Here is a 56,673-nt window from a genome sequence, read left to right as displayed (position 1 = left end):
CCGACGCGACCGCCGCGGAATGCCGGGTCGCCGCCCGCACCGCGGCGTTGCCCAGCTCGGTGCCGCTGACCGTGCTCAATTCGAGCGTCGCGTCGGGCAAGGTGGGGTTCTGCGTCGAAACCGCTCGGAAGACCCTGGTCCTGGTGTGGCTCACGGGGGTCCGGGATGCCGAGGCCGGACACGGTCTGCGTACCTTCACCATCGACGCCTCCCAGTGGAAGCCCGGATCCTGACGGCGCCCCGCCCACGGCGCCGGTGGTGACCCTTTCCGCGCCGGGGCGCGCCGGATCCCTGTGGAGCACGACAGAGCACGACAGAGCACCGCGGAGCACGGGCGGCGCACCCCTATATATAGGGGCGCGCCCGGCGCGACTTTCGACGCGAGGGAATCCGCTTTCCCGAGGGCCCGGATCGTGATAACACCGGCCCTTTCCCAGGGCGCCGGCTTCCGGAAGGATGTCTTCCGTGCCGGTGTCCTTCGAATGGGGCGCAAATAGCCCCTCGTACGGGTGAAAGTGGCGCGGGTCACAAGTTTCGATGTGGCCTGGATCGCATTCGGCATACTTTTCCGGCCGGTGGCGGAGCGCTCTCGCAGCGTACATATGCCCAGGTTGGAAAGGGTGTCCCGGTCGACTGCCGGCCGGTTATACCCGCTGTGCCCACCGACTGCCACGGTCGGATTTGTGATGCCGCTCACTCCACACGTGTAAGTCGGACATAAAGGTGTTTAAGGCTCCGCCGAAATACCGGCTCCGGACCGCTCTGGCACGTGATCGTTCGATCGCAACCGGTAATGATTCGACACTGTGTCACGGCGCGAACGCACAGCGTGTAGAGCTGGTGGTCAAAACGGGCAAAAGGTTCCCAGGTTTGCGGCGCGGTAAACGCGAATCCGGCCCGGAACAGGCTCCCGAGCGCCGCTCTCGGCATTTCCGGTACCTATCCTGACCTGCGTAAATGCAAGAGCGGGTTGATAAGGGCCGGATCACCTGTTTATGGTCCTGGCGATGTGCAAATCGCACCTCCTGGGTTCCCGCCGGCACGGCATGGCGGAACTCGCGGTCTGGGAGGGCCGCGGGGTTGCGGCATCGGACATCACGTCTCCGGCGTGAACGTTCGGTTCCGGGCAGGGGTGATCCGCAAGGATCGCGCCGGTCCATCCGCCCCAGGGGAATTCCGAGAGGAATGTATGTCTCTCCGCAACGCTTTCGGTCGCAGCACCAACACGCACCGCGGCATGGGCCGTACCCAGCGCCGCCTGCGCACCGCGACCATCGTCGGCGTCGTCGCCGCCACCCCGCTCGTCGGGCTCGCGACCGCGACCTCGGCCGGCGCTGCCACGACGTCCACGTGGGACAAGGTCGCCGAGTGCGAGAGCGGTGGCAACTGGTCCATCAACACCGGCAACGGCTACTACGGCGGCCTGCAGTTCACGCAGAGCACGTGGCGCGCCAACGGCGGTACGGGCAGCCCGCAGGGCGCCTCGAAGGCCGAGCAGATCCGGGTCGCCGAGAACGTGCTCAAGTCCCAGGGCCCGGGCGCCTGGCCGGTGTGCTCGAAGAAGGCCGGTCTGACCCGCGGCGGCGGCAGCCCGTCCGACTCGGGCAGCACCACCTCGTCGAAGAAGGCGTCGACTCCGAAGAGCACGACTTCGAAGACCACGCCGAAGAAGGTCGCCGTCGCGCCGCAGAGCGAGACGCCGAAGAAGTCCGCTCCGGTCACCAAGTCGGAGCCGACGACCGCCAAGGTCGAGACCACCACCGCCACCACCGCGACCGAGGGCACCTACGTCGTCAAGGCCGGTGACACCCTCAGCGCGATCGCCTCGGCGAACAACGTGGGCGGCGGCTGGCAGTCGCTGTACGCGAAGAACCAGGGCGTGGTCGGCACCAACCCCGACCTGATCCTTCCGGGCCAGAAGCTGGTCCTGCGCTAGAACCACCCGGGGCCGTGGGTCCCGAATGGTTCGGCGTACGCCGTGTGTCGATCGCGACGCGGAGCACGGCGGTCGAGTGAAGAGCGCGAAGACGGTCGGGGGCGGCCGTATCTCCTGTGTGCACACCGGGAGATGCGGTCGCCTCCGGTCGTTGTGGGAAGACGGCTGCCCGCGGCCGTCGTGGGGGACATGTTTCCGGTTCGGTCACCACGGCACCGGCAGCACTACGGCGTGCCGTGGAGGGGACGGAACGTCGCGAGGGCCCCGGGCCGGTCTCGAACAGGCCCCGGCGGTCCGACAGTCGGCCCGGGCGGCACCGTCAGGTGCGGCCCGGGCCGCGCTGCCTCGCGGCCGCCTCGGCGGCGCACAGCGACTCCAGGCGGCGGGCGATCGAGGCCGCGCGCTCGACCAGCAGCCGGGCACGCTCGTGCTCGGCGTCGCTCCACTCGCCGGGGTCCGCGCGATGGCCGCCCGGATGATGACCGTTGTTGCCCATAACCGCTTGGTTCCCACCTGATGGGGAAAATAATTCACGATGTGCCGGCCGATCACTCGTGATGCCGATCACGTCCACCTTCCGGGTGGTGTGTACACCTCTGCGGGAGGCCGCCCGTTCGGGCCACACTGGCGACCATGACGACTCTGATCGCCGGGGCGAACATCCCGGTTCCCGCGGGTCCGTTGACCCTGGTGATCCGCCGTGCGGCGGACGCGCCGAGTGTGGACGCCTCGGCGCTGCTGCTCGGATCGCACGGCAAGGTGCGTACGGACGCGGACTTCGTGTTCTACAACCAGCCCACCGGCGCGGACGGCGCGGTGCGCCACGTCGGTTCGAACGCCGAGGGCGAGAGTGTTCGGGTCGATCCCGGCGCGCTGCCCGCCGATGTGGAGCGGGTGGTGCTGGCCGCCTCCGTGCATGAGGGCACGTTCGCCGGAGTGGGCGGGCTGTCGCTGGTGGCGCTGGACGCCGCGGGCGCGGTCGCGGCGACCTTCGAGGTGCGGGCGGGCGGGGCCGAGACGGTAATGGTGCTCGGTGAGTTGTACCGGCGGCAGGGCGTGTGGAAGTTGCGCGCGATCGGGCAGGGGTACGACAGCGGGCTGGCCGGGCTCGCGAGCGACTACGGCGTGGACGTGGGCGAGGAGGACGAGGTCGCGGAGGCCGCCGGGGTGCCGGTCGAGGCCGCGGTGCCGGTCGGGACGTTGCCGGTGGTGCCGGTCGGCGGTCCGCCGTTGGGTGTCACGCCCGGGTGGGCGCCGCCGCCGTACAGCGACGAGCCGACCATGCGGCTGCCCGCGCCCTCGGATGACCCGCAACTGGCCGGGCTGCCGCCGGAGGTGGGCGCGCGGATCTCGCTGCGCAAGGAGGCGGTGCGGATCTGCCTGGAGAAGAAGGGCCTGCACGAGGTGCGGGCCCGGGTGGCGATCGTGCTCGACCGCTCCGGCTCGATGCGCGCGCAGTACGCCGGGGGCGCGGTGGGGCGCCTGGTGGAGCGCATGGCGCCGATCGCGGCCCGGCTCGACGACGACGGCGAGTTGGACGCGTGGATCTTCGCCGACGAGTACGCGCCGCTCGACCCGGTGCGGATCCCGGAACTGCCGCGCTGGATCGCGGACAACGTCTACATCGACGGTGGTGGCCGCCGCCCGCAGTCGCCGCCGCTGCCCGACGGATCGCAGCGTTCGCCGGACCTGCTGGCCGGGGTATACGGCGGCAACAACGAGCCGGCGGTGATCGAGGACATCATCGCGCGCTACCGGCGCGAGCCGGGGGCGCCGGTGCTGGTGCTGTTCTTCTCGGACGGCGGGGTCAACCGGAGCAAGCAGATCCAGCGGTTGTTGACGGACGCCGCCGGGCTGCCGATCTTCTGGCAGTTCGTCGGCCTGGGGCGGTCCAACTACGGGATCCTGGAGCGGATCGACACGATGCCGGGGCGGCTGGTGGACAACGCCGGGTTCTTCCAGGTGGACGACATCGACCGGATCTCCGACGTCGAGTTGTACGAGCGCATCCTCTCCGAGTTCCCGCAGTGGCTGACGGCGGCGCGGACGGCGGGTGTGGTGCGCTGAGTCGGGGCTCGGGCCGGGTTCGCCTACGCCGTGTGCCCGACGTGATGGGGGGCTGACGCGACGTCACCGGGGCGGTCACAATGGGACATTGCGCCGTCCTTTCACACCACGTCGTCGGGCAGTCGAGGTACGCGGAGGGGATTCCATGGCGGTATCGGGCGAATTCGCCGATTGGGCCACAGAATTGACGATGCGTCATATACCGGTCATGGTACGGCGGGCGACGGGTCGGCGGATCCTGACGGCGATCGCGGGCGGGGTCGGCGCGGCCCGGGTGGGCGCCGTCGACCCGGCCGTGCACGTCGCGGTCGGCATCGGCGGCCCGCCCGAGGCGGAACTGATCGGCCACGCCGCCGGCCGGCTCGCCGCGCCCGCCGCCGCGCTCGCGAACGGGATGCTGATCGGCGCGGCGGGCCCCCAGCCCGATACCCCGGCCGGCGCGATGGCCGTGGTGCTGCCGGTGGCGCTCGCGGTGGGCCAAGAGGTCAAGGCGCGCGGCGAGGAGGTGTTGGTGGCGGTGGTCGCGGGGCATGAGATGGCGTGCCGGCTGGCCGACCGGGACGGCTCGCCCTCGATCGGGATGATCGGCGCCGCGCTGGCGGCGGCCCGGCTGATGACGCTCGACAGCCGCCGGATCCGGGACGCGGTGGGCATCGCGGGGGAGTTCGCGGGCGGCCCGGTCGGCCGGGGCGGCACCGTCGGGGTGGCCGAGGGGGTCGCCGCCGGGAACGCGGTGATCGCCGCCCGTCTGGCCGCCTCCGGCGCGAGCGGTCCGGTCGGCGGCATCGACGAGTTGTGCCGGGCCAGACGGCTGCGCCCGGACGCGGTACTCGACGGCCTGGGCGGCCTCGGCGGCAGCTGGGTCTGCGAGCGGCACCCGGCGGCCGAGGTGACGGACTACCAATTCGATCTGGAAACCTGCGAAGTCCTCGGCGGCCGGCACCGCGACGCCAGGGCCCTGGTCGCCGAAATCCGCGCCCTGGCCTTCGCCCCATCCCTCGACCCGATCCTGTCCCTGACGGTAAAGGTCGCAGCGGGCACGTGACATTCGGCGTCTCGCCCCAAGGCGGGCCGACCGCGCGTGGGTTGCGCCCTGCCGCGTTCGTGGAGGGCGGAGGCTGCCGTGCCGCTACCGGTATCGGGGGGAGTCGATCTCCACGGCCGTAAGGGAAGCCCATGCGGCAACGAAGAGCATGCCGTTGTGAACGGTGGTCAGTGGGATACGGCCATCGTTGTCGGGGTGCGGTGGGGGCTGTTCCCAGCGCACTCGGCCGGTGTCGGATTCGAAGGCTGTCACCCGACCATCCCACACGGCCGCGAAGACGGCTCCCCCTCCTGTCGTGAGCTTCAGCCCGGAGTAGGCGATGGGCCGGCCGCCTCGTGTCGGCACGGGTGAATGCCAAAGGAGGCGACCGGTATCGAGATCGACGGCATGGAGACCGCGATGCACGTCTCCCGAAATGAGCGCGTCAGGCGTGAAGCACGCCGACATCTCCCCTGCGGGAAGACAGGACGGCAGCGGCGTCAGTGTGGGTGCTGCTCCGGGGGAGACACGCCATATCCCCTGCTTGGAGAGAAAGAACACCTGTGTCGACCGCACCGCCAGAACATTGAAGCGGTCGACGCCGGGAGCATTCCAGGTGTGGAGATCGGCCCCGGTGACCGTGTCGACGCGAGTCTCGATCAGGTCGGGCGGCGGGCCGCAGTGCAGTAGGAACCCGCCGCCGGTGGTGTTCACGGGAAAGACGTCCTTGCGATGCCAGACCGGTTCGCCGGTTCGGTGGTCGAGTGCGGCCAACGCGATCGGATGGCGCGTTCCCGCGAATATCGACCCCGTCTCCTCGAACAGGTGGATGCCGCCGATGCCGGGTGCGATCCGTCCCCACAGGACAGCGCCGGTATCGGCATCCAAGGCAACGACGGTTTCCCCGAACGACACCAGCAGCACACCGTCTCCGGTCTCGATCGCCCGGCAAGCCTCCAAGCTTGGAGGGCGGCTCGACGACGGCTGATCGGACGAGCTACACAGCACGGACACCACGGGGTATTGCTCCGCGGTGAACTCCTGCTGCCACAGCAGCTCTCCGGTCGCCGAATCGAGAGCGAACAGTGCGCGGGCCGAGAAGATGTGGACGGCTCGCGCACCGGTCTGCGTCGATGCCGGCCTTCCGGCCGCGTCCCAGACAAGCGCACCGGTTTCGGCGTCGAATGCCCGGACACCGAAGTCGTCGGCCGCATAGACCCGCCCGTGGGCCGACCACAACCGCCCTTGGTGGCCGTTCAACGGCACCTGCCACCGAACCACGCTCGACCTTTCCACGCCACAAGAATGGCGCCCGACGAATCGGGGAGGGAAGGACCTCAGACGTCGCAGCCCCAGTCGATGTGGCGCAGGGGGCCGCCGATGTCGTGGCGGGTGACGCGGTGGGTATTCTCCAGGCCGCGCAGGTGGAGGAGTCGGCGGTCGTCCAGCAGCCGGGCGCGCTCGGGGGAGACGTCGCCGACGATGAACCACGACGTCGGCCCGCGCTTCGGCGTGAACCACCCACACTCGTGATGCGCCCACCCGTGGGTGAGCGAAGCGACCACGGCGAGACCCCGCCCGGATTCGAGCCGCCGACGGGGCAAGTGGGTGAGGCCGATCTCGCGAAACACCACGGCCAGCGCGGGCCGCCCCTCATCCGTGGCACCCGTGACGTCCAGTACATACGACGTCGCCTCGCCCGCGAAGAGCGCCTCGCTCACCAACTCGGTGACCATCAGCCCCACATCTCCCCTCCGCTCACCCTCGATCCCGACCCCGTCACCCACCTCCCACACAAGGCGGCGCGCGACTCCCGCCGCCTCCGCAACGGCCGGCAGCGACCGCGACACGGTGACGAGCAGCGCCTGCGGCATGGCGGGCGCCGATGTCGTGACGTGGCCGAACGACGTGAATGGCTTGCTCACGACGAGCCCCTTTCCGAGACGTTGTTCGCCGAGCCACGGCCCGGGCCCGAACGGGTCGGCACGACTCGGGCGGGTGCCACGTGATGCGGCACTCGACGCCCGGCAATGTCCGTGTGGGTAGCATCAGGCCTAAAACGCGGCGACCGGGGACGGATTGTCCCCGGTCGCTTTGTGTACCCGCTTCGCTACGCGGCGATCAGGCCGATTCGGGTGGCCAGCCGAAGAGCGTCCTCACGCACGGTCGCCCCGCCGTGGTCGACCAAGCCGGAGACCAGCGTTCGGCCGATGGGAGAGTAGGTGAGCGTCTCGGAACTGGTGCGCCAGGATCGATCGAGCAGGCTTGCCGCCGCGAGTTGATCGCCACGGTGATGGGCGCCTCGAGCCAGCTCGATCCAGTGCCGGGCCCGCCGTTCGACGCTGGGGATCGAGAGCGGGTCCAGTCGGTCGGCCTTGCGCTGCGCCTCACCGGCTTGCCCGAGTTCGATGTCGATCATGACGTCATAGAGGTCGACGATCGCGCGACCGAAGCCGTGCCACGGATGCGAGTATCCGTCCGGCAACCGCGGCACCACTGCGGCGGCCTTGTCGAAGTAGCGGCGCGCTTCGCCCTCTTGGCGCTCCCGTGCGGCGGTCAGTGCGGCACACAGCCACAAGTGCCCGTACATCGGCAACAGCCGATTCGCCGCATCGTCGAGTTGTGGACGCAACAGTTCGAGGGCACGGAGCACCAACGCCTGTGCATCCTCTCCCCGGTCGCAGGCACGGATGAGATGGGCGAGGTAGAAGGCGGAGCCGGCGAGGGCCAGTGGGTCGTCCGCTGCGCGGGCCGCAGCCATCGATCGATCCGCGACGAGCCAGACCAGCCTCGGCTCGGCCTGCCATGCCAGGTATGCCTGCGCCAGGTGGTAGACCTCGGACAACAGCGCCTGCGCGGTCCGCCGTTCGTCTCCGTTGTAGGTCTCGGCCGCTCGCTCGGCCTCGTGCATGAGACCCGGGAGGGCGCGGCCGATCTCGGTCCGCTGCTGCGTCGATGTGTGCCAGGTCCGCCATGCGATGTCGAGTCTGGCTCTTACCCGGTCGAGCGTCGGCGGTTCCTCGGTGGCGGTGTCGAGTGGGTACGCCATGAGTGCGCGGCGCACCTCATCGAGCGTTTCGTGTCCGGGGCGGGCGTAATCCATGGTGCGCACCTGCCGGCCGACCAACTCGGTCAGGTCCGCCACGTGCAGTACCTCGGCGAGACGAAGCAGCATCGGCAACGGTGTGCTGCGCTTCCCGATTTCGATCGACTTCAGCCATTCGGCACTTTTGCCGCAAGCCGCCGCGACGGCAACGCGGGTCATGCCCTGTCGCGTTCTCCGGTCGCGGATGCGCCGGCCGATCTCGTGCGCGTGGTCGTCAGCCACTGTGTCCCCTACCCGTGCGTGCGGGTTCGCCCCCGTGGGCGGTGCGGTGTGACGTAGGGCGGGGGGCGGTACCCTGCCTGTGATGTGAGTCATCGTCAGGTTACGCCTGCTGGTGACAGATACGGCCCCGTCGTCCGGTTCGTCACCGACACGGGGCCGTTGTCAGGATGCTGTACCGATCACGAAAAAGACCCTCTCCGGTTTCCTGGAGAGGGTCTTTCATCTGCTGTGCGCTCGGCAGGATTCGAACCTGCAACCTTCTGATCCGTAGTCAGATGCTCTATCCGTTGAGCTACGAGCGCTTGGTCGGCTTGACCGAGGTCAACAATACATGGTCCCCCGCTCGGGGTGAAATCCATTGTTCGGTGGTGGTGTGAACAGGGCATTTGGTGAGCAATGGGGTTCGTTTGGTGGGGGATCCGCAGCCGAACGGGTGAGGGTGGCCGAGGGGTGGTGGCGGGTGGGAGGTCCTGGCTCGCGGGATGGGCGGCGCGACGCGCTCGGGTGTGGGGGTGGTTGTGTTCGCTGCCGGCTGAATTGGGCCTTTCGGGCATGTCGGCGGACGGGGGGTATGGCGGGTGTGATCGGTCGAGGGGAAGTCGCGGCGGTGTTCGCTGTGATGGCGGGTGTGCGCGGGTCCGGGCGAGGGCTTCGGATATGAGCCTTATATCGGACATCATGACCCGAGTCGTGACCCCTGGTCGCCACGCGATCACGCAAAGGTCACGACGATGGGCGCGAAACAGCCCGCCTGGTGGGACCAGACGGGCTGTTCGTCGAGCGGAGGCTCCGGGATTTGAACCCGGGATGGGGATGAACCCAAACCGCATTAGCAGTGCGGCGCCATAGACCGGACTAGGCGAAGCCTCCATCGGTGTTTGCCGACGAGGAACAGATTACTAGGCTCGTCAACGTGACTGCAAAAACAATGGGATAGTCGGTCGTGACATGCCCCGGCGGCGACGGGCAAGATGGCCGTCGCGCAGTCCGAGGACCGGAGGAGGTACGCGCTTCGTGAGCAGCAGGCCATCCCGAGGCGCTGCTCGCCTCGCCGCCATACTCGACGCCCTGCCGGACGCCCTCCTGCTGGTGAATCGCAACGGCACCGTCGTCAACGCGAACGCCATGGCACTGGAAGTCCTGGAGGCGCCGGGCACTCCCGTGGTGGGTCGCGGTCTCCTCGACCTGCTCCCGTCGTTCGACCACCGGCGCATCCCGGGGTCGGTACGGGCCACCAACGACACCCGCGACACCCGGACCAAGCCGACCCGGATGTCCGCGCACCGCACCGACGGCGGGGTCTTCCCCGTCGAGGTGACCAGTGCCAACCTGCCGGCCGGATACGACGACGAGTTGCTGATGATCGTCGTGCGCGACCTCACCGGCAAGGTCGACGTCGAGGCCGAACTCGCCCGCCAGCAACGGCAGACCGAGATGATCCTGCGCGCGGCCTGCGAGGGCATCATCGGCATCGACGCCGAGGGCGACATCGTGCTGGCCAACCCGGCCGCCGCCCGGATCCTCCACCACCGGGCCAGCGACCTCGGCGGCCGGAACGTGCACGAACTGCTCATGCACGCCCGCGCCGACGGCTCCCCGCTGCCCGCCGAGGAGTGCCCGCCGCTGGTGACCCTGGGCAACGGCCGCCGACAGCGGCTGCGCGACCAGGTGTTGTGGCGCGGCGACGAGGGCTTCGTGACGGTGGACATGATCACCGCGCCGATCCTGCTCGGCGGCGCCGTGGTCGGCGCCGTGATGACCTTCAGCGACACCGCGCGCGAGAAGTCGCTCGGCGAACGCCGGGCCCAGCTGGCCGAGTTGGTCGACACGGAGATACTGGGCCGACTCGAGGCGGTACGCGGTCGGCTGAAGAAGGTGGCCGACGGCGGCGCCGGCGAGGTCGGCCACGGCGCCCGCCGGATGGTGCGTCAGGTCGCGGGCGAGTTGGAAAGCCTGGAGGAACTCGCGAGCGAGGTGCTCGCCCACCAGGCGGCCGACGCCGACCCGACCCCCGCGGCGGACGACGCGGAAACCCCGGCCGAACCCGAGCGCATGCCGACCACGGTGGACGACCTGGTCGACCGCGCCATGGAGACGGTGACCTATCTCGCCCGCGGCGCGGGCGTGGAGTTCGCGGTCAACGCCTCGCCCGTCGGCGTACGGGTGGACATCGACGCGATGACCCGCGCGCTGGGCCACCTGCTCGCGGACGTGGTCGCGGCCGGTCCCGAGGGCTCCACCGTCGTGGTCGCGGCGGCGCAGCGCGGCAACCTCGCCCGGATCGAGGTACGCGGCCCCGAGAGCCGCAACAGCGGCGTCCGCGTGCCGCTCGCCCGCGCCGTGGTCGAGGCGCACGGCGGCACGATCGAGTCGCACACCGTGGCCGGCCGGGGCAGCACGTACGTCGTCGAACTGCCCGCCGACGAGGAGGCCGCCGAACTGGTGGTCAGCTCCGGCGAACACCGCGCGGCCAAGGGCCGCCGCGCCCGCCAGTCGGGCCGCCCGGACCCGGGTGCCGACAAGACCGACAAGGCCGGCAGGAACGACAAGACGGATGAGGCCGGCAAGGCGGCCAAGGACGAGCAGGACGCGGACGCCGACGAGGCGGCAAAGGCGGGCAAGGCCGCCGACGGCACCCCGAAGCAGGCCGACGAACCCGACGACTCCACGCCCGCCGCGGACGAGTCACCCGACTCCGCCGACTCCGACACGGACACCGCGACCGCATCGACCCCGGCGAAGCAGACGGCGACCGCCGACCGCCCCGCCTCCCCCAAGCGCCGCATCGGCTCGGCCGTCACCCCCCGCAAGCCCGCGACCCCCGACGCGCTGGCCGCCGCCGACCGCGAGAGCGCCGACCACGACCCCGAGGACCGCCCCGCCCCCGGCGCCGGCGTCGAACTCGCCGTCCGCGGCCGAGGCGCCCAGCCCCCACGGGCCCGCCTGGAGCCGGCCGGCTCGTCCACCCCGCCCGTACCCGCGCCCCCGCCGCCCGGCTCGGTCGCCCCCGCACCGCAGGGCCCGTTCGCCCTGCCCGCCGGCACCGTCGCACCGGTGCCCCTGGTGCCCGCGAGCGCCGGCACCGACGAGGGCCGGCACGAGCGGCCCGACGCCGACGCATACGACGAGGCCGAGGAGGCCGCGCGCAACAACAGCGGCGCGTTCGAGGCGGTCTACCCGCCCCGTTCCCGCCGCGGCCGCGCCGCCCGCGAGCTGCCCGAGGCCGCCGACAACCCCGCCGGAGCATCCGGTTCGCACCGCGGCGCCGCCCACCAGGACCCGTCCGCCACCCCGGGCCGGCAACCCGCGACCCCGGCGAACCCCGCCGCCGCCGGCCGGCTCAACGGCGCGCACACCCCGCAGGGCGCCCAGGCCCGGCGCCGGCTGTCCACGCCGCCCGCGCCGATCCCGGCGCAGAACCGCGCCGCCGACCCGACCGGGCGCACCACCAGCGTGCAGGACCGCCCCGGCCGCCCGGCCGCCGCCGACATGCCGACCGAGGTGTTGCCGCCGATCCCGGCCGCGCCCGACCAGCCGATTCCCTTCCAGGGCCGACGGCCCGGATTCCCGGCCGGCCCGCCCGGCGACGCCGAGGCGATGTCCGGCGCCGACCTGCCGACCATGGTCAGCCCGGCACCGGACGGCCAACCGCGTCGCCTCCTGGTCTGGCCCGAGCCGGACACCGCGACCGCGGGCGCGCTGACCGCGCGCGGCTGGAGTCCGCTCCTGGTGCGCTCGCGCGAGGAGGTCGACGCGAGTATCCCCGTGCAGCCGGCCGCGCTGTTCGTGGACCCGCTCACCGGCCCGATCACCCGTACCGCGCTCCAGTCGCTGCGCACCGCCGCGACCGCCGCGCAGATCCCGGTCCTGGTCACCGCCGGCCTGATGCAGGCCACCCGCGACGCCGCGTTCGGCGCCGACCCGGCCGTACTGCTGCGCTCGCTCGCCCCCGCGGACAGCGCCGGACACGCCTCTCGGGTGTTGCTCGTCGAGGCCGACCCGGACATCGCGGCCGCGTTCACCGCGTCGCTGGAGCGGCGCGGGATGGACGTGGTGCACGCGGCCTCGGAGAGCGAGGCGGTGTCCAAGGCGTCCAGCGTCGAGCCCAACCTCGTGGTGCTCGACCTGATGCTGGTGCGCCGGCGCCGGATGGGCGTGGTCGACTGGCTGCGCAACAACGCACGGCTGCACTCGACACCGATCGTCGTCTACACCACGCTCGACCTCGTCGAACACGACCTGCACCGGCTCCAGACCGGCGAGACCGTGCTGTTCCTGGCCGAGCGCTCGACCCGCGACGACGTACAACAGCGCATCGTCGACCTGCTCGGCAAGATCGCCTCACCCAAGTAGGGGACGACCCCGAGCACCCCGCCCGCCCCGGCCGAGCAAACCGAGTAAGCCGAGTAAAGCGAGCACGCCGGCCGAACCGCCCCGCCCGATCACCCGCACCGCCGCCCCGGCATGCCGGTCCGGCGGCGCGGAATCGTGCACGTCCGCACCCGAATCGCAGGCACCCGCGGCCCGCACGGCACCCGCCTTATCCGCACCGACCCGCAACGCCTCACCATGCCGCCGGCCCCCGCGCATGCAGTCGGCGACTCATCTCACCGACGGTCAGCGCCAGTTCGGTACCGAGGTCGATCGCCTGCGGGTGATCGTGGTGTTCGCGCATCCACCAACACATGACCTGCACGATAGGCCCGGCGGACTCCGGATGTCCGATGATCGCGGTGCGCGCGCACAACGGCCGGGCCGGCCCGTCCCGGCCGATGTGGAACCAGTAGCCGTCCCGGAAGCCGAGCACGGGGTGGCCCAACGCGTCCGGCAGCACGACGTCGTACGGCGGGTGCGGTTCGGGTCGGACCTCCAACGGGTACACGAGGTGCCCTCCAGGGGGACGTCGAGGGCTCGCCGGTCCCCCTCCGGAAGAGCGGAAAAACGGGAGTTACGGAATGCTCGCCGCGTTCCGTCGAAAACGATGTGCCATCCGGAGCAACCGGGACACCGTCGCATTCTTCCGTCCGGCTAGCCCGATCGGCCGATCGCCACGCCTGGTTCACCCGTACGGGCGCATGGCGGATCGCGACGGGCGCGCGGGTGGGCGCGTGATCCGGCGTCGGTCCACAAACCGAGCCGCCCGGTCCGCAAACCGAGCCGCCCGGTGCGGAAACCGATACGCGCCGCTCAAAGGGCTGACAACGACCCGACCGGCGAGAAAGAATCCCCTACACCTCGACCGGTCCCCGTCCGGCGAACGCAGGGAGGCTCCACTGTGCTGAGCACGATGCAGGACGTGCCGCTGACGATCGCTCGCATCATGCGACACGGCACCACGGTGCACGGCGGCTCGGAGGTGGTGACCTGGACCGGCGGCGCGCCGCGCCGGGCCGGCTACGCCGAGGTCGGCCGACGCTCCGCGCAACTGGCGCACGCCCTGCGCGAACTCGGCGTCACCGGCGACGAGCGCGTCGCCACGTTCCTGTGGAACAACCAGGAGCACCTGGAGTGCTACCTGGCGATCCCGTCGATGGGCGCGGTGCTGCACACGCTCAACCTGCGGCTGCCACCCGAGCAGCTGGTCTACATCGCGAACCATGCCGACGACCGGGTCCTGGTCCTGGACGGCTCGCTGGCCGCGCTCGCCGCCCCGCTGCTGCCCATGCTGAGCACGGTCGAACACGTGGTGGTCACCGGCGCGGACACCGACCTGGCCCCGCTCGCCGACTGCGGCAAGCAGGTGCACCGCTACGACGACCTGCTCGCGGGCCGGCCGACCGAGTTCGACTGGGCCGAGGACATCGACGAGCGCCAAGGCGCCGCGATGTGTTACACCTCCGGCACCACCGGCAACCCCAAGGGCGTCGTCTACAGCCACCGGTCGACCTACCTGCACAGCATGCAGGTGTGCACGATGGAGGGCTTCGGCCTGGGCCCCGGGGACCTGCTGCTGCCGGTCGTACCGATGTTCCACGTCAACGCGTGGGGCCTGCCGTACGCGGCGATGTTGTGCGGCGCGTCGATCCTGATGCCGGACCGGTTCCTCCAGCCGGAGCCGCTGGCCACGATGATCGCCGCGGAGAAGCCGACGTTCGCCGCCGCGGTGCCGACCATCTGGACCGGACTGCTCGACTACCTCGACGTACACAAGACCGACGTGTCCTCGCTGAACGAGGTCGTGGTCGGCGGTTCGGCCTGCCCGCCCGGCCTGATGCACGCGTTCGAGGAGCGGCACGGGGTCCGGATCATCCACGCGTGGGGGATGACCGAGACCTCGCCGCTGGGTTCGGTGGCCCGCCCGCCGGCCGGGCTGACCGGCGACGAGGCGTTCCCGTACCGGATCTCGCAGGGCCGCCTGCCCGCGTCGGTGCAGGCCCGCCTGGTCGGCCCGGACGGTACCGACATGCCGTTCGACGGCGAGGCGGTGGGCGAACTGCTGGTGCGCGGGCCGTGGATCGCGGGCGCGTACATCGGCGACGAGGGTTCGGCGGACGCCAGTGGCGGCGGCCGGTTCAAGGACGGCTGGCTGTACACCGGCGATGTCGGCACGATCACCGCCGACGGCTTCCTGCGGCTGACCGACCGGGCCAAGGACGTGATCAAGTCGGGCGGCGAATGGATCTCGTCGGTCGAGTTGGAGAACACGCTGATGGGCCACGAGGACGTGGTCGAGGCGGCCGTGGTGGGCGTGCCCGACGACAAGTGGGGCGAACGCCCGCTGGCGACGGTGGTGTTGCGCGAGGGCGCGCAGACCACCGTCGAGCAGCTGCGCGACTACCTCGCCGGGCAGGTGGCCCGCTGGCAGGTGCCCGAGCGGTGGAGCCTGATCGCCGCCGTGCCGAAGACGAGCGTCGGCAAGTTCGACAAGAAGGTGATCCGCCGGCAGTACGCGGAGGGCACGTTGGAGGTCAGCGAGGTCGACCGCGGCTGACCCGCGGCACCCGTCGGCCGGACCCGCCAAGGGCCCGGCCGACGGCCCGAGGGCGCTCAGAACACCCCGACCGGCCCGTCCACCGCGTTGCGGTCGATGGACAGGGTCCGGCCGCCGTACGTCTCGGTGACGTTGCCGCTGTACTGGTGCACCCGGTTGCCGTGCCAGTGCCCGTCGGGCAGCGCGCCGTCGCCGCTGGTCACCGCCTTGTCGTCCCAGCGGGCGTACCAGATCGCGTCCGGGATCGAGCGGCTTCCGACCGCCTGGACCACGTCGGCGACGCCGGAGTCCAGGCTGCTGTAGTAGCCGGCCACGAAGCCGTGCTCGCGGACCCGGTCGGACCACGCCGAGACGAAGTCGAGCACGGCGGTGCGGCACGCGGCGTCGGTGTTGTCGTACGCCTCCATGTCGAACCAGACCGCGCTGCCCCGCCGGAACCCGAGCGCGGTGCTGCGGTCCACCATGTCGTCCGCCTCCGCGACACCCTGCCGCGCGGCCTGCGCCGGATCGATCCGGCCCGGTTTGCGCGACTGCGAGCACGGCGCCTGCAGGCCGACCTGGATGGGCAGGAAGTCCCAGCCCTGGTCGTGCACGGCGGTGACCCAGTCACGGGTCAGCCGGGTGCTCTTGCAGGCCCGGTTGTCGCCCGCGACATAGATGCCGACCACCTTGTACGGCGACTCGCGCCAGGCCCGCATGGTCTCCACGGTGGGGGTCTCGCAGGTGTCGAAGCCCGGACCGGAGACGAAGAAGGACCGCCCCGACCGTGCGGCGGCACCCTCGGCGAGCCCGGCGGGCAGCAGGCCGAGCACGGCGATGAGCAACACGGTCGAGGCGAGTCGACGAGTGAGCAGAGGACGCACGAGACCTCCTGGCATGGCGGGAAGGGGCTCCCACCACGCTGGGCATGGCCGGCGGCGAAACCGACGGACCGCCCGGACGACGCGCCGAAGCGTCACCCGGGCGGCCCAGTGCGGGCGGGCCGGCCGCTACTCCACGCCCAGCACCAGCCCCGACGTCGGCACCCCGGTGCCCGCGGTCACCAGCACGTTGTGCACGTTCTCGACCTGGTTGACCGAGCTGCCCCGGATCTGCCGCACGCCCTCGGCGATGCCGTTCATCCCGTGCAGGTACGCCTCGCCCAGCTGCCCGCCGTGCGTGTTCGTCGGCAGCTTGCCGCCCAGCTCCAGGCCGCCGTCGGCGACGAACGCCGGGGCCTCGCCGCGCCCGCAGAAGCCAAACTCCTCCAGCTGCATCAGCACGAACGGGGTGAAGTGGTCGTAGAGCACCGCGGTCTGGATGTCGTCGGGGGTGAGCCCGGACGTCTGCCACAGCTGCTTGGCGACCACGCCCATCTCGGCCAGGCCGGTCATCTCGTCCCGGTAGAAGCTGGTCATCTGGTCCTGGAGGCGACCCGCGCCCTGCGCCGCCGCGTTGATGATCGCGGGCTTTTGCTTCAGGTCCTTCGCCCGCTCGGCACTGACGACCACGATCGCCTGCGCGCCGTCGGTCTCCTGGCAGCAGTCGAGCAGGCGCATCGGCTCGACGATCCACCGCGAGTTCTGGTGGTCCTCCAGGGTGATCGGTTTGCCGTGGAAGTACGCCTTCGGGTTGTTCGCCGCGTGCTTGCGGTCGGCCACCGCGACGTGGCCGAACGCCTCGGTGGTCGCGCCGTAGACGTGCAGGTAGCGCTGCGCGAACATGGCCACCCACGAGGCCGGGGTGAGCAGGCCGTGCGGCATGTTCCAGCCCAGGCCCACCCCCTCGACGGTGGGGTCGCGCTGGAGCACGCCGGAGCCGAAGCGGCGGCCGGAGCGCTCGTTGAACGCGCGGTAGCAGACCACCACGTCGGCGACGCCCGTGGCGACCGCCATCGCGGCCTGGGCGACGGTGGCGCAGGCCGCGCCGCCGCCGTAGTGGATGCGGCTGAAGAAGGTCAGGTCGCCGATCCCGGCCGCGGCGGCGACCGCGATCTCGGGGTTGGTGTCCATGGTGAAGCTGACCAGGCCGTCCACCTCGGACGGGGCGATCCCGGCGTCGGCGAGCGCGGCGCCCACCGCCTCGACGGCCAGGCGCAGTTCGCTGCGACCGGACTCCTTGGAGAACTCGGTCGCGCCGATCCCGGCGATGGCGGCCTTGCCGCGCAGGTTGTCGGCGTGCTTGAGGCTCACGCGTCGGCTCCTTCCGGCAGCTTCACCGTGACCGTGCCGGTGACGTGGTTGCCGAGCTTGTTGGCGCCGACGACCGCGATCTCCACGAGCGGGGTGCCGTCCTCGGCGGTGGGCTTGGCGGTCACCGTGCCGGTCAGGGTCATGGTGTCGCCGGGGTAGTTCGGGGCGCCGAGCCGGATCGCGACCTTGCGCAACTCGGTCTCGGGACCTCCCCAGTCGGTGATGTAGCGCCCGACCAGGCCGTTGCTGGTCAGGATGTTCATGAAGATGTCCGGCGAGCCCTTTTCCGCGGCCAACTGCGGATCGTGGTGCACGTCCTGGAAGTCGCGGGTCGCCAGGGCCGTGGCGACGATCAGCGTGCGGGTCAACGGGATGACCAGCGGCGGCAGTTCGTCGCCGACGGACACCTCCGCGTGGGTCAGGCTCGCCGGGTTCGCGGTGGTCATCGGTTGCCTCCCTGGGCGGGCACGCGGGCGAGCAGGTCGCCGAGCGCGGCGAGGTGCTGGATGCCGCTGCCCAGGGTCACGTCGATCTGACGGCCCCACAGGAAGTGGCGGTGGATCGGATGGTCGATGTCGGAGCCGGTGCCGCCGTGCAGGTGCTGGCACGCGTGCACCACGCGTTTGCCCGCCTCCGAGGCGTACCAGCGGGCCACCAGTGCCTGCTCCGTGGCCGCCTCGCCGCAGTCCATGCGCCACGCGGCCTCCAGCGTGGTGACCCGGATGGCCTCGGTGTCCATGTACGCCTCGGCGGCGCGCAACATCACGCCCTGCTTGGTGGCCAGCGGCTTGCCGAACTGCTCGCGGGTGTTCACGTGTTCGACCGTGCGGGCCAGGCCGCGCTCGCACACGCCCACCTGCTGCGCGGCCAGCGCGACCCGTGCGCGGTCGACGATCCAGGCGGCGATCTCCGCGCCCGCCTCGGCGGTACCGAGCAGCGTGGCCGGCGCGTCGGCCAGCGTCAGGTTGCCCGACGCCCACGGCGCGGTGGTCGGCGCGGCCTCGATCGCCACGCCCGCCGCGTCGGCGTCCACCGTGAACACCGCGAGCGCACCGTCCAGCGACGCGGTGACCAGGACCCGGTGGGCCACGGTCAGCCACGGCACCGCCCGCTTCGCCCCGTCGAGCCGAAAACCCCCGCCGTCGCGCCGGGCGGTGGTCCTCGGCACCGCCGGCAGCGCCGCGCCGACCTCGGCGAGCGCGCCGGCCATGATCCGCGAACCGTCCAGCAGGCCGGGCAACTCGCTCTCGACCGCCGCCTGCGTACCGAACCGCAGCAGCGGCAGCAGCCCGTAGACGACCGTGTCCAACAGCGGGATCTGCGCGGTGAATCGGCCCTGCTGCTCCACGAGCAGCGCGAGTCCGACCAGGCCCAGGTCGCCGCCGCCGTGCTCCTCCGGGATCAGCGCGCCGACCAGGCCCGCCTCGGCGACCCGGCCCCACAACTCGGCGTCCAGGTCCGCGCCGGACTGGGCGAGCTTCTTCAGCCGCTCGTCGGTGGACTGGTCGGCGAAGATGCGCTCGGCCAGCGAGACCAGGTCCCGCTGGTCCTCGGTGAGGTTGAAGTCCATCAGTTCTCCCCGACCACTCGGAACGCGGGCACGGTCAAGTCGGCGTCGTGGGTCACGAATTCGACCTGCACGCGCTGTCCGATCCGCACCTCGTCGTGCGTCACGCCCAGCACGTTGCCGAGCATCCGGACACCCTCGTCGAGTTCGATCAGGCCGACCGCGTAGGGCATGTCGAACGCCGGGAACTTCGGGTAGTGCATGGTGACGTGCGAGTAGACGACGCCCGCGCCGGCCGACTCGACGCTCTCCCACTCCAGCGACGCGCAGTGGTTGCAGCCGGGCGCGAACGGGAAACGCGGGGTGGCGCAGGCCGTGCACCTCTGGAACAGCAGTTTGCCCTCGGCCACGCCGTCCCAGTAGGCCCGGTTGTCCTTGTTGACCACCTTGCGCGGGCGCAGCGCGCGCTCCGCCGGCGCGGCCTTCGGCTTCTTCCTGTGCGGGGTGTAGCGCAGGATCCGGAAGCGGTGCGTGCCGACCAACTCGCGGCCGGCCTCGCCCTCGACGTAGATGTTGACCAGCGTGGTGATGAAGTGGCCGACGCCGAGACCCGTGGTCTTCTCCTCGGACACCGTCTCGATCAGCTGGTCGTACTGCACCACCTCGCCCAGCCGCAGCGGCCGGATGTACTCCTGCTCGCAGTTGGTCGCCACGACCGAGCCGAAGCCGTTGTCGGTGAAGTGTTTGTACAACTCGCCGGTGACCGTGTTGACCGTCAGGCCCGCGTCCATCCCGCGCATGATCCACACCTGGAGCATGGTCGCGGGCGCGACCACCTCGCCGAAGTGGGTCGCCGCGGCGGCCTCGGGATCGGTGTAGACCGGGTTCTTGTCGCCCATGGCCTCGGCCCAGTGCCGGATCATCGGCCCGTTGACCGGATCGAGCGCGAGCACGCCCGACTGGTCGTGCACACCCTCGTACTTCTTGACGACCGCGAGGAAGGCGGCCTTGTCCCGGCTGGTGGTGTCCGTCATGTCGTCCTTCACCGCTTCACTCGCGTCATGCCAAGGCGGACCATGGCGACGATCTCCCGCTGGACCTCGCTGACGCCGCCGCCGAAGGTGTTGATCTGGGCGCGGCGGTTCATCGCCTCCAGGAGTCCGTCGCCGAACGCGCCGGGCGACCTCGGTCGCAGCGTCGCGTCGGGGCCGACGATCTCCATCAGGTTGCGATACACCTCGATGGCACCTTCGGTGCCGAAGAACTTCACGCCCGACGCGTCACCCGGGTTGAGCGTGTTGTTGCCGACGTCGTGCACCAGGCGCCAGCTGAACATGCGTACTGCGGACAGGCGCGCGTAGGTCTCGGCCAGCTTGAGCCGCACCCACGGCTGGTCGATCACCGTGACGCCGGGCTCGACCTCGGTCTCGCGCGCCCACGCCAGCACCTCGGCGAAGAAGTCCTCGGCCTGCATGCCGAGCGCGGCGAGCGCGACCCGCTCGTGGTTGAGCTGGTTGGTGAGCAGCTTCCAGCCCGAGTTCTCCTCGAACACCAGGTTGTCGTAGGGCACCCGGATGTCGTCGTAGTACGTCGCCGTGGTGGTCATCCCGCCGACGGTGACGATCGGGGTCCAGGAGAAGCCCGGGTCGGTGGTCGGCACCAGGATCATCGTGATGCCCTTGTGCTTGGGGGCGTCCACGTCGGTGCGGCAGGCGAGCCAGATCCAGTCCGCGCCCTGGGCGGTGGAGGTGAAGATCTTCTGCCCGTTGATCACCCACTCGTCGCCGTCGCGCACCGCGCGGGTGCGCAGCGAGGCCAGGTCGGTGCCGGCCGAGGGTTCGCTGTAGCCGATCGCGAAGATGATCTCGCCGGCCAGGATGCGCGGCAGGTAGTAGCTCTTCTGCGCCTCGGTGCCGAACTTCATCAGGGTCGGGCCGACGGTGTTGAGGGTGACCATCGACACAGGCGCGCCGGCGCGATACGCCTCGTCGAAGAAGATGAACTGCATCTCCGGGCCCTTGCCCTGCCCGCCGTACTCGGTCGGCCACCCGATACCGAGCCAGCCGTCGGAGCCCAACTGTCGGCGCACCCGCCGGGTGGTCGGACCGCCTGCCTCGCCCTCGCGGTCGAGGTCCGCGCGGACGTCGGGGGTGATCAGCCGGGTGAAATAGTCCCGCAGCTCTGCCCGCAGAGCGTCCTGCGCCGGGGTCGGGGCGAGATGCACGTCACTGCTCCTTCACGTGCGTGGATCGCGTGGTCGCGACGCGGGTCGACGCCCGCCGGGCACGGAAGGGTCGCGGTCGGGTCTGCCCCGCGCTGCACATCGATACGGACCGGGAACGCGTGTCACCCGGCACGTCGAATCTCTCCGACTCGGGATCGCTTGTCAATATCAAGCATTTTTTCGATGCCGGCCGGCCCGCGGAAAACGGGTGGTTCGGGCCCGGGTGAGGCCGCCACACTGGCGGGCATGGACATACCCGCCCGGCAGATCCGTGCGCTCTGGAGCGAGGACACGATCACCGTGTACCAGGCGTACAAGCCGCAGATCGCCGACGCGGCCGTGCGGGACGGGCGATTTCCGGACACCTGGAGCCGGGAGCGGATGACCTGGGTCAAGCCCAGCTTCACCTGGATGATGTACCGCTGCGGCTGGGCGACCAAGCCGCGCCAGGAGCGGGTGCTCGCCCTGGAGATCGACCGCGCGGGATTCGAGGCGGCGCTCGCGGGGGCGTGCCTGAGCCACTACGAGCCCGGCACCTACCCCGACCGCGACGCGTGGGGCCGGCGGCTGCACGCGACCACGGTGCGGATCCAGTGGGATCCCGAACGCGACCTGGACCTGCGGCCGTTGGCGCATCGTTCGCTGCAACTCGGGCTGGCCGGATGGGCGACGCGCGCCTACGCCGACGAGTGGACACGCCGGATCACCGACGTGACCGCGCTCGCGCATCGGGTGCACGACCTGGTCCGCGCCGGTGATCATGACGGCGCCCGCGCGTTGTTGCCGGTCGAGACGGTGTATCCGCTGCCGGCGGAGCTGGTGCCGGTGACCGGGGCCTCGCCGGTGGGCTGAGGGGCCTTTGCCGGGAGCTGTTCGCGAGGGACGGCCCGCTCAGTGCACGGTCAGCCCGCCGTCGATGCTGACGATCTGGCCGGTCATGAAGCTGCCCGCGTCGGACGCGAGCAGCAGGGCCAGGCCGGTCATCTCCTCCGGCGCGGCGATTCGGTTCAGCGGTGCCGCGCCCCGCATCCGGGCCATCGTCTCCGGGCCGGTCTTGCGGACCATGTCGGTCTCCACCGCGCCCGGGGCCATCGCGTTGACCCGGATGCCGTGCTCGGCCAACTCGCCCGCCATGGTGCGGGTGAACGCGACGAGGCCGGCCTTGCCCGCGGCGTACAGGCCCTTGCCCTCGGCGCGGGTGAACACGGCCGCGCTGACCACGTTGACCACCGACCCGCGCCCGGAGGCGATCAGGTGCGGCAGCGCGTACTGGACCAGGAACACCGGTCCGCGCAGGTTGACCGAGAACGACTTGTCCCACGCCTGCGGGGTGATCGCGCCGAGCGGCTGGGCGAGTTCGTTCGCCGCGTTGTTGACCACGATGTCGATGCCGCCGAAGTGCGCGACGGTCGTGTCCACCAGGGCGGCCAACTGCTCCAGTTCCCCGCAGTGCGTGGCCACCGCGAGCGCCCGGCCGCCGGCGTCGGTGATCTCCTTCGCCACCGCCTCGCAGGCGTCCGCCTTGCGGCTGGCGATCACCACCGAGGCGCCCGCCGCGGCATAGGCGTGCGCGATGGCCCGCCCGATGCCCCGACTGCCCCCCGTGACGATCGCCACCCGACCGCTCAGGTCGAACATCGCGTTCGCGTCCCGTACTTCGCGCGTGTCGCCGCTCATCGGCCACCCGTCCCGTCCGCCACCTCGGTGGCTCGTCCTGCGTGCGTGCCCGTCGATGCGACACGTGTGGAGATTTGTATTGCACAGTCAACTACTTCGGGGCAAGGTGTCGGGCGAATCGACGACCGGCGGAAGGCACGTACATGGCGGGGCTGATCGACGCGCGACGCACGTGGGAACTCGCCGAGAAACGACTGGCCGAGGAGCGTGATCCGCGCCGGCGCGCGATCCTGACCACGCTGGTCGCGCACATGCGCGCCGAGCATGAGGGCGATCTCGACGCGCTGATGGCGACCGTCGCGCCGAACGCGTGTTATCACCAGTGGGGCGCGTCGGTTGTGGACAGGGCCCCCAAGAGTCACGCCGAGGTGCGCGAGTTCTATCGTGCCGTGGTCGAGAACGACTGCGGCCGACTCGCCCACCACATCGACCGGTTGACGGTGGATCGGGACACCGTGGTCACCGAGGGGATCCTGCGGATCGCCTACCCGGGCCGGGTCCTGGTCGGGATGGGTCGGTCGGTGCCGGACGTCGACGCGTTCTACCTGTACGAGACCCGAATGGCGATCGTGTGGGCCTTCGACGAGCAGGCGCTCGTGGTGTGCGAGGACAGCTACTCCACCGGCGACGGGTTCGCCGACATGCGCCGACTCGAGCCGGACGAGGTGCCCGCGCGGATGGGCGTCTGACGGCGTGTCACCGGGGCCGGCGGCGGCGCCCCGGCCCACCATGGGACTCCCGCGCGGGGGTCGGCGCGGGTGGGGCGCGGTCTTGTCGCGGTCCTGTGGTTGTCCACAGGGGTTACGCGGCATCCCCCATATATTTCCACAGCCTGTGGATAACTTATGCACAGATGGAATCCCGATCTGTCGGTGGGCCGGCGGATCGGTGATCGCTCGTGTCCACAGGGCCTGGCGGGAATGCATTCATGGTTGGCGTTTCCGCCACTCACCCCGGCTCCGCCGCACCGGTCAGGATCGGAGGCGAGCCGGAGGCCCCCCGCTCACCACTCGACCGCAGGCGCGTTCCGGGGTGAGGACGCCGATCGGCTCGCCCCCTCCATCGGGCACGGGGTCGTTGGAGGGGAGTGCTCCACAGGGGATGGGTCCGCGAACACACGCCGTCGCGGATCGAGGTGCGGCCGTTCCCCGCATCTCCGCGCCGGCCGAGGTCGCGATCGTGAGCCTTCCCCGGTTCACGGGTCGCACCGGGTCGGCGCGCACACCCTCCGCACCTTCGTGAGGGATAGGTTGCCGCCATGCGTCTCGTGGGAATCGTGCTGTTCGACCCGGTTCGAGTGTTCGAGTACGCGGTGGCCTTCGAGGTCTGGGGCATCGACCGCACCGACCGGGGCGTGCCGCCGTTCGAGGTGCGCGTGTGCGGCCCGGGGCGGGCAGGGGTGGAACTGGGCGCGGGAGTGGTCTGCGTCCCCGATCACGACCTCGACGGCCTGGCCGACTGCGACCTCGTCGTCGTCCCGGGCAACGAACACCGGACCGCGCCACGCCGCGAAAGATTCCCCGAGGAGGTCCTGGCCGCCCTGCGCGCCGCGCACGCCCGCGGCGCCACCATCGCCTCCCTGTGCTCGGGCGCCTTCGTCCTGGCCGCCGCCGGCCTCCTCGACGGGCGACGGGCGACGGCGCACTGGATGGACACCGAGGAGCTGGCCCGACGCCACCCGGACGTCGAGGTGGACGCCAACGTGCTGTTCGTCGGTGACGGTTCGATCTGGACCTCGGCCGGCTCCGCGGCCGGCATCGACCTGTGCCTGCACCTGGTCCGCCTCGACCACGGCGCGGCCGCCGCCGCCGAGATCGCCCGCACGATGGTGACCGCGCCGTTTCGCTCCGGCGGCCAGGCCCAGTTCATCGACAACCCGGTGCCGGCCGCCCCCGCCGACCCGGGCGACGCGCTCGACCGGCTGCGCGGGCGGGTGCTCGACGACCTGGGCCACCCCTGGACGGTGACCGAACTCGCCGCGCTGGCCGGGATGTCCGAACGCAGTTTCGCCCGCCACTTCGTCCGCGGCACCGGCACCTCGCCCCTGCAATGGTTGTGCACCCAGCGCGTCCTGGCCGCCCAGCGCCTCCTGGAGATCGGCGACCTCTCGATCGCCGCCATCGCCCGCCACTGCGGCTTCGGCTCCCCCCTGACCCTGCGCCAACACTTCACCCGCCGACTCGGCGTGGCCCCCAGGGACTACCGCGCCGGCTTCCGCGGCGTCGGACCCGCCCGGCACGGGTAGCCGGCCGAACCGCGGCGACCGGTGCGTCGATCGGCGCCGGCGCACCCGGGCCGAATGGCTGAAAGGCCGTTCGAGCGCCCCGTCTCGGGGCACCCCTCCCTTCTCGAACCGTGTGTTTCCAGGGAGGCCGGATTTGCCCGCCAGTCATGTCGCACCCCGGACGCGCTATGGCGTGCTGCGGACGAAGCCCGTGGACGCGATCCTCGCGGAGAGCGGCGGCGGCGAGGGGGATGCCGGCCTGCGGCGCTCCATGGGGCTGCTCGAACTGACCTTCTTCAGCGTCGGCGCGACGCTGGGCACCGGGATCTTCGTGATCCTGGCCGAGGCGGTGCCCAAGGCCGGCCCGGCGGTGGTGATCTCGTTCGTGCTCGCCGCGGTCACCGCGCTGTTCTCGGCGCTGTCCTACGCCGAACTGGCCGGGACCATCCCGGTGTCCGGCTCGTCCTACTCCTACGCGTACGCCACGCTCGGCGAGGGCATCGCGTGGGTGTGCGGGTGGTGCCTGCTCCTGGAGTACGGCGTGTCCATCTCCGCCGTCGCCGTCGGCTGGGGGCAGTACGTCAACGAACTGCTCGACTCCGCCTTCGGGGTGAGCCTGCCCGACGTGATCAGCCAACCCCCGGGCGACGGCGGCACGTTCAACGTGCCCGCGGTCGTCGTCGTGCTGCTCGCGGTCGTGCTGCTGGTGCGCGGGGTGTCGGAGAGCGCCGTGGCCAACACGATCATGGTCTTCATCAAGCTGATCACCCTCGCGTTCTTCTGCGCCATCGCGTTCACCGCGTTCAAGCACGACAACCTGACCCCGTTCGCGCCGCTGGGGGCGGCCGGGATCAGCGCCGGCGCGTCCCAGGTGTTCTTCTCCTACATCGGCTTCGACGCCGCCTCCACCGCCGGCGAGGAGGCCAAGAACCCGCGCCGCGACCTGCCGCTCGCGATCCTGATCTCGCTCGGCATCGTCACCATCGTCTACGTCGCGGTCGCCCTCGCCGCGCTCGGCGCCATGCCGTGGGACCAGTTCGAGGGCAGCGAGGCGACGCTGGCGCAGATCGTCACCGACGTCACCGGCGGCTCGTGGGCGTCGACGATCCTGTCCGCCGGGGCGATCATCTCGATCGCCAGCGTCGTGCTCACCGTGCTGTACGGGCAGACCCGGATCCTGTTCGCGATGGCGCGTGACGGCCTGATCCCGCCGATCTTCGCCAAGGTCGACAGCCGCACGCAGAGCCCGGTGGCCAACACGCTGATCACCGGCGCGTGGGTGGCCCTGCTGGCCGCCCTGGTCCCGCTCGGCCGACTCACCGAGGCCACCAGCATCGGCACCCTGTTCGCCTTCACCCTGGTCAACATCGGGGTGATCGTGCTCCGCCGCACCCGCCCCGACCTGCCGCGCGGCTTCACCTCGCCGTTCTTCCCGATCACCCCGCTGCTCGGCGTGGGCTTTTGCATCTACCTGATGGCCCGGCTCTCCGGGACCACCTGGCAGGTCTTCCTGGTCTGGATGGCGGCCGGCGTGGCCATCTACTTCCTGTACGGCTACCGCCACTCGCGCTGGCGCGCCGAGGCCGGCGCCGAGGCGGACCGGTGAGCGCGGACATGCGGATCGTGGTGGGCTGCCGGCCCGAGCCGCGCGGGCAGGACGCGCTCGCGCTGGGCGCGCTGCTCGCCCGCCAGGCGGGTGCCCGCGTCGTGCTCGCGCACATCCGTCCACCCGCCCAGCCCGGCGCCGGGGTCGGCGCGGTGGACGCGGAGTGGCGCGCGTTCCTGCGCGAGGAGACCGATCGGCTGCTCGACGACGCGGAGCGGCAACTGCGGGAGCGGGACCCGGACCTGCCGGTCGAGCGCGCGATCGGCGACAACCGGGGCAGCGGCCGGGGACTGGCCCGGATCGCCGAGGAGCACGACGCCGCGCTCGTGGTGATCGGCCCCGCGCCGGGCGGCCGGACCGGGCGGGTCGCGCTCGGCAGTACCGCGGACCAACTCCTGCACGGCTCGCCGGTGCCGGTGGTGCTGGCGCCGCGCGGCTTCGCCGAACATCCGCCGCCGCGCGTCGCCCGCTGCACGATCGCCTACCAGCGCGCCGTGCAGTCGGCCCAAGTGGCGGCCTGCGGCGTCGCGTTCGCCCGGCTCCTGGACGCCGACGCGCGGCTGCTCACGCTGGTGCTGCGACCGGTCCGGCTCTACTCGGGCAAGCAGCACCAGGCGGCCGAGCAGCAGGTGTTGCGCGCCGCGCGCGAGCAGGCCCGGCAGGACCTCGCGGCGGCGATCGCCGACCTCGACGGGGCGGTCGACGGCGAAACGGTCGAGGGCGACGACGTGCGTGCCGCGCTCGACGCCGTCACCTGGGCCGACGACCTGCTGATCTGCGCGTCCGGCACGGTCGGCCCGGTCAAGCGGGTATTCGTCGGCGACGTCTCGCACAAGATCGTCCGCAATGCCCGCACCCCGGTCATGGTCCTCCCGCGCGGCATCCGCGCCGACGCCTGGAAGACATCCTCCCCCTCCACGCCCTGACCCACCACGCCCGCCGTCCCGGCCGGACAGGGCCCAGCCGCGCTCCACGCCTCAGCCCGCCGGCACCGCGGATCCGCTCGACAACGCCGGAATCACCACCGGCTCCACCGCCGCCTGCTCGGCCGGCGCCGCGGGTGCCCAGCGCTCCGGCGCCGCCGCCACCTCGCGCCACCACGGCTCCACCTCGGCCCCGTCCACCAGGGCCGGTTCGAACAGCGCGCCGGGCCGAGGGACCACGAGGCCGGTGCCCAGCGCCCGCGCCGCCGCCACCGACCGCTCGGCCGGCTCCTCCCACGCGTGCGGTGCCAGATCGAACGTGCCCCAGTGGATGGGCAACATCAGCCCGCCGCCCAGATCCGCGTGCGCCTGTACCGCGCCCTCCGGGTGCAGATGCACCTCGGGCCACGCCTCCGCGTACGCCCCGGCCTGAATCATGGTCAGGTCGAACGGCCCGTGCTCGCGGCCGATGTCGGCGAACCCCGGGAAGTAGCCGCTGTCCCCGCTGTGGAAGACCCGGTGTCGGGGCCCGGCGACCACCCACGACGCCCACAACACGGTGCCGAGCACCCGCGCGCCGCGATTGCAGTAGTGCCGCGCCGGCGTCGCGGTGAAGGCGAGCCCGGCGACCTCGGCCGACTCGTGCCAGTCCAACTCGGTGATCCGGTCCTCGGCGACGCCCCACCGCTCCAGATGCGCGCCGATGCCCAACGGCACCACGAACAGCACCCGTTCACGCCGGGCCAGCGCCACGATGGTGGCCATATCCAGATGGTCGTAGTGGTCGTGCGAGACGACCACGACGTCGGGGTCGGGCAGATCGGCGAAGCGCACCGGCACCGCGTGCAGCCGGGCCGGGCCGAACGCCGCCGACGGCGAACATCGGGTGCTCCACACCGGGTCGAACAGCACCCGCACCCCGTCGATCTCCACGAACACCGTCGCGTGCCCCAGCCAGGACGCCCGCAGCCCGGTCGTCGGTGCCGGTGCGAAGTCCGCCGCCGACGCGGTGACCAGGGGAATCGCCACGGCCGGTCGACGCAGTCCGGACGCGGCCCGCTGCGCGCGCATCATCTTGCCGAGCGCGCCCGGACTGCCACGGCGCGTCGGCACGGGATTTCGGAACGCGCCGTCGCGAAAATGCGGCGATCTGCGGACACGCTCCAGGCGCTTGCCGGCGGGTCTGGCGCCGAACGCCGCGGGAGCCAATGACGTGAACACGTGCCCGGCCACATGGACTCCTCGGGCAAGCGGGGTCTTCGGCCGACCGTACTGGGGTCGAACCGGCGACCGGTGATCGGGACGAGTGGAGATTAACCCCGCGCCCGACGCTGAAACGTCGTCCACGGGGAGGGGTCCCGACCCCGATGATCCTCCCGGCGGAGTAGGGGTCGGGAGTATGTCGGAGCACTTTGCCCGACAACGAACCCGTAGGTCACGAGATGCGCCGGCCGGGTGAACGGGCCCACCCGGCCGGGGGAATGGGCACCGCCCCCGGGCAACCGTTCGCCCACCCCCACGCTGTCGGCCGACGTGAGTAGTGTTCGAGTCGTCGCCACCGGGGATGACGGGGCATCAGCCCCCTTGCAACAACACGGTTCTCCCGTTCCGTCGTGGAGGTTCGGCATCCCCAACCCACTCAGCGGAGCCAGGAGTCGTCATGCCCGAGACCCGTACCTACCTTGAGCTGTCCGAGGAAGGCGACGGCGCGCACAAGTACTACGAAGTGGTCGTCGACGGTTGCGACGTCACGGTCACGTACGGGCGGATCGGGGCCAAGGGCCAGACCGGGACGACCACCCACGCGACGCCGCAAAAGGCCGAGGCGGACGGCAAGAAGAAGGTCGCCGCGAAGCTGCGCAAGGGCTACGAGCCGGCCGTCCAGGGAGTGCGCAAGCCCAGGGCGATCACCCGCCGCGAGATCGTCTCCCGGCCCAGCACGGCCCGCAACTCGGCGCCGGTGTTGTGGCGCTACCGCACCGGCTCCTCCGCGTTCGGCATCTTCGTCGACTCCGAGCGGGTCCTGGTCGGCAACCAGCGCGGCGACGTCTGGTTCCTCGACCACGCCGGCGAGGTCACCGGCCGCTACCAACTGCCCGACGGCGTCAAGTGCATCGTCGCGGACGACTCGTGGATCTACGCCGGGTGCGACAACGGCAACGTGTACGACGTCGGCGGCAAGGCTCCGCGCGTGGCCTACGAGATCACCGACAACATCGACATCTACTGGCTGGACATCCACGACGGCGTGCTCGGCGTGTCCGACTCCAACGGCGGCTGCACCACGATCGACCACGAGGACGAGTCGCTCTGGGCCGCGGCCACCAACGGCACCGGCGCGTGGATGGTGCGCTGCGACGAGAACGCGATCTACCACGGACACAGCGCCGGGGTGCAGGCGTTCGCCGCCGGCGACGGCAAGGAGTTGTGGACCACCAAGACCAGGGGCGGGGTGCTCTTCGGCTGGCAGGAGCGCGACGACGTGTACGCGGGCACCACCGGTAACAAGGTGCACCGGATCGCCAAGTCCGACGGCAGCATCCGCACCACCTACGACTGCGACGCGTCGGTGTTCTCCTGCGCCACCGCCGAGAACGGGAAGTACGTCTTCGCCGGGGACAGCTCCTCGACGGTGTACTGCTTCACCGAGGACGGCAAGCGGCTGTGGAAGCTGGGCACCACGTGCGGCTCGGCCTTCTCCATGCAGTACCACGACGAGAAGTTGTACATCGTTACCACCGACGGCTCGCTGGCCTGCATCGACGTGAGCGAGGCGGCGATCGCGGCGGCCCAGGACGGCACCGTGCCGCAGGTGCGCGATGTCAAGGTGGCCGCGATGGAGGCCGTGGTGCCGACCACCGAGGTGGCCACCACCACCGAGGCCGGCACCGGCGTCGTGGTCGAGTGCGTCGACCAGGGCAACGGCCGGCTGCGGGTGCACGTGGTCACCGCGGGCTACGAGAGCGGCTGGAACGTGCAGTTCCCGAAGAACGTACGGGTCGCGGGCGCGCGCTACGTGGTGGACGCGGTCAGCCCGGCCGAGCGCGGCGGGTTCTACCGGGTGCGCGGCGAGATCCGCCGCCTGGTCTGAGCCGACCCGCAGGACCCCGAAGAGGCGAACGACCGAAGGGCGGCACCCCCGCGAGGGTGCCGCCCTTCGGCGTGGTCGGCGTGGCCGAACCCGGTGATCAGGGCTGCTTGTGCTCGGCCGGCTCGCGCTGCTCCGCGGTCCAGCCGTCCAGCGGCGGCGTCGCCTCGGCGGCCTTGCGCTTGGTCATCGAGGCCACCCGCTGCTCGTGCCGGGCGCCGAACAGCTGCGGCAGCGTCGGCGTGGTCAAAAAGCCCTCGGCCCGGGCGCTCGCGATGCCGATCCGCGGCAGCTCGCTCGCCTTGCGGAAGCAGATGTAGCGCGGCTCCCAGATCGGGCGGTACTTCTCGTTGGCCCGGTACAGCGACTCGATCTGCCACCAGCGGGAGAAGAACACCAGGACCGCGCGCCACAGCCGCAGTACCGGCCCGGCGCCGAGCTTGTTGCCGCGCTCGAACACCGAGCGGAACATCGCGAAGTTCAGCGAGATGCGCTCGATGTCGATCGGCGAGGACGCCTCGGCGGGGGCCTCGGCCTCCGGCTCGGCCGGCTTGCCCTTCCCCTTGCCGCCCTTGGCGGGCTTCGCGTTCGCCGCGGCGTACGCCTTGGCGCCTTCTATGACGTCGAGCACCATGAACTCGATCAGCCCGTTGTCCGACTCGCGGTCGCGGCGCATCAGGTCGAGCGAGACGCCCTTGGCACCCCACGGCACGAAGCTGAGCACCGCGCGCAGCCGTCCCTCGTCGTCCATGCACTCGACCATCAGGCAGCGCCCGTCGTCGGGGTCGCCGAGCCGGCCGAGGGCCATCGAGAAGCCGCGTTCGGTCTGCCCGTCGCGCCAGTGGTCGGCGAGGTCGAGCAGTTCGCGCATCTCCCCCTCGGGGATGTCCTCGTGGCGGCGCACCCGGGTGGTGTACCCGGCGCGCTTGACCCGGTTGTACGCCTGCCGGACACCGCGCATCGCGCGGCCCTCCAGGCTGAACTCGGACACCTCGACGATCGCCTCGTCGCCCAGCTCCAACGCGTCCAGACCGTGCCGGGCGAAGATCGTGCCGGCCTCCTCGCTGGCCCCCATCACGGCCGGCACCCAGGCGCGGTCCTCGGCCTCGGCGAGCCAGCGGTCGATCGCGCCGGGCCACGCCTCGGGGTCGCCGATCGGGTCGCCGGAGGCGAGCGAGACGCCGCCCACGACCCGGTAGGCGACCGCCGCCTTGCCGCTCGGCGACCACATCACCGCCTTGTCCCGACGCAGCGCGAAGTAGCCGAGCGAGTCCCGCTCACCCTGCTTGTCGAGCAGCTCGCGCAGCAGCACCTCGTCGTCGGGGGTGAGCAGTTCGCGACCCTTGGGCGCGCGGAAGAGCACGTAGAGCACCAGCAGGAACAACACCACGCCGGCCACGTTGATCACGATGTCGACCCAGCGCGGTACCGAGACGCTGCCCAGGTCGCTGTCCGGGGCGAGGGTGAAGATGCGCAACACCGCGTACAGGATCCGGTCGCCCATGCTGGAGTCGGCGATCCGGTCGGTGGCGTTGACCAGCGTCGAGCCCAGGACCACACCGACCACCGCGCCGCCGGCCAGCACCAGGCCGGCCTTGAGCACGTTGCCCCGGTCGCCCTTGGCGCCGAACTCGGCGAAGCTCAGCAGCAGCGCGACGCAGATCACGAACGTGAGGATCGTGGAGAACCAGTTGAACGGGTGTTGCCGCAGGTCGTCGAACCACAGCGCCCAGATGTAGACCGCGGTGGACGGGACGAGCAGGATCGCCGTGAACGCCCAGGCGGCCCGCTTGCGGCGGGCGAGCATGATGGCGAGGAACGCGGCCAGCGCGGCCGACGTGAATCCGGACGTGACCAGGAACGGCGTGTAGTACTCGCCCGTGTCGTGGTGACGCACCCGGTCGCGCAGCGGCACCGAGACGGCCGACACGAAGTCGAGTGCCGCCACGATCCGCAGATACCAGATCAGCACCCCCGCCGAGATCCCGCGCACGCGCTCGGCGGCCGGGGTGCCGGTGCCGTTCTTGTTGTGGCCGTTCGCGGCGGCCCGCGTCGTGGCAGACACCGTGCTCCTCGATTGTGGGGTGGTGGAAGAGTCTCGTGGCCTATGTCCAGAATTGCGACTCTTCGTAACGCTCGCAGAACAGCGTAGACACCCACGAAGTAATTTGGATGCGCACGATGGCCCTTTGGTACGTCATCCCACGGAGGGATACCCGATCGTTTGCTAATCCCAATGGTGGACAAGCGCGGTTCGGACATACGGCGGGGCCGGTGCGGCATCAATGGACACGCCGCACCGGCCCCGCCGGTTTCACCGGCTCTCAACCGAATGAGAACCGGTTCGATCAACCCCCGATCGGGAGTCCGCCGAGGGAGGGCACGGCGGGCAGGGACGGCGCGGCGGGGGCGCCGCCACCGGCGAGCTGACCGGCCGCGGGGGCGGCCTGGCCGACCGTCTGGCCGGCGGCGGGAGCGACCGCCGCGGCGCCGTCGCCGACCGTCTTGTTCGCGTTCGACGCGGTGGTACCGGCCGTCTGACCTGCGGTCTTCGAGGCCGCGGGGACGGTCTTCGACGCCGTTCCACCGGCCGCGTTGCCCGCGCCTTCGGAGGCCGCGGGGACCTTGTCGGCGAGGCCGCCGACGTCCGGCTGGGTCAGCGCGCCGAGGCCACCCGTGGGCAGTTCCGCCGCGTGCGCGGCGGACGCGCCCAGGATCGGCGCGGCGCCGGCGGCGATCAGCAGGGCGGCCTGGGCTACGCGGCGCGAGATGTGCGTCATGGTGCTCCTCGTGGTGTCACGGTGAGGTCGGGCCCCTCCGGCACCGACCACACTGACTACCGCTCGAAGCACGATCGGGTTGCGGGCGCTGTTGGCAAAGTGTTGGCAATGAGCGCGCGTGTCGTCACTATTTGCGGCTGACCGGCTGTTTGTCGGGATCATCCCGCGAATCGGGATCATCCTGCTTTGGCTCCCGCGAACGAGTGGTCACCTCCGACTCACCCGCCCCGACCGTCACCGGTGTGCTAATCGCGTCGGCGACCCCGGATCCGGCCCCCGCCGCGACGGCGACCGGCTCGGCGACGGGCGCGGCGACCGGGTCGACCGAGAAGGCCGAGCGGCCGGTCAGCAGGTGCTGGACCACGAAGCCCAGGGTGACCACCGCGGCGCCGCCGACCGCGTCCATGATCCAGTGGTTGGCGGTGCCCATCACCACGATCGTGGTGGACAGCGGGTAGAGCAGACCCAGCCAGCGCCAGCCCTTCGGCGCGATGGCCAGGATCATCAACCCGCACCACAACGACCAGCCCACGTGCAGCGAGGGCATCGCCGCGTACTGGTTGGAGATCTTGGTCAGCGCGCCGAAGTCCGGGTTGTTCAGGTCCTGCACGCCGTGCACGGTGTCGATGTAGTCGTAGCCCGGCATCAGCCGCGGCGGCGCGAGCGGGTAGAGCCAGAACCCGACCAGGCCGGTGAGGGTGGCCACGCTCAGCACGGTGCGCGCCGAGCGATAGGCGGCGGGCTTGCGCACGTACAGGATGGCCAGGATGGTCAGCGGCACGATGAAGTGGAACGTCTCGTAGAAGAAGTTCATGCCGCTCTGCAGCCAGCCGATCCTGGCCACGAAGTGGTTCAGGCCGCGCTCGACGTCGATGTGCAGGAACTTCTCCAGGTCGATGATCTGCTGCCCGTGCTCCTCGGCCACCTGGCGCTGGTCGGGCACCGACGCCCGGATGAACGAGTAGGCCTGGTAGCCGACCCGGATCATCAGCAGTTCGAGCAGCAGGTTCGGCCGCGACAGCGGACGCCAGCCGAACGGCAGCGCCGGGATCCAGGCGAACCGGCCCTTGTCCGCGACCCCCTGCGGCACCGCCTGGGGACTCCACTTGGCCGACGCCTTGGTGATGAACGGCACCGCGCACGCCGAGGCGATCGCGAGCAGCAGCGGCCCGTTGTCGGCGATCGTGCGGACGGCGGCCAGCTTGCCCCAGACCAGCGTCTTGCTGTCGAGGGTCATGATCATGAAGACCGCGACCGGCCACACCATGCGGTCCGTCTGCCTGGCGCCGAGCCGGGCGACCGCGACGAGCAGGATCCACAACTGCTGGTGCTGCCAGGACACGGGGGAGATCGCGACCATCACACAGCCGGCCAGCGCGGCGCCGAGCAGCGCCTGTCCGTCCTTGGCGTAGGCCACCGCGCGCGGCACGCCGAACCACAACACGGCGGCGGACAGCAGCACCACGAGCACGATCTCCAGCGGCCCGGACAGGCCGACCCGCAGCAGCAGACCGTGCAGCGACTGGTTGGACAGCGCGTCGGCGTCGCCGCCCAGGCCCGCGCCGGCGACGTGGTGCACCCAGTACGTGAAGGAGTCGTGCGGCATGGTGACCCAGGCCAGCGCGGTGCAGCCGAGGAAGGTGGCCGTCGCGTTCGCGGCCGCGCGCTGCTTGCCGGTCAGCCACAGGTAGACGGCGAACAGCAACATCGCCGGATGCAGCGCGGCGGCGACGCCCATCGCTATCGAGGCGACCCGACCCGGGGCGGCTTTGAGCATCGCGGGCAGCGCGAGCAGGACCGGGAGCAGGCTGAGCTGGCCGAGTGACAGGTTGCCGCGCACCGGCAGGGACACCACAAGCAGGGTGATGATCAGCGGCGTCGCGAGCAGCCGGGCGCGGCGGGTGCGCAGGCCGGGCACCGCCCGAGCGACCACCACCGCGATCGCGGCCACGATGAGCAGGGTGGCCACCGTCCAGGCGACGCCCAGCGTGTGCTCCGCCGCCCGGGTGAGCGGGCGCAGCACCCAGCCGGCGAAGGGGGTGCCGCCGAAGGTGGTGCCGCGCGCGTCGGTGTCGTAGAGCGAGCCCGGCAGATGCAGTACGCCGTCGGGGCCGAGCCACGCGTCCAGGTCCGGCAGCCTGCGGTCCTCGGGTCGGTCGAGTACTTCGTTGGCCTGTCGGACGGCGACGCATGCGGCGAGCAGCCACAGACCCACCAGGGCCAGGGAGAGCCTGGTCCTCCGTATGTCCAGCAGCCGGCGAACGCCTGCCCTCACCATGTACGGCTTCTCCCGTTTTCCTGGAATTTCTGCTTTTCCCGGATTTGGTCCGGATTCGTGGCCCGGTGACCCCCGATTCATGGCGGGGCCATCCGGTTGCCGGCTTCCGGACACCTTGTCACCGCCCGACCGCGACCGAAAGCCGCGGGCCCCTCTCGGGACCCACGCCGTACGCTCGGGGACGGCATGGAACACATTGCCGAATCGACGAGGGGCGAGAGACAACCATGGTGCCGCAGGACGCGTCGACCCGAACGCAGGAGTCCCCCGACGCGGTCGTCGCCGTCGGCTTCCGGCAGGCCGGACCGGCGGATATCCCTGCCCTGCTCGAACTGGTCGAATCCGCCTACCGCGGCGAGGCGAGCCGTGCGGGCTGGACCACCGAGGCCGAACTCCTGGAGGGGCAGCGCACCGACGCGGACGGCGTCGCGGCGGTGGTCGAGGGCTCGGACAGTGTGATGTGGATCGCCGAGCGGGACGGCGTACTGCTCGGCTGCTGCCAGTTGGAGCGGCATCCCGACTCGGTCGTGTACTTCGGCATGTTCGCCGTGCGTCCCGGTCGCCAGGGCGGCGGCCTGGGCCGAGCGCTGCTCGCCGAGGCGGAGCGGGTCGCGGTACGGCGGTGGGACGCCAAGCGCATGCGGATGACGGTCATCCGCCAGCGCGAGGAGCTGATCGCCTGGTACGAGCGGCGCGGCTTCGCCCGCACCGGAGTGCGCATCCCGTTCCCCTACGGCAACGAGCGGTTCGGCAGGCCGCTGCGCGACGACCTGGAGTTCGAGGAGCTGACCAAGGACCTGTGAGCCGCGCGGGACGCGATCGGGCGGTCGGCGCGGCGCGTTCGTCCGGCGGCTCGTGCATCCGCGGCGGTCGGGGCGGGGATTCCCTCGAATCGGTGCTCACTTTGCCCGGACTTCGACGGTCCGGCTCCGGCACGTCCGGATCGTGACAGCATGGATGTTCGGGGACAGTTCGCCCCCGGCACCGGTCGCCTTGGGGGTCGAAGCCCGTGTCGCACCACGAACCGCCGCCGTATCCGCAGCAGCCGCACCGACCGCCGCCGACGCAGGGCGGCGGTCGCCGCGGCAACCCGCTGATCATGCTGGTGATCGCGCTCGTGCTGGTGGCGGGCGTGGTGACCGCGGTCATCCTGATCAGCCGCGGGGACAGCGACGACGACAGCCCGAAGAAGACCCCCTCGACCCAGGGACCCAAGCAGCCGGGCCTGCCCTCGGGGGTGTTGCCGAGCGGGTTGTTGCCCTCGGACATCGACAGCCTGCTGCCGGACCTGCCGTAGGCCGGGTCGGGCGGATCGACGGGCCGTCTCGGCGCGGATCGGCGGGCCGTCTTTGCGCGGCCTCGGTCGGGACCGCCCGACCGCCCGGTGGGCTGCGGGCGTTGCGACAGCCGGGTGATTCCGCGGCCCGCCCCCGGTCGGGTCCCAGGATCGGCGCGCGGGCTGCCTACAGTCGGCTGACATGGCCAAGCTGATCATCCGATCGTCCGTGGTTGTCCTGCTCGCCGGTGTCCTGGGCGCCGGACTCGTCGTGGGGCGGGCCGCGCCCGCCGAGGCGGTCTCGGACGACGTCTGGGACCGGCTCGCCGAGTGCGAGAGCAGTGGGCGCTGGAGTCTCGACTCCGGCAACGGCTACTACGGCGGACTCCAGATCCTGCCGAGCACATGGGACGAGGCGGGCGGACAGGAGTACGCCGACCGGCCGGACCGGGCCACCCGCGAGGAACAGATCGCCGTCGCCGAGCAGATCCTGAGCATGCAGGGCTGGGAGGCCTGGCCGCAGTGCGCCCGGCAGATCGGCATGCTCGGCTCGCGGTACACGGTCAAGGCGGGCGACACGCTCTCCTCGATCGCGCGCGACCTCGGCGTGATCGGCGGCTGGCAGGCGCTCTACGCGGCGAACCTGGACGTGATCGGCCCGGATCCGGACCACCTGGTGCCGGGCACGGTCCTGAACGTGCCGAAGGCCGCTCGCAGGAGCGGCCCTCGATTGATCAGGATCACGAAGTGATCGGTGCTCACGACTGGGATCGAACCAGTGACTTCCTCGGTGTGAACGAGGCGCTCTCCCGCTGAGCTACGCGAGCGTGCGTAGTTGCGTGCCCATCTTAACCAGTAGTGGCGCCGGGGTTAACCGGCCCCGGGTGAGTGGGTCGCCCCCTCCCCGTGACGGGGCGGCCCACTCGTACTCACCGCCGAGTGGCGCAGACTCCAGGGTGCGACCTTCGGCGGGGTCGGTTCAACCGGTTTTCCCCGCCCGGTCCGGCCGCGCAGCGCCACCAGCAGACCGGACAGGCCGAACACCAGGGTGGTCAGCGGCGCCGGTTGCCGCAGCAGCCCGATCAGGTTCGGATTCGCCGGGAGCCCGGACCGATGGACCGCCGCCAGGCACAACACGGCGCCGGCCACCGCACAGAGCGCGCAGGTGACGAGCGGGGTCGAAATCGGGTGCCTGCGGTCGGTCTGTCGAGCTGTCACGGTGAACTCCCGGACGGGCTTGGCGCGTTTCCTCCAGCCTGGCCGGACGGCCGCCGCGCGACCAGGTAGGTGCCTGGCCGATCGGGGGTGGGGCCAGCCCCACCCCTGTGTCCACCCGTCGGGTCCCGACGAAACCGCCACCGTGTCGGTGCCGTGTGCCTATCCTGGCTGCCCGTGATCGCCGACCGGAGGCGCCCCGCTTCATGAAGCTGTTGCACGCCGCCGACCTGCACATCGACAGCCCGCTCCGCGGCCTCTCCGGCTACGAGGGCGCGCCCGCGGCACAGATCCGCGGCGCGGCGCGGCGGGCCGTGGTCAACCTCGTCGACCTGGCGCTCGCCGAGGCGGTCGACGCGGTGCTGCTCGCCGGCGACATCTACGACGGCGACTGGAAGGACTACCACACGGGGTTGTTCTTCGCCGTGCAGATGCGCCGCCTGGAGGAGGCGGGCATCCGCGTCCTGCTGGTCGCGGGCAACCACGACGCCGACAGCCGGATCACCCGGGAGCTGCGGCTGCCGGCCAACGTGCACCGCTTCTCCACCGCGCGACCCGAGACGGTCGCCTTCGAGGACCTGGGCCTGGCCGTGCACGGTCAGGGCTTCGCGGTGCGGGACGTGACCGACAACCTCGCGCTCGCCTATCCCGCGCCGCGCGGTGGGATGTTCAACGTCGGCCTGCTGCACACCGCGTTGACCGGCGCCGAGGGGCACGCCACCTACGCGCCGTGCAGCGTCGGCGACCTGGTCTCGCGCGGCTACGACTACTGGGCGCTCGGCCACGTGCACGCGCGCGAGGTGGTGCACGAGCGCGAGCCGTGGATCGTCTTCCCGGGCAACATCCAGGGCCGGCACGCGCGCGAGACCGGGCCCAAGGGCGCGACGCTGATCACCGTCGACGACCACGGCCGGGCCGCCGTCGAGCACCGCGACCTGGATGTGGTGCGCTGGGCCCGCCTCGACGTCGACGCCTCGACCGCCGGCGGTGTCGACGAAGTACTCGACCTGGTCCGGCGCGCCCTGGCCGAGCAGCGCGGCGCGGCCGGCGACCGCCTCCTCGCCGGCCGGGTGCGGATCACCGGCGCCACCGACGCGCACGAGGCGCTGTGGCGCGACGAGCGCCGATTCGTGTTCGAGACCCGGGCGCTGGCCGCCGAGTTCTCCGGGGTGTGGCTGGAGAAGATCCGCCTGGAGACTCGGCACGCCGACCTGGCCGACGCCGGGTTCGAGGTGCCGACGCTGGTGGAGGACCTGGCCCGGACGGCCAGGGCGCTGCGCGCCGACCCGACCGCGCTGGAGCAGCTGGTCCGGACCGTGCCCGGGATGCGCACGCTCGACCCGAAGGTCGCCGAGGAGGGCATAGCCCCCGCCGACGCGGCCTGGCGCGCCGACATCTTCGATCAGGCCGTGGAACTGCTCACGGCGCTGGTCACCGGGACCGACGGGGAGCACGCGTGAGGATCGACCGGCTCGACCTGATCGCGTTCGGCTGCTTCACCGACCGCCACATCGAACTCGGCGCCCCGGGCGTGCACGTGATCAGCGGTCCGAACGAGGCCGGCAAGTCCACCGTGCGGCACGCCCTGGACCAACTGCTCTACGGGATGGACCGACAGACCTCGTACGACTTCGTCCACGCGATGCGCGACCTCAAGCTCGGCGCGCTGGTGCGGGACGAGCACGGGCGGGTGCTCGACGTGGTGCGGCACAAGCGCGACCGGGACCCGCTCACCCGCGCCGACGGCTCGGTCCTGGCCGAGGCCGAGCTGACCCGGATGCTGGCGGGCGTGGGCCGCGACGACTTCCGCCAGGTGTTCGCGCTCGACCACGCCGGGCTGCGCGCGGGCGGGGCCGAACTGCTGCGCGGCGAGGGCGACGTGGGCCGGGCCCTGTTCGAATCGCGCTCCTCGGCCCGGCTCGGCGAGGTGCTGACCCGCCTCGAGGAACGTGCCGCGCAGTTGTACAAGATCCGCGGCAAGAACCAGCGGATCAACGCGGGACTGGTCGAACTCGGCCGGCTGCGCAAGCGGGTGCAGGACGACGGCCTGGCCCCCGCGGTCTTCGGCGAGGCGGTCAAGGAGAGCCGGCGCGCCGAGGAGGAACGCGACCGGCTGGGCCGCGACCGCAGCGACGCGCGGGTCCGGTTCGAACGCCTCGACCGGGTCCGCCAGGCGCTGCCGGTGCTGGCCAAGCGGGCCGAACTGGACGCCGCGCTGGCCGAGACGAGCGCGGGCGGGCCGCCGGTGGGCGCCGACGTGGCGGCGACACTGGCCGCGCTCGACGCGCGGGCCGCGGAGGCGGCGGCGGAACTGGCGCGGGTCGAACGCGACTCGAGCCGGGCCCGCGCCGAGTGGGCCGAACCGGGGGCGGATCGCGACCTGTTGGCGGCCGGCACCGCCGTGGACGCGCTGCACGCCGACGTCGCGGCGATCCGCGACGCGGTCGAACAGGCCGACTACGCCGACGCCGAGGCCACCGAGGCCCGGGGCATGGCCGCCGAACTGCTGGCCCGGGTGCGCCCGGACCGCGCCCTCGACGACCCGACCGCCTACGAGCTGCCCGCGGGCGTGGCCGCGCGGGTCACCGCGCTGCGCGACGACCTGACGGTGTGCGAGGCCCGACTCGCCGGCGCCGTCGAGCAGGTCGCGCACCGCCGGGCCCGGCTCGACGCGGCGCGCGCGGCCTGTGCGGCGATCCCCGAGCCCGCCGACCCGGCCGTGCTGCGCGCGCTGTTGCGGTCGGTGCCGGGCGATCCGGTCGAGGACGTCGCGCGCGACGAGCGTCGGCTGGCCGAACTCGACCACGAAGCGGCCGATCTGCGGGGCCGACACGGCCTCGTCGACCTGGACGTGCGCGCCGACGGGCACCCGGCGCGGCTGCGGCTGCCGGGGCGCGAGTGGGTCGCCGACCGGCTGGGCCGGCTGCTGCGGGTCCGGGCCGAGTTGGAGGAGACGGCGGCGGCCGAGCGGGCGCTGCTGGGCGAGCACGACCGGCGCCTTCGCGAACTGGCCGAGTCGTCCCTGGCCGACCCGCCGCCCACCCCCGACGACTGGACGGCGGCCCGGGTCGAGCGCGACCGGCTGTGGACGCTGATCTGCGCGAGCCCGCCGCTGACCGACGACCGGATCGACGCCTACGAGCGGGCCGTGGCCGCGGCGGACGAGATCGCCGAACACATCGCGCGACGGGCCGAGGAAGCGGTGCGGCGCGGCCGCCTGGAGGCCGACCTCGCCCACGACGAGCGCACGCTGGCCCGGCTGGCCGAGCAACGGGCGGCGGCGACCGAACGGGCGGCCGAGCTCGACGCGGACTGGGCCCGCGCATGGGCGGCCGGCGGCCTGCCCGCCCCCGACCCGCACGACGCCGTCGCCGTCCTGGACGCGATCGGCGAACTGGCCCGGGTCGAGGTCGAGGCGCGGGGCGTGCGCGATCGGCTGGCCGCCGGTCGGGCCCGGGTCGCCGCGCTGGTGGCCGATTTCCGCACCGCGCTGGCCGAGTCCGGCGCGCCCACCGGGACGAGCACGCTGCCCGCGTTGATCGCGCAGGCCGACGCGCGCCGCGACGCGCTGGCCGACGCGGTGCGCGAGCGGGAGGCGGCGGTCGCGGCGGTGCGCGAGGCCGAGGCCGAACTCGCCGAGGCGGTCGCCGAGTCGGAGCGGGCCGAGGGCGAGCGGGCGGCCTGGGAGCGGCGCCGGCACGAACTGGCGAGCGAGCTGGACCTGCCCGAGGGCGGCCCGGACACGATCGCCGCCGCGGTGGCCACGCTGGCCGAGGTGGCGGCGGCGGTCGGGCGGGCCGACGAGGCGGACCGACGGCGGATCCGCGCGGCCGACCGGGTGGCCGGATTCGGCGCCCGCGTGGCCGAGGCGTTCCTCGCGTGCGGGCGCCCGGCGCCGAGCGAGCCCACCGGCCGACCCCCCTTCGCGGCGGTCCTCGACCTGCACCGCGAGCTGACCGAGGCGCGCGGCGTGGAGGCGGCCCGCACCGGGCTCGCCGAGCGCATCGCGGATCTGGACCGGGCGTTGCGCGCCGGCCGCGACGCCGTGGCCCACATCGAGGCCGAACTCGCCGCGCTGGTCGCCGCGTCCGGTGCCGCCGACCTCGCCGACCTGCGCGCCGCGGTGGAGCGTTCGGCCCGGGTGCGCGACCTCGAAGCCGCGCTGGCCGAGCACCGCGCGCTGCTGTCGCCCGAGGTCGAAGAGGAGGCCGCGCGCTACACCCCCGACGAACTCGACGTGGAGATCGAGGACTCCGCACGCCGCGTCGAGGAGGCCGACGCCGCCTACGCGGAAGCCGGCGAGACGCTGGGCCGCCGCCGGCAGCGCATGCTCGACCTGGAGCGCGAGTCGGTGGCCGCCGCACGGGCGCAGGAGGAGGTGGCGGGCACGGTCGCCGCGATCGCCGAGGACACCGAGGAGTTCGTCCGGCTGCGGCTGGCCCGCGAGGTGCTGCTGCGATGCATGGAGGACTACCGCAAGGAGAACCAGGCCCCGGTCCTGGCCCGGGCGGAGGAGGTCTTCACCGCGCTCACCGGGGGTCGCTTCGACCGGCTCCTGGTGGAGACCGAGGGGCGCAAGGGCGCGCCGGTGTTGCGTGCGCGGCGCGCGGGCGCCGGGTCGGGGGCCGGCGTGCTCGGGGTGGACGAGATGAGCGAGGGCACCCGCGATCAGCTCTACCTGGCGCTGCGGCTGGCCTCGCTCGACGCCTACGCCGACGCAGGGCGGGCGATGCCGATCGTGCTCGACGACGTGGCGATGACCTTCGACGACGGCCGCACCCGGGCGATGCTCGCGGTGCTGGACGCGATGGCCGACCGGTTCCAGGTGGTGGTCTTCACCCACCACCCGCACCTGGGCCGGCTGGCCGTGGACACGCTCGCGCCGGGCCGGGCGCACGTGCACGAACTGCCGGTCCACGTCCCGCCGTCCCGGGCGGGCGTACCGGGGGAGTGACCCGGCGGCGCGGGCCGACGCGGGGGCCGGCGCGGGGGCCGATGCGGGACCGGCGGCGGGTCAGGCCGTCATCGCGAGCCGGAAACGCACACACTTGCCGCCGGGCTCGGGCACCGATTCCCAGCCGTCGGACAACGATTCGACCAGCATCAGGCCGCGGCCCGTGGTGTCGTCGTCGGCCGCCTCGATCACCTGGGGTGTGCGGGCGTCCGTGTCGTGCACCTCGATCCACACGCAGGCGGCGCCGTCGGGCGCGCGGTCTCGGCGGACCACGACGCTGAACGGGCGTCCGAGACCCGCGTGACGCACGGCGTTGGTCGCCAGTTCGGAGGCGAGAAGTACGGCGGTGTCGGACAAGGAGTCGAGATCCCAGACCCGCAACGCCACGCGGACATGCTCCCGCACGGCGGACACGCACGCGGGCATCGCCGGCAGCGTGATGGTCGGGCTGACCTCGTCCGCTTCGTCCGCCACTTCCGGATCGGCCAGGGTGGTCATGCAGCTACCTCCTGTTGCGTGGGCTGCGTTTGCCCCCGCAAGCGGCCCCGCCCCGTCCCGTCGCTTTAAGTGATCTTGTAAGCGCGTAAAGTGAGGGTGCTCGGTAGGATGCTCCACGAAACCCGGCGGTGCAACTCTCGCCGCCACTTCGGTGTCCGCGTGTACACGGTTCACCCGATCGGGCGATGTCCCTGACCCTCACATGGAGGTCGGCTCCCACCTGGGGAGGGGTTCGTGTCGCCCGGCGGCGGGACCTCGACAAGTCAGGGGTGACGGGCCGATGGCGACCTGGTCGCAGGAAACCTACGCACCGACGTGGCGACGGAGCTCCTACAGCAGCGTGCAGGGAAACTGCGTCGAAGTGGTGAATCGGCGGCCCAGCGAGGTGGCGGTGCGCGATTCCAAGCAACGGGCCTGCGCGGTCCTGCGGTTCACCGATCGTGAATGGACCCACCTGTTGGTTGCCCTTGTCGCACACCGGATTTGACGACCAGTCAGGTCACTCTCCGGGCAGATCGTCGGTGAGCACCGGGGATTCGCTCCAGCGGAAGACGTGAGCCAGTACGGGTTCCACGATCGCTCCGGGTATCTCGCCGTCGAACCAGCGATCCACATGCGCCCAGTGATACGGGTTCAGCAGGTATTCGCCGGTCAACCCCTCGATCGTGGCGTACTCCTGTTCCCACGCGTGGGTCCACGCGGTGCCGCCCCCGACCGGGTCCACCCGGGACAGCGCCCAGGAGCGGATGGTCCCGATGTGCTCCGGCATCGCGATCAGATCCGACTCGAACTCCGCGAGCACGCCGGCGGGAGTGCCCGCGCGCACGGTCAGCAGCAGGGTGCGTTTGATTCGCGGACCGGTCAGCGGCACGAAAGCGGCGCGCACCGGCCGCAGGGCGATCGCGTCGGCGGACGCGGGCAGTTCGGGCCGGGCGTCGGCGCGCAGATCCCACGACCAGCCGAGCCCGCCGACGCTGCCGGGCAGGTCCGGCCCCGCCGACAGATCCTCGGCCGCCGGTACCGAAGACCCGGGAGCGGGCGGTCCGTCCGCCCGGACCACCCACCGCCTCACGCGGACACCCCCGAGCCGCCCTCGGCCGGTTGCAGCGCCCGCCGCTGCCGCTCCAGCGCGTAACCGTCGGTGGCCGCCCAGAACGCCGCCACCTCCGGATCGGCCGCCGCGGCCCCGCGCATCGCGTAGAACGCGCGGATCCCCGGCAGGATCCACAGGATGTGCACGGTGGTCGCGTCCCGACCCGCGGGCGAGCGCCAGACCCGCTCCAGGCGCATCCCGCGCCGTTGCGCGCCCGGCAGATAACGATCATGGAACTGGCCCAGCCACCAGGCGACCTGATCGTTCGTCAGGGTCACGTGGTCGAGGATGCTCACGGTCTGTGGGACGGGCGTCGCGGGGGTGTTCACAGCTTGTCCGCGACGGTCTCGCGGTAGTGCGCGATCCGCTCGCGCAACACCCGCAGCCCCCGCGGCCCGGCCAGTTCGGCCGGATTGGGGGCGAACACCAGGCGGCTCGCGCCCGCGTCGGTGAACCGGCGCACCCAGTTCGGGTCGTACTGGAGGTCGCGATCGCACGAACCGGGCCACGCGGTGATCTCCACCGCGTCCGGAGCCCGACCGGCCGTGGCCATGCTCGCGCGCAGCAACTCGGCGCGCGCCTCGAACTCGTCGGGGGCGATCGTGTACGGGAACCAGCCGTCGCCGATCCGGCCCGCCCGGCGCACCGCCGGCTCGCTGTTGCCACCCAGCACCACCGGTACCGCGCCGCGTTCGGGGCGCGGCAGACAGTGCACCCGCTCGAACGTGGTGAACCTGCCGCGGAACGTGGCCGGCGCGTTGGACCACAGCGCGCGCATCGCGCCCACACACTCCTCGAGCCGGGCGCCGCGCTCGGAGTACGCCGCGCCGACCGCGGCGTACTCCTCCTTCTGCCAGCCGATGCCCAGGCCGAGCAACAACCGGCCGTCCGAGTGCCGATCGATGGTGGCGGCCCGCTTGGCCAGCACTACCGGGCTGTGCAGCGGCGCGACCACCATCGCGGTGCCGAAGCGCAGGGTGCGCGTGGCGCCCGCGAGGAAGGCGATGGTCTCCAGCGGGTCGGGCATCGGCACCACACCCGCCGCGCTGGGGGTGCGACCGGAATCCGAATACGGGTACAGGGGCTCGTAGTCCTCGGCGACCACGACGTGTTCGACGGTCCACACGGACTCCACGCCGCACTCTTCCAGCGTGCCCGCGAAGTCGCGCAGGAAGCCGCCGGAGGTGATCAGACCGTCCGCGAAGGGCGCCATCACGCCCAGCTTGATCGTCATTCTGACGCCCTTTCAGATCCCGTGCCCGCACCCTGCCCCGGCGGGCGTGCGAGCGCAAGACCCGACCGACGGTGTCGTTGGACACGCGGCCGAGGGGTCGTCCGGGCGGTATGTGCGCGGCCCGCCGCACCGCGCGCGCCCGCCGTCGGGGTGCGGGCGCACGCGGTGACCGCGGGCGGGCCGGCCGGAGCCGGGGGACGGGCGGGAGGCGACCTACGAAAGCTCGACCAGCTCGTCGTGGCGGTACAGCGGGCGCAGGCCGTCCGCGAAACGCACCGAATACCACTGATACGGGGACAGCGGCGGCCGGTGCGCGTCCGCGAACACCTCGCAGACCTCGCCGATGTGCCCGGTGCTCAGGCCCACCTGCACCCGTACCCGGGTGCCGACCTCGAATCCCTGCCAACGGGTCGCCCCGCCTCCGTGAATCTGCTCCCGATCTTTCGTCGTCGCGTCGCCCATGACGGGCACCGCCCTTCTGCCGATGGGTAGTTCCTCGACTGTCGAGACAGCTCCCCTACCCGATATCGGCCCCGGCGCTCGCCCGCTTGACCGGAGCACTCCGTTCGCGCGCGGACTTCACCCGGAAGGAGCGTCCGGGTGGCGCGACGGAGCCGGCAGGCTTCCGATGTGGACGTCTTGTTGTGGATCACCGCGGTTTCCGGTCTCGCCTGGGTCTATCTGACGCTGTTTCACGGCTGGTTCTGGCGCACCGACGTGCGCCTGGCGCGGCCCGCCGTGCCACCCTCGGGCAGCGCCTCGGTGGCGGTGATCGTGCCCGCGCGCGACGAGGCCGCGGTGCTCGGGGAGAGCCTGCCCACGCTGCTCGCGCAGGACTTCCCCGGCCGGGCGCGGGTGGTGCTGGTCGACGACGGCAGTACCGACACGACCGCCGAGGCGGCCCGCCGGCTGGGGGCCGATGCCCGGGTGCCGCTGACCGTGACCTCGCCCGGGGAGCCGCCCTCGGGCTGGACCGGCAAGTTGTGGGCGCTGCGGCACGGCGTGGAGTCGGTCGGCGAGGTGGACTGGATCCTGTTCACCGACGCGGACATCGCGCACGCGCCCGATTCGCTGGCCCGGCTGGTCGGCGAGGCCGAGCGGGACCGGCTCGACCTGCTGTCGGTGATGGCCCGGCTGCGTACCCACACCCGGTGGGAGAAGTTGATCGTGCCGGCCTTCGTGTACTTCTTCGGAAAGCTCTTCCCGTTCCGCCGGGTGAACCGGCCGACCTCCCGGGTGGCCGCCGCCGCCGGGGGATGTGTGCTGGTGCGGCGCACCTCGCTGGAGCGGGCCGGCGGCGTGGCGGCGATCCGGGACGCGGTGATCGACGACGTGTCCCTCGGCACGGCGCTCAAGCGCTCCGGCGGCCGGATCCGGCTGGTACTCGCGGACGGCCCGGCGCGGCACGTGGACAGCGTGCGGCCCTATCCGGGGCTGGCCGACCTGTGGAACATGGTCGCGCGCAGCGCGTTCGCCCAGCTCCGGCACTCGTGGCTGCTGCTCGCCGGCACCGTGGTGGGTCTGGCGCTGGTCTATCTGGCCGCGCCGGTCGCGCTGGTCGCCGGGCTCCTCGGCGGCGATGTGCCGCTCGCGCTGCTCGGGCTTGCGGTGTGGGCGCTGATGAGCGCGACCTATGTGCCGATGGTGCGCTATTACGGACGGCCCGCGGCGGAGGCGGTGTTGTTGCCGGCGGCGGCCACGCTCTACCTGGGGATGACCGTGCACTCGGCGGTGCGGCACGCGCGTGGGCGCGGTGCGGCGTGGAAGGGTCGAACGTACCCGGCGCCGGCCGAATAGGCTCCCTTCGTGCCCAGACCGGACTCCACAGCCCGTCCCTATCGCGACGGCGTTCCCGAACACGGCCGCGTGCCCAAGTCGCACACGGTGAAGATGCGCCTGCTCCAACTCATGGACGAGTTGGGCGAGGACGCCCTGCTGCCCTCCGAACGCGAACTCGCCGCCGACTACGGCGTCGCCCGCTCCACGCTGCGTGCCGCGATCGGCGAGTTGGTGATGGAGGGCCGACTGCGCTCGGCGCGAGGGCGCGGCACCTACGTCGCGCCGCCGAAGCTGATGCAGCCGGTGAGCATGGGCAGCTACACCGAGGCGGTGCGCTCGATGGGGCTGACCCCCAGCCGACGTGTGGTCACCCTCGAACACCACGTCGCCAAGCCCGACCTGGCCGAACGGCTGCGGATCCGGGCCGGCGACCTGACCGTGCACGTGGAGCGGGTGCTGCTCGCCGACGACGAGCCGATCGGCCTGGAGAGCACCTACCTGCCGCTGGACCGGTTCCCCACGATCCTGGACGTGCTGCGCCCGGAGGGGTCGTTGTACAAGTGCCTGCAGGACGACCTGGGCGTGGTCTTCGCGGAGATGCACGAGACGGTGGAGACCGTCTTGGCCGCACCGCGCGAGGCGCTGCTCCTGGAGACCAACCCGGCGCTGCCGATGTTGCTGGTCATGCGCACCTCCTACGACCCGCAGGGGGTGCCCATCGAGCGGGTGCGGGCGCTGTTTCGTGGTGATCGGATGGGATTCGCGACACGCATGCGGGCCTGACCGGCCGCCTTTGATAACGACAAGGTAACAGGTTCGGACCTTAACGGACTGTTCATCCGGACGACATACCGCCTCCGTGTGCTCGGCATCGACCACTCCCAAGCTGGTCGCATTCGCCCCCGAGAACGCGGAGGAAGCCGGTGCGAGTCATTGTCGTCGGAGGTGGCGTGCTGGGCACCATGCACGCCTGGCAGGCCATCGAGCGAGGCCACGAGGTCGTGCACATCGAGCGCGAGCGCGAGGCGCGCGGTGCGTCGGTGCGCAACTTCGGCCTGGTGTGGATCGGTGGCCGCGCCGGCGGCGACGAACTCGACACCGCGCTGCGGGCTCGCGAGATGTGGGAGCGCGTCGGCGCCGACGTTCCCGGCATCGGCTTTCGCCCCAACGGCTCGCTCACCGTGTGCCGCGGCGCCGAGGAGGTCGCGGTCGCCGAGGCGGCGCTCGCCCTGCCGGACGCCGCCGAACGCGGGCTGAAGCTGCTCACCCCGGAGGAGGCGCGCGGCCACAACCCGGCCCTGCGCGGTGCCTTCGACGCCGCGCTGTGGTGCGAGCGCGACGGCGCGGTCGAGTCCCGCGTCGCGCTGCCCGCGCTGCGCGGCCGGATGGCCGAATCCGGCCGGTACACCTGGCTGCCCGGCCGTGAGGTGCGCGACCTGCTCCCCGCCGGCACCGGGATCCGCGACGACCACGGGCAGACGCACGAGGGCGACGTGGTGGTGCTGTGCACCGGCGCGTGGCTGAGCGGCCTGGTCCGCGAGCTGGCCCCGGAACTGCCGGTGCGCCGGGTGCGCCTGCAGATGATGCAGACCGACCCGCTCGACGAGGCGCTGACCACCTCGGTCGCCGACGGCGACAGCTTCCGCTACTACCCGGCCTACGCCGGCACCGCCCTCGAGGCGCTGCGCGCCGCCCGCCCGCAGGCGCCGGTGCCCACCGAGCACCGCATGCAGCTGCTGATGGTCCAGCGCCTCGACGGCGGGCTGACCATCGGCGACACCCACGAGTACGACGAGCCGTTCACCTTCGACGTCGACTCCGCGCCCTACACGCACCTGGTCGAGGTGGCCGAGGCCCTGCTCGGCCGACCGCTGCCGGCCGTGCGCCGCCGCTGGGCCGGGGTGTACGCGCAAACCGTCGACACCACCCGTGTCGTGCACCGCGAACAGGTCGCCCCCGGCACCTGGCTGGTGACCGGCCCCGGCGGGCGCGGGATGACCTGCTCGCCCGCGATCGCGGAACGCACCGCCGACACCGTCGGCCTGTGACCCGGCCGCCCCTTCCCGCCCCACTCGTCGTCCAAAGCCCCCCGGAGCACCACTCATGACGAACTATCAGCTCGCCGTCCTGGACATGGCCGGCACCACCGTCGCGGACGACGGCCTCGTGGTCGAGGCGTTCACCCGGGCGATCGGCGCGGTCGGCGTCGAGCCCGGCACGGCCGACTTCGAGCGCAAGCTCGGCTACGTCCACGACACCATGGGCGAAAGCAAGATCACCGTCTTCCGGGCCCTGCTCGACGGCGACGAGGAGCGCGCCCGGGCGGCCAACCTCGCATTCGAGGGCGCCTACGCCGACCTGGTCGCCGAGGGCCGCTGCGCGCCGATCGAGGGCGCCGAGGACACCATCCGCGCCCTGCGCGCGGCCGGCGTCAAGGTCGCGCTGACCACGGGCTTCGGCCGCCCCACCCAGGACGCGATCCTGGCCGCGCTCGGCTGGGCCGACCTCGCCGACCTCACCCTGTGCCCGGCCGAGGCCGGCCGCGGGCGACCCCACCCCGACATGGTGCTCACCGCGGTGCTGCGCCTGGGCGTGGACGACCTGCGCGCGGTCGCCGTGGTCGGCGATACCGCGTTCGACGTACTCACCGGACTGCGCTCCGGTGCCTCCATCGCCGCCGGCGTGCTCACCGGCGCACACGACCGCGCCGCGCTCGAAGCGGCCGGCGCCACCCACGTACTCGGCTCCATCCGCGATCTTCCCGCCCTGCTCCAGGGCTGATTCGACGTCTCGAAAGGGCGATTCCCCATGCGACGCATCCTCGGCCTCACCGCCGCCGCCACCGTGGTCGTGCTCGGCGCGAGCGCCTGCGGCGGGACCGGCGGGAGCGGCTCGGACGACACCAAGCCGGCCGCCAACGCCGCCCCCGGCGGCGCGCCCGCCAAGGGCTCCGGCAGCGTCACCGTCTACTCGGTGGACGGCCTCGCCGACTGGTACACCAAGCGTTTCGCGGACTTCGAGAAGAAGACCGGGGTCAAGGTCAACCTGGTCGAGTCCGGCTCCGGCGAGGTGGTCACGCGGATGGAGAAGGAGAAGGGCAACCCGCAGGCCGACGTGGCGATCACGCTGCCGCCGTTCATCCAGCGCGCCGCCCAGGCCAACCTGCTCACCGCCTACACCCCGGCCGGCTCCGACAAGGTGCCGGCCACCGGCAAGGACGCCCAGGGCCGGTTCACCGCCGTGGTGAACAACTACGCCTCCTGGATCTACAACCCGGACACCGCCAAGCCCGCGCCGACCAAGTGGGCGGAGCTGACCGACGGCCGGTTCAAGTCCAAGCTCCAGTACTCCACGCCCGGCCAGGCCGGCGACGGCACCGCCGTACTGATCCAGCTCCAGCACCTGTACGGCAAGCAGGGCGCGCTCGACTACCTCAAGCGGCTCGAATCCAACAACGTCGGCCCGTCCTCGTCCACCGGCAAGCTCCAGCCCAAGGTCGGCAAGGGCGAACTCAGCGTGGCCAACGGCGACTTGCAGATGAACCTGGCGTCGATCCACAACGACAAGTCCAACTTCAGGGTCTGGTTCCCGGCCGACGACGCGGGCAAGCCCTCGACGTTCGCGCTGCCCTACTTCATGAGCCTGTCCTCGGGCGCCCCGCACGCCGACAACGGCCGCAAGCTGATGGACTACCTGCTCTCCACCGAGGCGCAGACCTCGGTCTCCGCCGACGCGCTCGGCCTCCCGGTCCGCGAGGACGTCAAGCCGACCGACGCGAACGCCGCCGAGATCACCAAGGCCCTGGAGGGCGTGGAGATCTGGGCGCCGGAGTGGGACACCGTCCTCAAGGACCTGGACGCCGACCTGGCCGCCTACAACAAGGCCGTCGGTCGCTGAACCGCCGGCGCACACGTCCGGAATCAACCGCGGACAGGGAGGGAACCCGCATGACCGCACCAGCCATCGAGCGCACCGCGTCCCCCGTCGCGAGTGCCGCGCCGACCGAATCGGCGATCGGCATCCAGGATCTGACGGTCCGTTACGGATCCGTCACGGCCCTGGAGGGGCTGAGCCTGGAGGTCGCCCGAGGCGAGACGGTGGCCCTGCTCGGGCCGTCGGGCTCGGGCAAGTCCACCGCGCTCAAGGCGGTCGCGGGTTTCCTCCGGCCCGCCTCGGGCCGGATCACCCTGGCCGGCCGCGACGTCACGTACGAGCCGCCGAACAAACGCGGCATCGGCGTCGTGGTGCAGAACTACGCGCTGTTCCCGCACATGCGCGTCGCCGACAACGTGGCGTTCGGGCTCAGGGCCCGCCGGGTCTCGCGCGCCGAGGTGGGCCGCCGGGTCACCGAGGCGCTGGACATGGTGGGGATGGCCGGCTACGCCCGGCGCTATCCCCGCGAGTTGTCCGGCGGGCAGCAGCAACGGGTGGCGATCGCACGGGCGTTGGCCATCCGGCCGCCCGTACTGCTGCTCGACGAGCCGCTGTCCGCGCTCGACGCCACGCTGCGCGCCGACCTGCTCGGCGAACTGCAGCGGCTGCGCGGCGAGTTGCCCGACGTGGCGATCATGTACGTGACGCACGACCAGACCGAGGCGCTGGCGCTCGCCGACCGGATCGCGGTGATGCGGGACGCGCGCCTGGTCGACCTCGACGCGACGGATCGGCTGTACCGCCGGCCGCCGAGCGAGTTCACCGCGTCCTTCCTGGGCGCGGCCAACCTGCTCGACGCGCGGGTGCTGGCGGATTGCACGGCCGGGGACGACGCGGTGCGGGTGGCGGTGGGCGGGCTGACCGTCGCGGCCGACCCGACCGGGGCGTTCGCCGAGGGCGCGCGGGCGCTGCTCGTGGCCCGCCCGCACACCCTGGGGGTGACCGAGGCCGACCGGGCGGACACGCTGCCCGCGCGACTTGTCGCGACCCAGTGGCGCGGCGCCGACTACCGGCTGACCTGCGTGTTGGAAGGCGACGCCGAGCGGGAGATCCGGATCGACGTCACCGACCTGGCCGCGGTGCCCGCGCTCGGCGAGCGGTTGGGCGTCGCGCTGCCCGCCGAGCCGTGCGTGCTGGTCCCGGCGGGAGCGGGCGGATGACCGCGACGCTGACCGAGCCGCCGATCGCGACGAAGCCGGCCCCGGCCCCGGTCCGCGAGCGGCGGGGCCGCGGTGGTGCGACTCGCGCGTTGTGGGTGCTCCCGCCGCTCGTGCTCGCCGCCGGGTTCTTCCTCTATCCGCTCGCGCTCGTGGTCAAGCAGTCCTTCGTCGACAAGAACGAGAACGTCGGCCTCGACGTGTGGCGCGACGTACTGAACTCACCCTCGTTCGGCGACGCGCTGTGGAACACGGTCAAGATCGCCGTGTTGTCCACGCTCGGCTGCCTGGTGGTGGGCTTCTTCCTGGCCCTGGTGTTGTCCTTCGTACCCTTTCCCGGCTCGCGCGCGGTGAGCAGGATCGTGGATACCGTGCTGGCCTTCCCGTCCTTCCTGATCGCGCTGGCCTTCACCTTCCTGTACGGCACGGCGGGCGTGGTCAACGCGGCGGCGGACAAGCTCGGCCTGGGCGAGCCACTGGTCGGCTTCCTGTACTCGCCGTGGTGCGTGGTGCTGGCCGAGATCACCTTCTACACCCCGTTCGTGATGCGCCCGCTGCTCGCGGCCTTCGCGCTGGTGCCCCGGGAGCGCCTCGACGTCGCGGCCTCGCTCGGCGCGGGCCCGCTGCGGGTGATCCGGCAGGTGCTGCTGCCCGAGGCCTGGCCCGCGCTCGCGGCCGGCGGCAGCCTGACCCTGCTGCTCACCCTCAACGAGTTCGGGATCGTGCTGTTCATCGGTGCCAAGGACGTCACCACGCTGCCGATGCTGGTGCACGCCAAGGGCGCGGTCACCTTCGACTACCCGGGCGCGTGTGTGGTCGCGGTGGTCGAGGTCGCGCTGTCGTTGACGCTCTACACCGTGTACCGATTCGTCTTCTCCCGGACAGGAGCCGGCCGTGCTGGTCTGGTCGCGTAGCGGACGCGCCCTCGTCTGGGCGCTGTTCGCACTCGTCTTCGCCCCCCTCGTGCTCGCCCCGCTGGCGATCCTGGGCATCGCCGCCTTCGCCGGCGACTGGAACAGCGTGCTGCCGGCGTCCTGGACGAGCGAGAACATCCGCGAGGCCACCGCGGGCACCAACTACGACAGCCTCGTGGTGAGCATCGAGACCGCGCTCGGCGCCTCGCTGATCGCGATCGTGGTCGGCACGTGGGCGGCGATCGCCGCGCGCGGTGCGCCGCGCTTCATACGCCGGCTCACCGACGCGGTGTTCCACCTGCCGGTCGCGGTGCCCTCGGTGGTGGTGGGCCTCGGCATGCTGGTGGCCTTCAGCGACGGTCCGATCCTGCTCAACGGCACGAAGTGGATCGTCATCGCGGCGCACGCGGTGCTCGTGGTGACCTTCGCCTACTCGACGGTGTCGGCGGGCCTGGACCGTACCGACGCGGCCTTCGCCGAGGTCGCCGCGTCGCTCGGGGCGAGTCCGGCCCGGGTGCTGCTGCGGGTGCGACTGCCGATGTTGCTGCCCTCGATCACCGCGGCGGCCAGCCTGGCGATCGCCCTGTCCATGGGCGAGGTGGGCGCGACGATCATGGTCTACCCGGCCGAGTGGCGCACCCTGCCGGTGTCGATCTTCACCCTCACCGACCGGGGCAAGGTGCTCCTCGGCTCCGCGGTCACCGTCGTGCTGCTGGTCGCGACCCTGGTCGTGCTCATGGTCGTCGGCCTGTTGAAGGGCCGGGTGGAGGAGCGCCGGCGGCGACGGTAGGGGCCGGCCCGCCGCTCAGTTCTTGCCGAACGTACGCGCGGGCGGGGCCGGCGACGCGACCGCCCTGGTGTCGTGGACCACGGCGGCGCCGCCGGTGAAGTCGGACAGCGCCGGACCGTGCTCGACCCGGCCGGGAAACGGATCGGCGGCGGTACGCCGGGCCAACTCGGCGATCGGCAGTTCGCCGTGCGAGGCGACCAGCACGACATTGCCGAACCGCCGCCCGCGCAACACCGCCGGATCGGCGACGAGCAGCAGGTTCGGGAAGACCGACCGGATCGTGGCCACCTGCGTGCGAACGAAGGAAAGCGGCCCGCCGTCGGCCAGATTCACCGCGTACACCCCGCCGGGGGCCAACGTCCGGGCCACCTCGCCGACGAACTCGGCCGAGGTCAGATGCGCGGGCACGCGCGAGTCGGCGAACACGTCCACCACGGCCAGGTCGAACGCGGCGTCCGGCGCCCGGGCGGTCACCTCGCGGGCGTCACCGGTGCGCACCCGGATCTGCCAGGTGCGATCCCACGGCAACGCGCGCCGGACGAACTCGACGAGCTCCCCGTCCAACTCCACCACCTGCTGCCGCGAACGCGGCCGGGTGGCGGCCACGTAGCGGGGCAGGGTCAGCCCGCCGCCGCCGAGGTGCAGGACCCGCAGCGGTTTGCCGGCGTCCGCGATCAGGTCGACCAGGTGGCCGAGCCGGCGGACGTATTCGAACTCCAGCCAGGTCGGGTCGTCCAGATCCACGTGCGACTGCGGCGAACCGTGCAGCCGCAGCGTCCAGGCCCCGGCCCGATCCGGATCGGGTTCGAGCTCCACACTGCCGGACGCCACCTCGGCCCGGACCGGCTCGGGGGCGCGACCGCGTCGACGCTGCTTGTCTGCCATCGGTCCAGTATCGAGCCGCCACGTGCCCCGGTCCCGTGGCAGGTCGGCCTACGTTCGCAGGTCTAAACGTTACCGATGAGCTTCAGTCGCGGGCTCTCCGCGGGCGGCAGGGCCTGCCACGAACAGCTCTCCGCGGCGAAGAAGCACTGCGACCGACCGACGACGTCGCCCGCGTCGACCGGCTCGTAGGCTCCGGGCCCGTCGACCGGATCGAAGTCCAGATAGAACAGATCGCCGTACGTCTCGTCGGTGAATCGCGAGAGCACCGGGTCGAAATAGAGCATTCCGGAGAAACCCTTGCCGTGTTCGACCCGGTAGTCCCGAAGTCCCGTAAGAGTGAACTCCACGGGAATCCACGGCCAGCCGTGTTCCCGGTCTCGGGCATCGACCAGGATGCGGGCGGTGGCGCCGTTCGGACTGAACGGATCCTCGATGTGGACACGGGTGACACACCCGTTCCCGAAGTCGAACAAGCCCAGGAGGTCACCCAGGCTGTCCGGGGTGAGCAGCGACATGGGGCCCTCCGGTCGGTGGCGGTGCGGTTCGGTTCTCGCACCCATCATCGCGAGTGCCGCGCCGCCACCGTACGGAAGTATCGGGCCGATCGTGTCGGCGCTCAGACCCGGTGGGCCAGGCGCTCCAGCAGAGCGGCGACTCCGAGGTACACGAGAACGGCGAGACCGCAGTTCACCGTGACCCGGACCTTGGGGTTGTCGGGGGTGAAGAAGTCCTTCGCCCAGCGGGTGAGCCAGTCCGACCAGTCGGCGATCGTGTCCACCGCGTCGTTGGCGGGATTGGCCTCGAAGACGAACAGAACGATGTGCAGGACGATGATGACCACGATCACTGTGACCACGGCGCGTATGACGGTCACGATCGGGTTCGCTCGTCGTGCTCGGGAGGTCACCATGCCGGGAGTCTGCTCGCGTTCGAACACCCGAAACGGAGCCTGTGCGCGCCGGTTTGCGGTCGGGACCGGGCACAGGTAGGGTCCTCCAAGTTGCCCGACAGGGAGACCTGAGACAGACACGAGCCTAGGTGCTTGCGCTGGCTGGTCCCGGGGCGGCGAATCCGATCATTCGAACGAAGTGTGCTGCGCCCTGCGCATCACACGCGTAGTTCTGTGCTCGGGTGTCCCCGCAGATTGCCGGAACGCGAATTGCCACCGATTAGACGGTGGG

51 protein-coding genes and 3 tRNA genes (1 of these 54 cut by a window edge) are annotated in these 56,673 nt (G+C 71.8%); 26 read left to right on the top strand and 28 right to left on the bottom strand.

What is annotated here, in order from left to right:
* Window positions 1–233 carry the final stretch of a protein kinase domain-containing protein gene (locus ACMXN5_RS15745; RefSeq protein WP_439675800.1) on the top strand. 1,609 nt of this gene lie to the left of the window's left edge, so the window shows 233 of its 1,842 coding nt (coding positions 1,610–1,842); its start codon lies off the left edge, out of view; the stop codon is at window positions 231–233.
* A gap of 956 nt (window positions 234–1,189) precedes the next feature.
* Complete coding sequence (locus tag ACMXN5_RS15740) at window positions 1,190–1,936, top strand: transglycosylase family protein (RefSeq protein ID WP_439675799.1); 747 nt, start codon at window positions 1,190–1,192, stop codon at window positions 1,934–1,936.
* 319 nt (window positions 1,937–2,255) lie between these two features.
* Here the strand turns inward: ACMXN5_RS15740 and ACMXN5_RS15735 are convergent, their stop codons facing one another.
* Complete coding sequence (locus ACMXN5_RS15735) at window positions 2,256–2,432, bottom strand: hypothetical protein (protein WP_395795654.1); 177 nt, start codon at window positions 2,430–2,432, stop codon at window positions 2,256–2,258.
* 137 nt (window positions 2,433–2,569) lie between these two features.
* Here ACMXN5_RS15735 and ACMXN5_RS15730 point away from each other — a divergent pair, with 137 nt between their 5' ends.
* Both ACMXN5_RS15730 and ACMXN5_RS15725 read left to right on the top strand, forming a co-directional pair.
* Entirely contained in the window at window positions 2,570–4,003 is a 1,434-nt protein-coding gene (locus ACMXN5_RS15730) for a VWA domain-containing protein (protein WP_439675798.1), read from the top strand.
* A gap of 145 nt (window positions 4,004–4,148) precedes the next feature.
* Entirely contained in the window at window positions 4,149–5,048 is a 900-nt protein-coding gene (locus tag ACMXN5_RS15725; RefSeq protein WP_439675797.1) for an MmgE/PrpD family protein, read from the top strand.
* Window positions 5,049–5,132: 84 nt separating this feature from the next.
* Here the strand turns inward: ACMXN5_RS15725 and ACMXN5_RS15720 are convergent, their stop codons facing one another.
* The 5 genes from ACMXN5_RS15720 to ACMXN5_RS15700 all read right to left on the bottom strand — a co-directional run bounded on the left by ACMXN5_RS15720 (window position 5,133) and on the right by ACMXN5_RS15700 (window position 9,225).
* Window positions 5,133–6,323 (bottom strand): outer membrane protein assembly factor BamB family protein, encoded by a 1,191-nt coding sequence (locus tag ACMXN5_RS15720; protein ID WP_439675796.1) that lies wholly within the window; start codon window positions 6,321–6,323, stop codon window positions 5,133–5,135.
* A gap of 41 nt (window positions 6,324–6,364) precedes the next feature.
* Complete coding sequence (locus ACMXN5_RS15715) at window positions 6,365–6,952, bottom strand: hypothetical protein (protein ID WP_439675795.1); 588 nt, start codon at window positions 6,950–6,952, stop codon at window positions 6,365–6,367.
* 185 nt (window positions 6,953–7,137) lie between these two features.
* Entirely contained in the window at window positions 7,138–8,448 is a 1,311-nt protein-coding gene (locus tag ACMXN5_RS15710; RefSeq protein WP_439675794.1) for a helix-turn-helix domain-containing protein, read from the bottom strand.
* A 136-nt stretch (window positions 8,449–8,584) separates the two neighbouring features.
* Window positions 8,585–8,657, bottom strand: a tRNA-Arg gene (locus ACMXN5_RS15705).
* Between the two features lie 479 nt (window positions 8,658–9,136).
* Window positions 9,137–9,225, bottom strand: a tRNA-Ser gene (locus tag ACMXN5_RS15700).
* A 144-nt stretch (window positions 9,226–9,369) separates the two neighbouring features.
* Between ACMXN5_RS15700 and ACMXN5_RS15695 the strand changes: the two genes are divergently transcribed.
* Window positions 9,370–12,708, top strand: a complete 3,339-nt coding sequence (locus ACMXN5_RS15695) for a PAS domain-containing protein (RefSeq protein WP_439675793.1) — start codon at window positions 9,370–9,372, stop codon at window positions 12,706–12,708.
* 211 nt (window positions 12,709–12,919) lie between these two features.
* Here ACMXN5_RS15695 and ACMXN5_RS15690 read toward each other — a convergent pair whose 3' ends face one another.
* Window positions 12,920–13,237: a hypothetical protein gene (locus ACMXN5_RS15690; protein ID WP_395795642.1), complete on the bottom strand. Its 318-nt coding sequence runs from the start codon at window positions 13,235–13,237 to the stop codon at window positions 12,920–12,922.
* A 393-nt stretch (window positions 13,238–13,630) separates the two neighbouring features.
* Here ACMXN5_RS15690 and ACMXN5_RS15685 point away from each other — a divergent pair, with 393 nt between their 5' ends.
* The gene (locus tag ACMXN5_RS15685; protein ID WP_439675792.1) at window positions 13,631–15,286 is read left to right on the top strand and encodes a long-chain fatty acid--CoA ligase; all 1,656 of its coding nucleotides are present in this window, start codon (window positions 13,631–13,633) and stop codon (window positions 15,284–15,286) included.
* Between the two features lie 56 nt (window positions 15,287–15,342).
* On the opposite strand, the gene ACMXN5_RS15680 is transcribed toward ACMXN5_RS15685, so the two are convergent.
* The 6 genes from ACMXN5_RS15680 to ACMXN5_RS15655 form a co-directional block, all read right to left on the bottom strand.
* Window positions 15,343–16,149, bottom strand: coding sequence for a DUF1906 domain-containing protein (locus ACMXN5_RS15680; RefSeq protein ID WP_439675791.1), 807 nt, complete (start codon window positions 16,147–16,149; stop codon window positions 15,343–15,345).
* Between the two features lie 126 nt (window positions 16,150–16,275).
* A complete protein-coding gene (locus ACMXN5_RS15675) occupies window positions 16,276–17,457 on the bottom strand; it encodes a lipid-transfer protein (protein WP_439675790.1) in 1,182 nt (393 codons plus the stop codon).
* Window positions 17,454–17,903, bottom strand: a complete 450-nt coding sequence (locus ACMXN5_RS15670; RefSeq protein WP_439675789.1) for a MaoC family dehydratase — start codon at window positions 17,901–17,903, stop codon at window positions 17,454–17,456. Before ACMXN5_RS15670 ends, ACMXN5_RS15675 begins: the two co-directional genes overlap by 4 nt.
* Window positions 17,900–19,027 (bottom strand): acyl-CoA dehydrogenase family protein, encoded by a 1,128-nt coding sequence (locus tag ACMXN5_RS15665; protein ID WP_439675788.1) that lies wholly within the window; start codon window positions 19,025–19,027, stop codon window positions 17,900–17,902. Before ACMXN5_RS15665 ends, ACMXN5_RS15670 begins: the two co-directional genes overlap by 4 nt.
* The gene (locus ACMXN5_RS15660; RefSeq protein ID WP_439675787.1) at window positions 19,027–19,998 is read right to left on the bottom strand and encodes a bifunctional MaoC family dehydratase N-terminal/OB-fold nucleic acid binding domain-containing protein; all 972 of its coding nucleotides are present in this window, start codon (window positions 19,996–19,998) and stop codon (window positions 19,027–19,029) included. Before ACMXN5_RS15660 ends, ACMXN5_RS15665 begins: the two co-directional genes overlap by 1 nt.
* 8 nt (window positions 19,999–20,006) lie before the next feature.
* Window positions 20,007–21,188, bottom strand: coding sequence for an acyl-CoA dehydrogenase family protein (locus tag ACMXN5_RS15655; RefSeq protein ID WP_439675786.1), 1,182 nt, complete (start codon window positions 21,186–21,188; stop codon window positions 20,007–20,009).
* Between the two features lie 246 nt (window positions 21,189–21,434).
* Here ACMXN5_RS15655 and ACMXN5_RS15650 point away from each other — a divergent pair, with 246 nt between their 5' ends.
* On the top strand, window positions 21,435–22,040 hold the full coding sequence (locus ACMXN5_RS15650) for a DUF4291 domain-containing protein (RefSeq protein ID WP_439675785.1): 606 nt from the start codon (window positions 21,435–21,437) through the stop codon (window positions 22,038–22,040).
* 39 nt (window positions 22,041–22,079) lie between these two features.
* Here the strand turns inward: ACMXN5_RS15650 and ACMXN5_RS15645 are convergent, their stop codons facing one another.
* On the bottom strand, window positions 22,080–22,865 hold the full coding sequence (locus tag ACMXN5_RS15645) for an SDR family NAD(P)-dependent oxidoreductase (RefSeq protein WP_439675784.1): 786 nt from the start codon (window positions 22,863–22,865) through the stop codon (window positions 22,080–22,082).
* Between the two features lie 143 nt (window positions 22,866–23,008).
* On the opposite strand from ACMXN5_RS15645, the gene ACMXN5_RS15640 reads away from it, so the two are divergent.
* The 4 genes from ACMXN5_RS15640 to ACMXN5_RS15625 all read left to right on the top strand — a co-directional run bounded on the left by ACMXN5_RS15640 (window position 23,009) and on the right by ACMXN5_RS15625 (window position 27,621).
* Window positions 23,009–23,554 (top strand): nuclear transport factor 2 family protein, encoded by a 546-nt coding sequence (locus tag ACMXN5_RS15640; protein ID WP_439675783.1) that lies wholly within the window; start codon window positions 23,009–23,011, stop codon window positions 23,552–23,554.
* 569 nt (window positions 23,555–24,123) lie between these two features.
* Window positions 24,124–25,110 (top strand): GlxA family transcriptional regulator, encoded by a 987-nt coding sequence (locus ACMXN5_RS15635; RefSeq protein WP_439675782.1) that lies wholly within the window; start codon window positions 24,124–24,126, stop codon window positions 25,108–25,110.
* 172 nt (window positions 25,111–25,282) lie between these two features.
* Window positions 25,283–26,695 (top strand): amino acid permease, encoded by a 1,413-nt coding sequence (locus ACMXN5_RS15630; protein ID WP_439675781.1) that lies wholly within the window; start codon window positions 25,283–25,285, stop codon window positions 26,693–26,695.
* Entirely contained in the window at window positions 26,692–27,621 is a 930-nt protein-coding gene (locus ACMXN5_RS15625) for a universal stress protein (RefSeq protein WP_439675780.1), read from the top strand. Before ACMXN5_RS15630 ends, ACMXN5_RS15625 begins: the two co-directional genes overlap by 4 nt.
* Window positions 27,622–27,672: 51 nt before the next feature.
* Here ACMXN5_RS15625 and ACMXN5_RS15620 read toward each other — a convergent pair whose 3' ends face one another.
* Window positions 27,673–28,851: an MBL fold metallo-hydrolase gene (locus tag ACMXN5_RS15620; RefSeq protein WP_439675779.1), complete on the bottom strand. Its 1,179-nt coding sequence runs from the start codon at window positions 28,849–28,851 to the stop codon at window positions 27,673–27,675.
* 427 nt (window positions 28,852–29,278) lie between these two features.
* Here ACMXN5_RS15620 and ACMXN5_RS15615 point away from each other — a divergent pair, with 427 nt between their 5' ends.
* Complete coding sequence (locus ACMXN5_RS15615) at window positions 29,279–30,709, top strand: WGR domain-containing protein (RefSeq protein ID WP_395800393.1); 1,431 nt, start codon at window positions 29,279–29,281, stop codon at window positions 30,707–30,709.
* Window positions 30,710–30,806: 97 nt separating this feature from the next.
* Here the strand turns inward: ACMXN5_RS15615 and ACMXN5_RS15610 are convergent, their stop codons facing one another.
* The 3 genes from ACMXN5_RS15610 to ACMXN5_RS15600 all read right to left on the bottom strand — a co-directional run bounded on the left by ACMXN5_RS15610 (window position 30,807) and on the right by ACMXN5_RS15600 (window position 35,764).
* Window positions 30,807–32,771 carry a phosphatidylglycerol lysyltransferase domain-containing protein gene (locus tag ACMXN5_RS15610; RefSeq protein WP_439675778.1) on the bottom strand — a complete coding sequence of 655 codons (1,965 nt, stop codon included), beginning with the start codon at window positions 32,769–32,771 and terminating at the stop codon, window positions 30,807–30,809.
* Window positions 32,772–33,054: 283 nt separating this feature from the next.
* Window positions 33,055–33,486: an ATP-binding protein gene (locus tag ACMXN5_RS15605; RefSeq protein ID WP_395800397.1), complete on the bottom strand. Its 432-nt coding sequence runs from the start codon at window positions 33,484–33,486 to the stop codon at window positions 33,055–33,057.
* Window positions 33,487–33,613: 127 nt separating this feature from the next.
* The gene (locus ACMXN5_RS15600) at window positions 33,614–35,764 is read right to left on the bottom strand and encodes a bifunctional glycosyltransferase 87/phosphatase PAP2 family protein (protein WP_439675777.1); all 2,151 of its coding nucleotides are present in this window, start codon (window positions 35,762–35,764) and stop codon (window positions 33,614–33,616) included.
* Window positions 35,765–35,991: 227 nt separating this feature from the next.
* Between ACMXN5_RS15600 and ACMXN5_RS15595 the strand changes: the two genes are divergently transcribed.
* The 3 genes from ACMXN5_RS15595 (at window position 35,992) to ACMXN5_RS15585 (ending at window position 37,791) form a co-directional block, all read left to right on the top strand.
* Window positions 35,992–36,567 carry a GNAT family N-acetyltransferase gene (locus tag ACMXN5_RS15595; RefSeq protein ID WP_395800401.1) on the top strand — a complete coding sequence of 192 codons (576 nt, stop codon included), beginning with the start codon at window positions 35,992–35,994 and terminating at the stop codon, window positions 36,565–36,567.
* A 206-nt stretch (window positions 36,568–36,773) separates the two neighbouring features.
* The gene (locus ACMXN5_RS15590; protein WP_439675776.1) at window positions 36,774–37,061 is read left to right on the top strand and encodes a hypothetical protein; all 288 of its coding nucleotides are present in this window, start codon (window positions 36,774–36,776) and stop codon (window positions 37,059–37,061) included.
* A 181-nt stretch (window positions 37,062–37,242) separates the two neighbouring features.
* A complete protein-coding gene (locus ACMXN5_RS15585) occupies window positions 37,243–37,791 on the top strand; it encodes a transglycosylase family protein (protein ID WP_439675775.1) in 549 nt (182 codons plus the stop codon).
* A gap of 4 nt (window positions 37,792–37,795) precedes the next feature.
* Here ACMXN5_RS15585 and ACMXN5_RS15580 read toward each other — a convergent pair.
* A tRNA-Val gene (locus ACMXN5_RS15580) sits at window positions 37,796–37,867 on the bottom strand.
* Between the two features lie 43 nt (window positions 37,868–37,910).
* A complete protein-coding gene (locus tag ACMXN5_RS15575; RefSeq protein WP_439675774.1) occupies window positions 37,911–38,258 on the bottom strand; it encodes a hypothetical protein in 348 nt (115 codons plus the stop codon).
* A 203-nt stretch (window positions 38,259–38,461) separates the two neighbouring features.
* On the opposite strand from ACMXN5_RS15575, the gene ACMXN5_RS15570 reads away from it, so the two are divergent.
* Both ACMXN5_RS15570 and ACMXN5_RS15565 read left to right on the top strand, forming a co-directional pair.
* Window positions 38,462–39,715: a metallophosphoesterase family protein gene (locus tag ACMXN5_RS15570; protein WP_439675773.1), complete on the top strand. Its 1,254-nt coding sequence runs from the start codon at window positions 38,462–38,464 to the stop codon at window positions 39,713–39,715.
* A complete protein-coding gene (locus ACMXN5_RS15565) occupies window positions 39,712–43,209 on the top strand; it encodes an AAA family ATPase (protein ID WP_439675772.1) in 3,498 nt (1,165 codons plus the stop codon). Before ACMXN5_RS15570 ends, ACMXN5_RS15565 begins: the two co-directional genes overlap by 4 nt.
* 60 nt (window positions 43,210–43,269) lie before the next feature.
* Here the strand turns inward: ACMXN5_RS15565 and ACMXN5_RS15560 are convergent, their stop codons facing one another.
* Window positions 43,270–43,707 carry an ATP-binding protein gene (locus ACMXN5_RS15560; protein WP_395800413.1) on the bottom strand — a complete coding sequence of 146 codons (438 nt, stop codon included), beginning with the start codon at window positions 43,705–43,707 and terminating at the stop codon, window positions 43,270–43,272.
* A 202-nt stretch (window positions 43,708–43,909) separates the two neighbouring features.
* Between ACMXN5_RS15560 and ACMXN5_RS15555 the strand changes: the two genes are divergently transcribed.
* Complete coding sequence (locus tag ACMXN5_RS15555) at window positions 43,910–44,194, top strand: DUF397 domain-containing protein (protein WP_439675771.1); 285 nt, start codon at window positions 43,910–43,912, stop codon at window positions 44,192–44,194.
* 12 nt (window positions 44,195–44,206) lie between these two features.
* On the opposite strand, the gene ACMXN5_RS15550 is transcribed toward ACMXN5_RS15555, so the two are convergent.
* The 4 genes from ACMXN5_RS15550 to ACMXN5_RS15535 all read right to left on the bottom strand — a co-directional run bounded on the left by ACMXN5_RS15550 (window position 44,207) and on the right by ACMXN5_RS15535 (window position 46,496).
* Complete coding sequence (locus ACMXN5_RS15550) at window positions 44,207–44,779, bottom strand: Dabb family protein (protein WP_439675770.1); 573 nt, start codon at window positions 44,777–44,779, stop codon at window positions 44,207–44,209.
* Window positions 44,776–45,078, bottom strand: a complete 303-nt coding sequence (locus ACMXN5_RS15545) for an NIPSNAP family protein (protein ID WP_380003178.1) — start codon at window positions 45,076–45,078, stop codon at window positions 44,776–44,778. Before ACMXN5_RS15545 ends, ACMXN5_RS15550 begins: the two co-directional genes overlap by 4 nt.
* 47 nt (window positions 45,079–45,125) lie before the next feature.
* Window positions 45,126–46,034, bottom strand: coding sequence for a TIGR03619 family F420-dependent LLM class oxidoreductase (locus ACMXN5_RS15540; RefSeq protein ID WP_439675769.1), 909 nt, complete (start codon window positions 46,032–46,034; stop codon window positions 45,126–45,128).
* A gap of 213 nt (window positions 46,035–46,247) precedes the next feature.
* Window positions 46,248–46,496 (bottom strand): hypothetical protein, encoded by a 249-nt coding sequence (locus tag ACMXN5_RS15535; RefSeq protein ID WP_439675768.1) that lies wholly within the window; start codon window positions 46,494–46,496, stop codon window positions 46,248–46,250.
* Between the two features lie 168 nt (window positions 46,497–46,664).
* Here ACMXN5_RS15535 and ACMXN5_RS15530 point away from each other — a divergent pair, with 168 nt between their 5' ends.
* From ACMXN5_RS15530 to ACMXN5_RS15495, 8 genes are all read left to right on the top strand, one after another.
* Window positions 46,665–47,831: a glycosyltransferase gene (locus ACMXN5_RS15530; RefSeq protein WP_439678016.1), complete on the top strand. Its 1,167-nt coding sequence runs from the start codon at window positions 46,665–46,667 to the stop codon at window positions 47,829–47,831.
* Between the two features lie 87 nt (window positions 47,832–47,918).
* Complete coding sequence (locus tag ACMXN5_RS15525) at window positions 47,919–48,596, top strand: GntR family transcriptional regulator (RefSeq protein ID WP_439678015.1); 678 nt, start codon at window positions 47,919–47,921, stop codon at window positions 48,594–48,596.
* Window positions 48,597–48,736: 140 nt separating this feature from the next.
* Entirely contained in the window at window positions 48,737–49,861 is a 1,125-nt protein-coding gene (locus tag ACMXN5_RS15520) for a TIGR03364 family FAD-dependent oxidoreductase (protein ID WP_439675767.1), read from the top strand.
* A 55-nt stretch (window positions 49,862–49,916) separates the two neighbouring features.
* Complete coding sequence (locus tag ACMXN5_RS15515; protein ID WP_439675766.1) at window positions 49,917–50,594, top strand: phosphonatase-like hydrolase; 678 nt, start codon at window positions 49,917–49,919, stop codon at window positions 50,592–50,594.
* A 27-nt stretch (window positions 50,595–50,621) separates the two neighbouring features.
* Entirely contained in the window at window positions 50,622–51,710 is a 1,089-nt protein-coding gene (locus tag ACMXN5_RS15510; protein WP_439675765.1) for a 2-aminoethylphosphonate ABC transporter substrate-binding protein, read from the top strand.
* Between the two features lie 50 nt (window positions 51,711–51,760).
* Window positions 51,761–52,906, top strand: coding sequence for an ABC transporter ATP-binding protein (locus ACMXN5_RS15505; protein WP_439675764.1), 1,146 nt, complete (start codon window positions 51,761–51,763; stop codon window positions 52,904–52,906).
* Entirely contained in the window at window positions 52,903–53,817 is a 915-nt protein-coding gene (locus tag ACMXN5_RS15500; RefSeq protein ID WP_439675763.1) for a 2-aminoethylphosphonate ABC transporter permease subunit, read from the top strand. Before ACMXN5_RS15505 ends, ACMXN5_RS15500 begins: the two co-directional genes overlap by 4 nt.
* Complete coding sequence (locus tag ACMXN5_RS15495; protein ID WP_439675762.1) at window positions 53,798–54,607, top strand: ABC transporter permease; 810 nt, start codon at window positions 53,798–53,800, stop codon at window positions 54,605–54,607. Before ACMXN5_RS15500 ends, ACMXN5_RS15495 begins: the two co-directional genes overlap by 20 nt.
* Before the next feature lie 15 nt (window positions 54,608–54,622).
* On the opposite strand, the gene ACMXN5_RS15490 is transcribed toward ACMXN5_RS15495, so the two are convergent.
* The 3 genes from ACMXN5_RS15490 to ACMXN5_RS15480 all read right to left on the bottom strand — a co-directional run bounded on the left by ACMXN5_RS15490 (window position 54,623) and on the right by ACMXN5_RS15480 (window position 56,366).
* Window positions 54,623–55,492: a spermidine synthase gene (locus ACMXN5_RS15490; RefSeq protein WP_439675761.1), complete on the bottom strand. Its 870-nt coding sequence runs from the start codon at window positions 55,490–55,492 to the stop codon at window positions 54,623–54,625.
* A 62-nt stretch (window positions 55,493–55,554) separates the two neighbouring features.
* Window positions 55,555–56,007 (bottom strand): hypothetical protein, encoded by a 453-nt coding sequence (locus tag ACMXN5_RS15485; protein WP_439675760.1) that lies wholly within the window; start codon window positions 56,005–56,007, stop codon window positions 55,555–55,557.
* A gap of 101 nt (window positions 56,008–56,108) precedes the next feature.
* On the bottom strand, window positions 56,109–56,366 hold the full coding sequence (locus tag ACMXN5_RS15480; RefSeq protein ID WP_439675759.1) for a hypothetical protein: 258 nt from the start codon (window positions 56,364–56,366) through the stop codon (window positions 56,109–56,111).
* Between the last annotated feature and the right edge of the window lie 307 nt (window positions 56,367–56,673).

Origin of the sequence: Embleya australiensis (genome assembly GCF_051903075.1) — a bacterium.
Taxonomy (GTDB): domain Bacteria; phylum Actinomycetota; class Actinomycetes; order Streptomycetales; family Streptomycetaceae; genus Embleya.
The sequence above is the reverse complement of the archived record's forward strand: the minus strand, read 5'-3'. Positions and strand labels throughout refer to the sequence as shown.

Bases quoted from the DNA above. Each gene is read 5' to 3' on its own strand.
- ACMXN5_RS15740 (WP_439675799.1), top strand. From the start codon at position 1,190: ATGTCTCTCCGCAACGCTTTCGGTCGCAGCACCAACACGCACCGCGGC.
- ACMXN5_RS15735 (WP_395795654.1), bottom strand. From the start codon at position 2,432: ATGGGCAACAACGGTCATCATCCGGGCGGCCATCGCGCGGACCCCGGC.
- ACMXN5_RS15730 (WP_439675798.1), top strand. From the start codon at position 2,570: ATGACGACTCTGATCGCCGGGGCGAACATCCCGGTTCCCGCGGGTCCG.
- ACMXN5_RS15725 (WP_439675797.1), top strand. From the start codon at position 4,149: ATGGCGGTATCGGGCGAATTCGCCGATTGGGCCACAGAATTGACGATG.
- ACMXN5_RS15710 (WP_439675794.1), bottom strand. From the start codon at position 8,448: ATGACTCACATCACAGGCAGGGTACCGCCCCCCGCCCTACGTCACACC.
- ACMXN5_RS15670 (WP_439675789.1), bottom strand. From the start codon at position 17,903: ATGACCACCGCGAACCCGGCGAGCCTGACCCACGCGGAGGTGTCCGTC.
- ACMXN5_RS15665 (WP_439675788.1), bottom strand. From the start codon at position 19,027: ATGGACTTCAACCTCACCGAGGACCAGCGGGACCTGGTCTCGCTGGCC.
- ACMXN5_RS15660 (WP_439675787.1), bottom strand. From the start codon at position 19,998: ATGACGGACACCACCAGCCGGGACAAGGCCGCCTTCCTCGCGGTCGTC.
- ACMXN5_RS15650 (WP_439675785.1), top strand. From the start codon at position 21,435: ATGGACATACCCGCCCGGCAGATCCGTGCGCTCTGGAGCGAGGACACG.
- ACMXN5_RS15645 (WP_439675784.1), bottom strand. From the start codon at position 22,865: ATGAGCGGCGACACGCGCGAAGTACGGGACGCGAACGCGATGTTCGAC.
- ACMXN5_RS15640 (WP_439675783.1), top strand. From the start codon at position 23,009: ATGGCGGGGCTGATCGACGCGCGACGCACGTGGGAACTCGCCGAGAAA.
- ACMXN5_RS15635 (WP_439675782.1), top strand. From the start codon at position 24,124: ATGCGTCTCGTGGGAATCGTGCTGTTCGACCCGGTTCGAGTGTTCGAG.
- ACMXN5_RS15615 (WP_395800393.1), top strand. From the start codon at position 29,279: ATGCCCGAGACCCGTACCTACCTTGAGCTGTCCGAGGAAGGCGACGGC.
- ACMXN5_RS15605 (WP_395800397.1), bottom strand. From the start codon at position 33,486: ATGACGCACATCTCGCGCCGCGTAGCCCAGGCCGCCCTGCTGATCGCC.
- ACMXN5_RS15600 (WP_439675777.1), bottom strand. From the start codon at position 35,764: ATGGTGAGGGCAGGCGTTCGCCGGCTGCTGGACATACGGAGGACCAGG.
- ACMXN5_RS15595 (WP_395800401.1), top strand. From the start codon at position 35,992: ATGGTGCCGCAGGACGCGTCGACCCGAACGCAGGAGTCCCCCGACGCG.
- ACMXN5_RS15585 (WP_439675775.1), top strand. From the start codon at position 37,243: ATGGCCAAGCTGATCATCCGATCGTCCGTGGTTGTCCTGCTCGCCGGT.
- ACMXN5_RS15570 (WP_439675773.1), top strand. From the start codon at position 38,462: ATGAAGCTGTTGCACGCCGCCGACCTGCACATCGACAGCCCGCTCCGC.
- ACMXN5_RS15560 (WP_395800413.1), bottom strand. From the start codon at position 43,707: ATGACCACCCTGGCCGATCCGGAAGTGGCGGACGAAGCGGACGAGGTC.
- ACMXN5_RS15555 (WP_439675771.1), top strand. From the start codon at position 43,910: ATGGAGGTCGGCTCCCACCTGGGGAGGGGTTCGTGTCGCCCGGCGGCG.
- ACMXN5_RS15540 (WP_439675769.1), bottom strand. From the start codon at position 46,034: ATGACGATCAAGCTGGGCGTGATGGCGCCCTTCGCGGACGGTCTGATC.
- ACMXN5_RS15535 (WP_439675768.1), bottom strand. From the start codon at position 46,496: ATGGGCGACGCGACGACGAAAGATCGGGAGCAGATTCACGGAGGCGGG.
- ACMXN5_RS15515 (WP_439675766.1), top strand. From the start codon at position 49,917: ATGACGAACTATCAGCTCGCCGTCCTGGACATGGCCGGCACCACCGTC.
- ACMXN5_RS15510 (WP_439675765.1), top strand. From the start codon at position 50,622: ATGCGACGCATCCTCGGCCTCACCGCCGCCGCCACCGTGGTCGTGCTC.
- ACMXN5_RS15505 (WP_439675764.1), top strand. From the start codon at position 51,761: ATGACCGCACCAGCCATCGAGCGCACCGCGTCCCCCGTCGCGAGTGCC.
- ACMXN5_RS15500 (WP_439675763.1), top strand. From the start codon at position 52,903: ATGACCGCGACGCTGACCGAGCCGCCGATCGCGACGAAGCCGGCCCCG.
- ACMXN5_RS15490 (WP_439675761.1), bottom strand. From the start codon at position 55,492: ATGGCAGACAAGCAGCGTCGACGCGGTCGCGCCCCCGAGCCGGTCCGG.
- ACMXN5_RS15485 (WP_439675760.1), bottom strand. From the start codon at position 56,007: ATGTCGCTGCTCACCCCGGACAGCCTGGGTGACCTCCTGGGCTTGTTC.